Origin of the sequence: Streptomyces sp. NPDC058052 (genome assembly GCF_042885515.1) — a bacterium.
Lineage (GTDB): Bacteria > Actinomycetota > Actinomycetes > Streptomycetales > Streptomycetaceae > Streptomyces.
On sequence record NZ_JBHVRX010000015.1, the window covers coordinates 111,561 to 166,156 of the forward strand.

Below are 54,596 nucleotides of genomic sequence, written 5' to 3' on the forward strand. Positions count from 1 at the left end.
GAGCTGGCAGCGGTCGCCGACGCGTGCGGTCAGCTCGCGCCAGCCGTCCAGGTCGTTCTCCGCCATCGGGTCCTCGATGGAGACGATCGGGTAGGCGTCGATGAGCTTGGCCAGGTAGTCGGCGTTCTCGGAGGGGGTGCGGCGCACCCCCTCGCCCGCGTAGTCGTAGACGCCGTCGCGGAAGAACTCGGACGAGGCCGGGTCCATGATCAGGCCGATGTCGGTGCCCGGGCGGTAGCCGGTGCGTTCGATGGCGGCCATGACGAAGTCGAGCGCTTCCTCGGCGGTGCGCAGCGCGGGCGCGAAGCCGCCCTCGTCGCCGACGCCGGTGGAGTGTCCGGCGGCCAGCAGGTCGCGGCGCAGGGTGTGGAAGACCTCGCTGCCCATGCGGACCGCCTCGGCGAAGCTGTCCGCGCCGACCGGCGCGATCATGAACTCCTGGAAGTCCAGCGGATTGTCGGCATGGGCGCCGCCGTTGACGATGTTCATCATCGGCAGGGGCAGGAGGTCGGCTCCGGCGCCGCCGAGGTAGCGGTAGAGGGGCTGGCGGTGGGCCGCGGCGGCGGCCTTGGCGGCGGCGAGGGAGACGCCGAGGATCGCGTTGGCGCCGAGCCGGGACTTCGTGGCGGTGCCGTCGAGGGCGATCAGCGCGGCGTCGAGACCTTCCTGGTCCGTCGCGTCGCGACCGCGCACCGACGCCGCGATCTCGCCGTCGACGTGGGCCACCGCGCGGTCGACGCCCTTGCCGTGCCAGCGTGTCGCGTCCCCGTCGCGCAGTTCCACGGCCTCCCGGGCACCGGTGGAGGCACCTGAGGGGACCGCCGCGCGTCCGAGGGATCCGTCCGCCAGGACGACGTCGACCTCGACGGTGGGGTTGCCGCGGCTGTCGATGACGCTGCGGGCGGTGACGGTCTCGATCGTGGTGGATCCGGCGTCCTGGGGTGCGGCTGCCTGTACGGACATGGGAGGTCCTTCCCGTCGTCGTGTGCCGGGGCCCTTGCTGCGACGGCGTTGGCGCCGGGCCCGACGATCCGGAACAGTACAGCAATGCTGAACACTTTGGCTGCACAGTTTGGCTGTACAGCATTGCTGTGCAGGTCAGCGCACCCGGCCGCGCGGAGCAGCGGGGTAAGGTGCGCTATGCCCTCCACGGAAGCCGCCGCCATCGCCACCGACCTGCGCACCGCCATGGGCAAGCTCACCCGGCGCGTCAAGCACGAGGACCGCATCCCCCTGGGCCAGGCCGCCGTGCTCGGCTCCCTCGACCGCAACGGCCCCATGACCACGAGCGACCTCGCCGCCGATCAGCGCGTGCGCCCCCAGTCGATGGCACGGGCGGTCGGGCTGCTCATGGAGCAGGACCTGATCACGCGCCGACCCCACCCCACGGACGGCCGCAAGTCGCTCGTCGAACTGACGGACGCGGGCCGCACCGCGCTCGAAGCCGAGCGCGGCCGCCGGGCCGGCTGGCTCGCGCAGGCCATCGAAGCCGAACTGACGGACGAGGAACGGGCTCTACTGGCGCGGAGCACGACACTCCTGGAGCGCCTCGCCACACGGTGACGCCCGGCGCCGAGGCCGTACCCGCCCGGGCGGCCGCGCCTCCCCCGCCCACCCGGGCGCACGTTCGACGAGGTCCGGACGCGGCCGCCCGCGGCCGGCGGTCTCGTCCGGGAATGATCCACTGACTGTTCGTCACCGCCCCGTTTCTGATAGTTGTTTCAGCGGGGTACGGGCACATGCCCGTGGCGGTGTCCCCCGACACCGCAGGGAGGACGTAGATGAGCACCACCACTCGGGACGAGATCCTCGCCGGCGAGCAGCGGGCGGTGGACCACGCGTACGACTGCTACGCCGCGAAACTGGCGGAGATGAGCGGCACTTCGGCCGCCACCGCCTCGGCGAGCGGCAAGGACGGGATCGCCAACCGGGCCGATGCCGAGGCTCGCGCGGAGGCATACGGAGGGCTCGGCGACGAAGCCCTGGTCTTCGCCCGCGTCGACGCGCCGGAGGACCCGGGCGGAGAGCCCCAGCCGTGGTACATCGGGCGCCGCGGAGTGAAGGACAGCACGAACGATCCGGTGGTCCTGCTCTGGACCAGCCCCCAGGCGAAGAAGTGGATCGAGACCCGGCCCGAGAACCCGGGCGAGGTGGTCCTGCGCCGGCAGCTCCGCTGCGTCCAGCGGATCGTCCGGAGCTACTTCGACGAGATCGCCCTGGCGTCGCCCGCGCCCGAGCCCGCCACCGTGTCCGCGCCCGAGCCCGAACCCTCGGCGGTACCCGAGCCCGTCGCCGTACCGGAGCCCCGCCGGCCCGCCGACGACCGCGCGGCGGAGGAGACCGACGCGTCCCCCGCCCCGGAGCTCCCGCCGGCCCCCACCCCCGGTGACGTCGTACGCCGCCAGCGACGGAAGGCGCTCCAGCCGGACGACTTCCTGCTGCGGGAGCTCCAGCGGTCGCGCGGCGGCCGGATGCGGGACATCGTCGAGACCATCCGCCGCGACCAGATGGAGCTGGTCACCGGCTCCCCGTCGGACATCCTCGTCGTACAGGGCGGCCCCGGTACAGGAAAGTCGGCGGTCGGTCTCCACCGGGTGACCTGGCTCGTCAACAACGAGCACTTCAAGGCCCAGGACATCCTGGTCATCGGCCCGCACCAGCGGTTCCTCGACTACGTCGGCCAGGTCCTGCCCACCCTCGGCACCCGGGACGTCAACGCCGTCCAGCTGGACCGCCTGTGGGAGGGCGAGATCCTCGGCACCGACGCGCCGGAGGCGCGCCTCGTGAAGTCGGACGCGCGCATGGCGGCCGTCCTGCGGCGCCGGGTCGAGAGCGACTACCGCCCCGAGGCCCTCGACGCCCTCACCGTCGAGCCGTCCTTCGAGGGCGACGAGCCCGCGGTCGTCGTCACCGCCGGCAGTACGACGCTGCGCGTGCCGAAGTCCGAGGTCCTGGCCCTCCTCGACCGGGCGCACTCCGGCGAGGGGCCCTTCCGGGAGCGGCGCGACCGCTTCCGCGGCCTCTTCGTCGACCGGCTCCTCCAGGAACTCGCCGACATCGCGCCGCGCCGCGGGCAGACGGGCACGATCCGCCGTGACCTGGAGCGCAACCGCCGCGTCGAGCGGCTCGTCGAGCGCGTCTGGCCGTCCCCCGGTCCCCGGGAGGCCCTGCGCACGCTCTACGACTCGGCCGACCTGCTGCGGGACTGCGCCGACGGCGTCCTCGACGACGACGAGCGGGCGGCCCTGCTGCGGGCCCGCGCCGCGAGCGCGGACGCCGACCCGTGGACCCTCGACGACCACGTCTGCCTCGAAGAGCTCGGCGTGCTCATCAGCGGCGACACCCCGCCGCGCTACGGCCACATCGTCGTCGACGAGGCCCAGGACCTCACCCCCATGCAGGCCCGCTCCCTGCGACGGCGGTGCGCCGCGAACGGCTCCATGACCGTCCTGGGCGACCTCGCGCAGGCGACGGGCGCCCACATCCCGGCAAGCTGGGACCTGCTCGGCGCGCTCCTCTCCGACCACGGCGACTGGAGCGTGGCCCAGCTCACCACCAGCTACCGAGTCCCCTCGGAGATCATGGAGTTCGTCGCTCCGCTCGCCCACGCGATCGCTCCGTCCCTGCCGTACCCGCAGGCCGTCCGGGAGGCGGGAGCGGACGCCGTACGGACCGTGGCGACCGAGCCGTGGAAGCTGCTCGACGACACGGTCGACCACGTGGCCCGGCTCGTCCGCACCAGCGACGGGAGCACCCCGCGCTCCGTGGCCGTCATCGTCCCCGACGACTCGGACTGGCTGGACGCGATCAGCCGCAGGATCGACGAGGGCGGCGCCATCGGCGAACGGCACCGCGACGCCGTGTCCGTCCTCGCCGCCACCCAGGCCAAGGGCATGGAGTACGACCACGTCCTGGTCATCGAGCCCGCCACCATCGCCGACCGCGGCCCCGCCGGGCTGCGCCAGCTCTACGTGGCCCTCACCCGCAGCACCCAGAGCCTCACCGTCCTGCACACCGCCCCGCTGCCTGCGGCACTCACCGCGCCCCCGGCCCCGCGATCCGCGGGCGACACCGGACCCACGGCACCGGACGCCCGGCCGGCGGACGCAGCAGGCGCGGCAGGCGCGGCAGGCGCGGCGGAGATCCTTCCCCGGATCGGCAGCGACGTCCGGGTCGAGGTCCTGGGCCACGTCTCCGGCGGCCGGTACAAGGTCAGGCCGCTGTCTCCCGTGATCGACCGTCCGCTCGTCCTCACCGTCCGCCAGGGCTCGATCCCTCCGCGCCGGGGCGACGAGCTGGACTGCTGGGTCTTCGCGAACGACACGAGCCAGACGGTGCTCACCGCCGATCAGCGCGGCCGGTCCCCCGTCTCGGAGCGGATGGCGGGCCGCTACCTCGCGGCGCTCGACGTGCTGGGCGAGCTCGCGGGCGGCGACGGCGACGTCCCCGAGGCCCGTGGCCGCCTCTCCGAGCTCCAGGGCATGGCCAATCGCATCCTCCGGCGGGACCAGGCCGACTGGGTCGACGTGCTCCACCTGTTCGGCGACCCGGACCGGGATCGGCTCGGCGTTCTGCGCGACCTCGCCGCGACGACCAACCGCGCGCTCAAGGACGGCACGTTCGACGCGGGCCGGCTCGCGGAGGGACTGGACGCCTCCGGCTGGGCCGGACCGCTCGCCGCGGCACGGCGCGAGCTCCAGGAACGCTTCGCCACCTCGGCCGAGCCCCCCTCCGACGACGCGACACCCGACGGCCGTGCCCCCGCCGACACGGGATCCGCCGACCCGCAGCAGTCCGACCAGAAGGAAGAAGCCCCGATGACGTCCGCGGACACCACCTCCGCCGCCCCGGCCCCGACGACGGGAGAGGGTTTCCTCGGCGCTCTGGAAGCGGCCGCCGAGACCGACCGCGCGTGCAAGAAGCACGAGGCGGTCCGCCACACGCTGATGGCCTCGCTGTTGTGGGCGGACCTCCAGCCGGCCGACTCGCCGCTCGTCGACGTCAGCTGCGCCACCGAGCACGGCCTCTTCCTCTACGAGGCCCTGGGCGCGGGCCGCTCGGCCTACGCGGACCTCCGGGAGGGGGCGACCCGGCTCCTCGAGATCAACCACACGCTCCCCGCTCCGGCCGACGGCCTCTATCTGGTCCTCGCCGAACCGCCGGCCGAGGACTGGTCCGCGGGCACGATCCGTGACGTCTTCCGCGTGCACGTCATCTGGCGCGGCGCGGCCGGATGGGAAGGCGAGAAAACGGACCTCGCGCTCGGGTCCGCCTAGTGACCGCACGCGTACGGGGGTGACTCGGGCCGTGGCGATCCGGGCGCCCCACGGCGCACGTCCGCACGCAGAGGGGACCGCACAACCCCGCGTGCGGTGCGCAGTCGGCCTCGCCGGGGCCTCCGCCCCGGAGAGCGACCGCTCCTCACCGACGACACTTTCCCCATAGTGCGGACGCCCGACACTAAGTGACGCTATGTTGCACGGGCGCAGACATCCTCAGCGACGAAGGGGTCCACCGTCATGGCTCGCCTCAACCTCTCCCATCTGGCGCAGGCCGCCGCCCAGAACATCCAGACCGCCGACGAGGTCCGTCGCGATCCGGCCGTCGTCAAGGCGGCCAAGCAGTTCGCGGAGGACGGCGCCAAGGCGCTCCGCTCCGGCGGCGTGCTGGCCCGCGAGGTCAAGTCCTCCTGGCTCCGCCACACCCCGCCGGCCGAGGGCACCGTCGCCGATGCGTGACTTCAGCGCGGAGGCCATGGGCCTCGTGATCCGTGAGCACCGTCAGGCGCAGAGCCCGCCGATGACCCAGGAGACCCTGGCCGAGCGGGCGGAGTACGGCAAGGGGGGCGCGGTCTCGGTCTCCCGGATCGAACGCGGGCTCATGAGCCCCGGCGACCACCGTCTGGCCGCCATCGCCCTGGCGCTCCGGCTGACACCGGCCCAGCTCGTGCAGGAGGCGGTGGACCGGACGGCGTCGCTCGCTCGCCAGCGGGGTGAGCGGCCGGCGAAACTCCGCGACCAGGTCGCGGAGACGAAGCGACGGCATGCCGAGATCGCCGAGAAGGTCGGCGAGCGGACGAAGATCACCCAAGAGCACGGGGAAGCCTTCAACCAGGTCCACGACGTCGCCCGCGACGACTTCTTCCTGAGGTTCGTGCGGGTGGCCGAGACCATCGGCGGGGCGCCCGGCCCGGAGAAGCCGGCCGAGGGGGAGATCGAGAGCACCGGCGAGATCCCCGCCGCGATACGCGTCGAGGCCATGTCCGCCGGGATCGCCAACGCGATCCGCGGTGCCGCCGCCGGAGGGGCGGCCGGGGTGGCGGTCGGCGGCGCCGCGGCCTACGGGGCGTTCACCGCCGCCGCGCTCTTCGGGACCGCGTCGACCGGAGCGGCCATTTCGACGCTGTCCGGAGTCGCCGCGACCAACGCGACCCTGGCCCTGCTGGGCGGCGGCACGCTCGCCGCGGGCGGTGCGGGCATGGCGGGCGGGATCCTCCTGCTCACCGGCATGGTCGCGGCCCCGGCCGCGGCGCTGGCGGCCGCCGGCTTCTACGTCCTGCGGAAGCGCCGGACCAAGAAGGAGGAGGAGCGCCTCCGCGCCGAGGTCGAAACGGCGGAGACGGCCCTGGCGCAGTCCCAGCGCGGCTTCGACACGCTGATCGACGTACTGGACCGCGCCACGGCGACCATGGACTACGTCAGCGTCCACGGCACCCACGCCCTCGACAAGTGGACGGCGGGCCTGCCTCCGGAGCCCAGGACCTGGGAGTCCCTCGGGCCCGACGGGCAGGCGCGGTACAAGGAGTTCCTCACCATGACGGGATGCCTGCTCGCCGTGGGCAGCATCAACGTCAGCGCACTCCTCACGGCCGAGCCCGAGACCCTGCGCGCGATGGACAAGGCCGTCGACGAGACCCTGCGCTACGCGGACAGGACCATCAAGTCGATCGTCTGACCCCCGCGGCTCGCCCCCGCCCCCTCAATCTCGCGGGACCGGGGACCGCTCCTCGGTCCTCGTCGGCGGACACGGTGGCCCCGCCGCCCGTCACGGGCGGCGGTCGCCCTGCCGTTCGCGGCGGTCGAGGCGGTCGATGCAGGCGATCAGTTTCGTCTCGCTGTGGCGCAGGCGGGCACGCTCGTCCGCCGGGAGCGAGGCAAGCGCGTCGGCGAGGGTGCGCGTCCGGGGGATGTGGACCAGCGCGCCCGAGTAGACGCGGCAGCCGGGGCACCAGACCAGACTGACGCACCGCTCGAACATCGGCGACTCGGGCGGATGGAGGCGGTACTGGTACGAGCGGACGGCCGACTCGCAGACGGCGCAGATGAGGCGGTCGCCGTCCCTGACCGTGTGCCAGGTCGCGGACTTGAGCCAGCGCTGCCGTCCGGCGGGTGCTCTTCATGTCGTCATGCGGGCCATTCTGCCTCATGGGGGTCGTCCTTCGGCGCGGGCGTCGTGTCGGGCAGGAGAAGACGGAAGGTGCAGCCTTCGCCGGGGCGGTTGTCCAGTTCCAGGCGTCCGCCGTGCGCGGTGGCGATGGCGGCGGCGATGGCGAGTCCGAGGCCGGTGCCCGGTTCGCGCGGGGGCTCGCTCAGGGTGGTGGCGGGCTGGTCGGGGGGTGTGGCGCGGTAGAAGCGGTCGAAGACGCGGGGGGCCTCGTCGGGGTGGATGCCGTGGCCGTGGTCGGCGACTTCGACGACGCAGACGGGGGTGCCGGGCGGGAGTGGTCCGGGGCCGCCGTGCGCGGGGGTGGCGGAGGTGCCCACGCGGACGTGGATGGCGCTGTGGGCGGGGGTGTGGGTGGCGGCGTTGGACAGCAGGTTGCCCAGGACCTGGGCGAGCTGGTGGGGGTCGCCGGGGGCCTCGATGACGTCGAGCTCGCCTCCGGTGTCCGTGGGGTGGTGCCTGAGGGGTTCGAGGGTGATGGTGCGGCGGGGGTGGCGTATCGCGGTGGTGGCGATGGCGTCGGCCGCCAGGGAGAGGAGGTCCACGGGTTCCCGGTGGGCGATCGGGGGCTCGCCGAGCTTGGCGAGCAGGAACAGGTCGTCGACGAGGCGGCTCATGCGGTCGGCGTTGTGGGCGATGAGGGTGTGGGCTTCGTGGCGTCGGCGGCCGGGCATGTCGGGTTCGTCGAGGAGGAGTTCGGCGAATCCCTGGATGGCGGTGAGCGGGGTGCGCAGTTCGTGTCCGGCGTCGGCCATGAAGTGCCGCAGCCGCGCCTCGGAGGTCTCCGTGCGGCGCAGGGCGGTGCGCAGGCGGTCGAGCATGGTGTTGAGGGCCAGGCCGAGCCGGCCGACCTCCGTGTCCGGGTCCGTCACGGGGACGTTGAGTTCGAGGGCCCCGTCGGTGATGTGCTGGGCGGTGCGCTCGACGTGGGTGAGGGGGCGCAGTCCGAGGCGGACCGCGCCGTTGCCGAGGACGACGACCCCGGCGGCGACGGCGACGCCGAGGGCGAGGCTGAGCCAGAGGAGTTTCGTGGTGGCCCCGTCCACCGTGTCGAGGGGCAGCGCAACGACAGCCCGCGTGCCGTCGGGTCCCGCGTAGGCGACCACGCGCCAGCCGGAGGCGGAGTCGCCGTGGGCGGGCAGCGTGCTCGGGCGGCCGACGGCCAGGTCCAGGTCGCCCGCCCGCCGCGGGAGCCGCGGGCCCGGACCGGACCCGCCGCCCAGCGAGGTGTCCAGCAGGCTTCCGTCCCCGCCATAGAAGTAGACCCGGTAGTCCGAGGGCAGGGCGTTGTCCGGTCCCGGCTCCCGGAGCGTTCCGGTGGCGGCGATGTCCCGGTAGACGGGGTCCGGGGGCCGGAAATGGGCGAGCCGGCTGTCGACCTGGTCGGTGAGCCAGCCGCGCAGGACGATCAGCCCGGCGAACTGGCACACGAGGACGGCGCTGGTGGCCAGCAGGCCGGCCAGGAGGACGAGGCGACTGCGCAGGGAACGCGGGCGCAGCCGGCGCATCGGCCGGCTCACCGGCCGGCCGGGGGCGTCTCGCCGCGCGGCAGCCGCAGGCAGTAGCCGACGCCGCGGACGGTGTGGATCAGCGCGGGCGGATCGCGGTCGATCTTGCGGCGCAGGTTCTTGATGTACGTGTCGACGATGCGGGTGTCTCCGGAGAAGTCGTACTGCCAGACCTGCTGGAGGATCTCGGCCTTCTCCAGGACGCGTTCGGGGTGGGCCAGCAGGCAGGCGAGCAGCCGGAACTCGGTCGGCGACAGCTTCAGCGGCCGGTCTCCGCGCCGTACGTCGTGGGTGGCCTCGTCGAGGGTGAGGTCGGCGTAGCGCAGCGGCGGACTCGCTCCGGCCGTGGAGGCGGGCGCATTGCTGCGGCGCAGGATGGCCCGGATCCGCAGCAGCACCTCCTGGACGTGGAAAGGCTTGGTGACGTAGTCGTCCCCGCCGGAACTGAGACCGATGATGCGGTCCTCGACGCCGGCGCGGGCGGTGAGGAACAGCACCGGTGTGTAGACGCCCTGGGCGCGCAGCTCGCGGGTGAGGCGGAAGCCGTCCGTGTCGGGCAGCATGACGTCCAGGACGATCAGATGGGGGCGCCTGCTGCCGGCCTCGAACATGGCTTCCTGACCGGTGGACGCGCTGGCGACGGTGTAGCCGGCCACCGTGAGCGCGGAGGTGAGCAGGGTGCGGATGCTGGCGTCGTCCTCCACGACCAGGACGGTGTGTCCGGTGGCCACGCGCGTGGGGGTGTGCTGGTCGATCACTCTCGGGCTCCTCGGGGAGCGGGCAGGCGGAACGGCACCGGGAAGGGCCTGGGGGTGGGGCGGACGGTCGGACGTGGTGGGGGCGGGGGTGAGCGCGGGGCGCAGGGAGGGGCGTGGGGGGCATGGTAGGGAGCGAATCTGTGCGAGAAGGCACAGAAAGCCGGTGTACCGGCACCCCGGGCGGCGTTCCCGAGAGAGTCGCCGCCCGGGGTGCCGACGCTCTCAGCCGGTCACGTCCTCGTTCTCGGCCAGGGCCGCGGTCCGGTCGGTGACGGTCTTGGTGAGCCGGGCCACGGCGTCGTCCAGTTCCCGCGAGCCGGCGCCCGCGGAGCGGGCCTGCGCCGCGACGGCCTTCAGCTCCCGCTCGGCCGTGCCGGAGCCGTAGAAGGTCTCGTACAGCTCCCGGTACGCCTTCTTGTAGACGCCGTCGAAGGCGTCGGACGCGAGGAACTTGGTCTTCAGGACGTGCTGCATGCCGCCCCTGCCGCCCGGACCTCCCTCGCCGCCGGGGCCTTCGCCCTGGCCGGGCATCGGCGGGAGGCCGCCCTCGGCGCCGCCCGGGAAGCCGCCCGCGCCACCGGTCTCCCCGCCGGGCGCGCCCCCGGGGAATCCCTCGGGCATGCCCTCCGGCATGCCTTCCGGGAATCCCTCCTGCGGGCCTCCGGTGCCACCCGTAGCTTCCGGATCTCGGGTGCCCCCTGTGCCTCCGGTACCTCCGCCGGCGGGCATGGCGCCCCGCATCCCGCCGCCCATGCTGATGGTGTCGTCGGGTCCGGCTGCCGCGTCTCCGTTGAAGGTGAGGTTGTAGTCCCAGCCCAGGACGGAGAACTTCTTGGTGTCGAGGTCGTACCGGAGCAGGTAGTTCTTGCCCGGTCCGGACATGTCGTCGAAGTTGAGCAACAGGTTCTGCGCGGCGAGGTAGGAGGCCAGGGAGTCGACGTCGACGTACATGTGGAGGTCCCGGGCGAACTCCTCGTCGGAGGCGCGGTCCGCCCATTTGACGAGCTTCATGACCGGTTCGAGGTCCTGGCTGCCCTTCTTGTTGAGCTGCTTGAAGGAGTCCTCGTACTCGCTGGGGTCGTCGCCGCGGTACGTGAAGCTGCCGCTCGCCTTGGCCTTGTAGAGCACGCCGTCGCCGTCGCCGATGTCGTCGGCGTAGTCGGTGTCGGGGGCCTCGACCATGAGGCGGGCGACGGAGGGCCGGTCGTTCACCTTCAGCTCGGTGAAGCCGAACCGCTCGGCCTTCTGTCCGCTCCTGGCGGTCAGGGAGAGCGAGAGGGCCTCGTTGAGGGGGACCTGGCCCTCGCTTCCGGGGCGCAGCGAGATCTCCCGCTCGCCCTGGTAGGCGCGGCCCTCGACGTACTCGTCGATCTTGACGAGCCAGGGCAGCTCCTCGGGCTTGTCCGCGGACAGGTCGTACTGGACCATCCCGCCCGGAGCGGCACCGCCGGCACCCGGTGCGCGAGCGGTTCCGGCGGCATCGCCGCCCGTACCGCCCTCGGCACCGGCACCAACACCGGCACCGGCACCGGCACCGGGCCGACTCTGACGGCCCTCCTGGCCTCCGGCACCGCCGCCGGCACCAGCGCCACCGTCGGCGTCGGCCGTACCGGCCTGGGGGAACCCCGCCCCGCCGCGCCCGCCGCCCGGCATGCCGCCGGGCATGCCCCGGGCGCCCCGCAGGGACGACAGCGTCGAGTTGCCCTTGAGACGGATCCCGACGTCGTCGAGGTGGACGCCGTCGATCACGAGGTCGGCCTCGATGTAGTCCTTGGTGCCGTCCTCCGTGAACTCCTTCATCATCCTGTCGAAGTCGGTCTGCTTATAGGTCAGCTGGATCGAGTGCGGCACGGTGGCGTCGTACAGGCCGACGGTCCCCTTGACGTCCTCGGTGATGGGGTCCCCCTCGACGCGCGAGGCGGACGTCACGTAAGGGGAGATCCGCACGTCACCGAGGAAGACGACCATGGCGGCGAGCCCGATGCCCAGTGCCGCCCCCGGCTTCCAGTGGTGGCGCAGCCGGACGGGCAGCCGGTCCTTGAGCCGCCGTCGCCGCTGCCGCGCGGTGGTCGGGCCGGTCATCACAGGTCCGTGGTGTCGTAGCCGGTCAGCACGGTGACCCGCTGGCCGGAGGTCCGCTCCTGGAGCGCGCCGACCAGGTCGCCGGGCTCGGCTCCCTTCTTCAGCCGCACCGTGTAGAAGACCTCGGTCAGCGCGCCGCCGCGGATCGTCTCGGTGCTGACGAGCTCGAACTCGCTCGTGTACTTGATGAGGACGTCGCGGATCTGCGGGGTGCAGTCCTCGCCGGCCGGGACCTGGACCTTGACGACCTGGCGCTGCACGTTGAGGGCGAACCAGTTGAACTTGAACATCACCAGGACGACGGCGCAGATGACGACGGCGCCGACGGCGGCCAGGGTGTAGAAGCGGGCGCCGCAGGCCATGCCGATCGCCATGGCCATGAAGATGAAGCCGACGTCCCTGGTCTCCTTGACCGCGTTGCGGAAGCGGACCACGGACAGGGCGCCGACCAGGGAGAACGCGCGGGCCAGGTTGGAGCCGACGACCAGCATGATGAGGGCGACGATCATGCCGACGATGACGAGGGTCTGCACGTAGGACTGGCTGTAGGAGACGTTCCGATGCGTGTACCGGTACACGTAGCCGATCATCGTGGACAGGATGAACGACAGCGCCATCGCCGCGACGACGTCGGCGACGCTGAACGTGCCGCTCAGCTCCTGGAGGTTGAGGTCGAAGTTCACTGCGCTCCTGCTTTCGACGGCGCGTCATGGCGCACCGACTGCTCATCGGTGGGTGTGGGGGTGGGGGTGGACGGCGGGTAGTCCGCCTCGTCGACGTGGAAGACCGAACGCGGGGCCAGGCCGAACGCCTCGACGGACTGCACGTACTTCGAGATCCGGACGAGGTTGAGGTTGCGCCGCGCGGCCAGGTCGGTGATCCAGTGCGGGGTGCGCTCGTTGACCTTGATCTCCATGACCGACATGTGCGGTGGGATCGTGAACCGGTTCTCCGGCGTGGGGATGCCGAAGTGGAAGTCCCGGTCGCGCCCGCGGACGCGGCGGTCGAAGGTGACCCGCAGGCCGGTGTCGGCGTCGCGGCCGACCAGGGCCTCGCGCTGGTACCCGGTGATGGCGGTGGGCTGGAGGTTCAGCCGCACGATCAGTTCGAGGACCTCCTGGACGAAGGCGCTCTCCTTCGCCGAGTGCTCCACCAGCTCCCGGCCGTCGCACAACCGGCGTGCCACGCCGTAGGGGAGGGTGATGCGGCGCTTCTGCGTGACCCGGTTGACGCGCTGCTTGATCTCGACACAGACCGGCGACGCGTCGGTGACCTGACCGAGGTCGCCGTAGTGCCGGATCCGCAGCTTGCGGCGGAACTTCAGACCCTCGATCTTCTCCCAGTAGAAGCGGAGTTGCGGGGTGTCGTAGTACAGGCTCCACACGCCGTAGCCGCCGACCGGACTGTGCAGGTCCCGGTCCATCCGCTCGGCCAGCTCGTCGCGGATGTCGGCTGCCTGCTCCACGGGAACCAGGTACTTCAGCTCGAACCGGTTGAACGCGTGCAGCCGACTGGCCACATGCAACGGCTCCTCTTCCGTCCGATCCCCGCCGGCGCCTGCCCGGGCCTCTTCTGCCCGGTCCTCACGCGCTGCGGCTGCCTTCGACAGGAACACCATGCGCCTCCTTGCTCGTACGTTGCGGACCGACCGGCGAGGCACACGCAACCAACGGCAGATGAGCAGCCCATGAAAATCGCGGGTGGATTCCAGGAGTAATCCAGGAGTCGGCAAGGTGAACGAACGGTGCACTGGGCGTGATGCGCACGGCACGGGAGTGCGCCGCGCACGAGTGGAGGGGGGCACGGTCTCCCGTGCCCCCCTCCTGTCGCGCCGTCAGGTGAGCGGGTTCAGGTGATGAACCACAGCAGCGTGACCCTGATGTCGAGGTCCTCGTGCCAGCCGACTCCGACGCGGACCCCCACCTGCCCCCGGTCCATGGACACCAGGTTGTGGAGGGTGACGACCGCGTCTCCCATGATGGGCTTGTCGGTGGCACGGCTGAATTCCGTGGCGGAGCCGAGCACCATGGCGTAGGCCCCCTTGAAAGCGGGGACGTCCAGGACTCGTGCGAAGACGCCGTGGCCCCTCATGTCGAAGGACTGGGAGGCCATCTCCGGATTCAGCAGGGCCGGGCCGGCGATCCCGCCGGCGGACGGGATCGCCTCCTCGGGCCGGGCCCGCGCCGCGCCGTCGTCGGCCGTGTTCCGGGCGGCGGATTCACGAAGGGTGTGGTGAGTCATGTCCTTGTCCTTCCCGTGAGGAGAGATCCCGCCGGGGCAGCGGCATGTCCGTGCCCGTCATGGGCGCCGTGCCTGTACGGGGATCTCCGGCGGACCGGACCGTGCACGCCGGCGGCTCGACGAGGGAGAACGTCTCGGCCTCGCCGTGCGAGCCGACCGGGTGGGTACCGGTCTTCTCCCTCCATGGTGGGACGGATCCGTGCCGCCGCGACCCCCTGAAGTCAGGGATGGACGGAGAGCGGACCGGGTGGCAGCGAGGCGGACCGGGGCCGGGCGGTTCAGCGGGTCAGTGCCGCGCTGAGTTCGTCTCGCCCGTCGGCGCCGGTCTTGCGAAAGACTGCCTTGAGGTGGTCGTTGACCGTGTACGCGGACAGGTCGAGGCGGCGGGCGATCTGCTTGACGGACGCTCCCGTGCGCAGCTGCGTGACGACGTCGCGTTCCCGGGGTGTGAGGGAGTACCACGCGCTCAGGGACGGCAGGACGAGGTCCCAGGTGGCCCCCTGGACGACGAGGGCCACGTCGCCTGTGGCGCCCTCGTCGAGCACCTGGCCCTGGCAGGTGGTCCAGCGGCCGCAGGCCGCCGGGGGCGCGCACACCAGAGGGAGCGACCCGCCCTGACGGCGGGCTTCCGCCCGGGTGACGAGGGAGAGCGACAGGAGGAAGGCTTCCGGCACCCACGAGGGGATGGCGTGCGCCGCCCACTGGTCCAGCCACAGCCGCGCCTGTGGGCTGACGGCCTTGATCCGGTGGTCGGGGCCGACGGTGACCACTCCCGCCGCCAGGGGCGGAACCTCGGGGCAGAGGGGGCCGGCGGTCGCGTACCGGCGCAGGGCGGCCAGCAGTGCCGGTACGAGCCGGGCGGCCCGCTCGGCGTCGTTCTGGCCGAACGGCGCCACGCCCGCGCAGCGGAGCAGCCCGAGCGCTCCCCACACGCCCCGCCTGTCCCGCAGCAGCAGGCGCAGCTCGGAACTCGCCCCGTGGGCGGTGAGGATCTCCCGCATGCGCGGGTCCGGCGCGGGTGTGCCGTCCGTCGCCGCCCCCAGGACGACGGCCGGGGTCCGCAGGAGCGTCGGGACCGCCGGGCGCCGCGCGCCGCCGCCCAGATGCCGGTGCAGGACGAGTTCCCTGACCAGCGCGGGGTCGTAGTCGTGCCAGAAGCTGAAACTGCCCAGTCCGGGACCGGTCGCGGGGTCGGTCCCCACCAGGCTCAGCGCGTCGTGGGCGACGATGGGGGCGAGCACCCGCGAGATCCCCGCTCCGGCCTGCTCGGGGCCGGTGTCCTGGCTCGCCGCCGCGTAGAGGTCACCCGCCAGACGCCTGTCGTCGAAGAACGTGAGGCCCATGTCGCACCATTATCCCCGCATGTGCGGGGTGCGGCCCGGGACGGCCGGGAACCCCGGCGGGCCTCGCCCCCACATGACCGACGACGCGGGGTGAGAGCGAGGACCGTCGGACGGCCACCGGCGAGCGGTCCGGGCCTGCTCGCCCGGACCGCTCGCCGCGTGTGCTCCTTGTCAGGCCGTCGGGCCGGCCGGGTGGAAGTTGACGCGCTCGCGGACGACGGGGAAGCCCGCCCTGGCGAAGTTCGCGGCCATGGGGAAGTTGCCCCGGTCCGTCGCTCCGCTGACGGACTCCGCACCCTGCTCGACGAGGAAGCGGGTGCATTCCGCGAGGAGGTCGTAGGCATAGCCTCGGCCGCGCTGTTCGGGGAGGACCCCGATGAAGCCGATGGTCGGACCGGAGGGGTTGTGGGCCGGGATGTGGATGCCGGCCAGGTCGCCCTCCGGCGTGTGCGCGAGCTGCCACCACTCCCGCGGGGACGGGCACCAGTGGAAGAAGTCGAGTTCCTCCTGGGCGGCCCGGTCGAGGCCGCCCTCCTCGATGGCCCTGAGCGCGTGCGCGTCCAGGGTCGCGGAGTGGATCCGGCGCAGCGCGTCGAGGAACACGGCGTCGTCGGGTTCGGCGCGGAAGCGCAGGCGTCCCGGCCGCTCGGGCAGACCTCGCTCCGGCGTCCAGTGGTACAGGAAGCGTTCCACCAGGAGTTCGTACCCGGCGGCGCGTGCGGCGGTGAAGCGGGCTTCGGCGGCGGCGCGCCGGCCGGGCTCGTCCCGCCAGCCGCCGGGCAGGTTGATCTCCAGTTCGACCTGCCAGGGGGCGGAGCGCAGGAGTTCGGCCCCGGCCTCCTCCTCGCCCTCGGCCACGTCGAACCAGTTGATGTTGACGGGCTCCGCGTCGTCGGGGCCGCCCCACCAGGCGCCGCGCGCGACGACCTCGCCGTCGCGCAGGGCCACGCGCTTCCACTCGGGGCGGAACTGGGTGCGCCGATGGCCCTCACGGGCGCCCAGGGGGTCGGGAAGGGTGTCGAAGAGCGGTGCGTCGCTCGCGGAGAGCGTGCGGATGACCAGATCGGTCATGGATTCCTCCGGGATACAGGCTGCTTGGAGCGCTCCCGGTCAGATCTCACGCGCCACGCCGGGGCAGCGGAGAAGGGAGCGCTGGAAAAGTGTGAACTGCACGGCACTCGCCTCCTTCCGTCTGTCTCAGGGCGTGGAGCCACACAGTACGTGATCTTCCGCGGGCCGTCCATGGATGACCGCCGCTCCTGCGGGGAGGGCGGTCCGCGGTCCCCTGAGAGGGCGTCAGCTCACCCTGCTCCGGCGGGTGTCCGATGCGGGAGAAGGGAAGACGAGAGCGGAGGCGAGTTCGCGCCACTCCCGCTCGGGCAGGGCGGCCGGATCGGCGCTCAGCACCTGCAGGCAGACGTGGTCGGCGCCCGCGTCGAGGTGCTCCCGCACGCGGTGGCGGATCGCCTCGGTGTCGCCGTAGGCGACGATCGCGTCCACCAGCCGGCGGCTCGGGCCGCCGGTGACGTCCTCGTCGCCGAAGCCGAGCCTCCGGACGTTGGCCTGCTGGTGCGGCGCCATGGCGACGTATCCGGCGACGTGTGCCGTGGCCACCTCCCGGGCCCGGCCGAGGTCGGCGTCCAGGACCACGGCCTGCTCGACTCCGAGGAAGGCGTCCGGCCCCATGATCGTCCGGGCTAGCGCGGTGTGTTCGACAGGCACGAAGTAGGGGTGCGCGCCCCAGGTGCGATCGGCGGCCAGCCGGAGCATCTTCGGGCCGAGGGCGGCCAGGACGCGGCGGGGAGCCGGGTCGGGTACGGGGCCGTGGGCGGGGGTCGCGTCCATGGCGTCGAGGTAGGCGCGCATCGTGGCGAGCGCCCTGCCCCGGGCCGGGACGGGGTAGCCGTCCACCTCGTGGACGGTGTCGTCGACCCGGTGCCCGCCCAGGCCGAGCAGGTAGCGTCCGGGGAACGCCTCCCCGAGGGTGCGGGTCGCGTTGGCCATGGCGATCGGATCGCGGAAGGCGATGTTGGCGATGCCGGACGCGACGGTGATCCGGCGGGTCGCCGCCAGCAGTAACCACGCCTGTCCCACCGTGTCGCGGCCGAACGCCTCACCGTGCCAGATGGCTCCGTACCCCAACTCCTCGAGTTCCGCGGCCGATTCCCGTACGCGTCCGGCGGGGTGTCCCTCGTAGGCGAAGGTCCAGATCCCGACCCGGCCGAGCCGGGTCCGCGTGTCGTCCGTCATCCGTCACTCCTTCAGCAGCGTTCCGGAGAGGTTCTCCGTTTTTCTTCCGGCTACCCTACGGAGAACCTCTCCGGTTCGCCATCCCGGGAGCCGACCGAAGGGCGGGACGATGACGAACAGCCAGGGACGGACTCCGGCCGGACCTCCGCGGCGCACGGACGCCCGGCTCAACCGGGAGCGTCTGGTGGCGGCGGCGCGAGAGGTGTTCGCCGAAGCCGGGCCCGGCGCCTCCCTCAACGAGATCGCCCGCCGGGCGGGGGTGGGCCCCGGCACCCTGTACCGCCACTTCCCCGACCGCTCCGCCCTGTTGACCGCGGTCCTCGCGGACCGGATCGAGACACTGGGCGCGCAGGCGGAACGGCTGCTCGTGTCGGAGGACGCCGACGACGCCCTGGAGCGATGGCTGCGGGCCTTCCTCGCCCACGCCCGCGCGAACCAGGGCATGGGCAGCGCCCTGCTGGCCGATGCGGCCGGCGAGGCGGGGATCGACTGCCACCGGCGCATCCTGGACATGGCCACCGGTCTCCTCGCCCGGGCCCAGCAGCACGGAACGGCCCGCGCCGACCTGACCGCCGACGACCTCCTCCACCTCGTCGTCGGGATCGCCCTGTCCACGGCCCAGGACGAGCGGACCGGCCGTCCCGGGCTCCTGCTGGGCCTGGTCCTGGACGCCGTGCACGGGACACCGCGCCGGAGGGCGTGACGCCCGCCCGGAGCGCGGCCGTCAGGGCGTGGACGGGTCCCGGAGGGCGGCGAGCAGGCCGCGGAGGGCGGGGCGGCCCGCCGACGTCTCCCGGACGGCCGCGTGGATCACCCGGACCGGCTCCGGGCCCCGCACCTTGCGTACGACGACTCCGGGGTGACGGTTGGCCAGACCCATGGCAGGGACGAGGCTGATCCCGAGGCCGGCGGCGACGAAGCCCTGCGCGGTGGCGTAGTCCTCGCTGTCCACCACGAAGTCCGGGCTGAAGCCCGCCGCGGCGCAGCTGTCGACCACGGTGTCCAGGCAGGGGCCCGGACCGTCGCCGCGGACCCAGGGCACGTCGGCGAGGTCGCTCAGGTCGAGGACGCGTTTCGCGGCGAGCCGGTGCCCGGCGGGCAGGACGGCGCGGTAGGGGTCGTCGAGCAGGTGGACGAAGCGGATGCCCTCGTACCGCCGGTCGCGCGGCCGGACCACGACGGCGAGGTCGGCCCGGCCTTCCGTCACCTCGGCCAGCGGGTCCTGGGGGTCGGTCATCCTGAGGTCGACCCGGATGCCGGGGTGGTCCTGCCGGAAGCGCGCGAGCGCGGGCGCCACGAGGGTGGCGCCCGCCGTGGCGAAGTAGCGGATCGACAGCAGCCCCGTGCGGCCGGCCCGCAGGTCCGTGAGGGCGCTCTCCGCCTCGGCGACCTGTCTGCTGATGACGGCCGCGTGCTCGCTGAGCAACTGGCCGGCCTCCGTGGGCCGGACGCCGCGGCCGACCCGTTCCAGCAGCGGGATCCCGGCCTGCTTCTCCAGCGCTGCCACCTGCTGGCTGACCGCGGAGGGGGTGTACCCCAGGTTCGCGGCCGCCACGGTGATCGAGCCGCTGGTGACGACCGCGCGGAGGACCTGCATACGCCGCACATCGAGCATGTAGCCGAGCTTAAAGGTCGCGGAGAACTTTTCGCTTGTCCTGTTGTGATCCGGCGGGCAGATTCGTAGCCGACCGATCGAGCCGGGAGGCGGATGATGAGGGACGGCCGACATGGCCCACTGGTACGGGTGGCCGGACTCGCGTTGCTGTGGGGATCGGCGTTCCTGTGGATCAAGCTGGCGCTCGACAGCGGATTGACACCCTTTCAGATCGCCTTCGTCCGGTCCGCCCTCGGCGCGGCGGTCCTCCTCGTCCTGGCGCGGGGAGCGCGCCAGCGTCTTCCGCGGGACCGTCGAACGTGGGGCCACCTCGTCGTGGCCGCCTTCTTCTGCAACGCCCTGCCGTTCCTCCTCTTCGGCATCGGCGAGCAGACCGTCGACTCCGGGCTCGCCGGCGTGCTGCACGCGACGACTCCGCTCTGGTCCGTGCTGATCGGCGCGGTCGTCGGGACGGAGCGGGGGATCCGTCCGGTGCGGCTGGGCGGACTGCTGCTCGGATTCGCCGGCACGCTGGTGATCTTCGCCCCCTGGCAGGCCGCCGGGGTACTGAGCGGGGGCGCGCTCGCCCTGCTCGCGGCCTCGGCGAGCTACGCCGTCGGGTTCGCCTACATGGGAAGCCGGCTGACCGGCCGGGGAACCCCTCCCCTGGCCCTCTCGGCGGCCCAGCTGATCGCCGCCGCGGCGCTCACCGCGCCGGGAGTGTCGGCCGGCGGCACGGTGTCCGTGGACCTCGGCCTGCGGGCGGTGCTCGCCGTCTCCGTCCTCGGGATCTGCAGCACCGGATTCACCTTCTACCTCAGCTACCGGCTCATCGCGGACGAGGGAGCCACGAGCGCGGCCACCGTCGGGTACCTCCTGCCGGTCGTCTCCGTGGCGCTGGGGGCGATCGTCCTCGACGAGGAGCTCGGCCTGCGGGTCGTCGCGGGGGCGGCCGTCGTGCTCGCCGGTGTCGCGGCGACCCGGTGGCGGGCCCGCCCTCCGTCGCCCGCGGGCACGGCGGACACGGCCGGGCTCGGCGCCACGGGGAAGTGAGCCCGATGCGACACCGCCCCCGGCCCCCCGGCCCGTGGCCCGGTCGCCCGGTCGTCCGGTCGTCCGGTCGTCCGGTCGTCCGGTCGTCCGGTCGTCCGCGGAAGGCTCGACGCGACCCGAATCCCCTTGGCGCATACGTGACTTCCGTACGCTGTTCACCGCGTCCGCCCTCCGCCGGCTCGGCACCAACACCTGCTACGTCGCCGTGCCCCTCATCGCCGTGTCCGCGCTCGACGCCGGTCCCGGGAGCGGCGGCCTGGCCCGGTGGGCTCCCGCCTGTCAGCTGTTCTCCGACGCCGGCGCGCAGAGCGTGCTGCCGCAGCTGGTCGGCCGGGACGGCCTCGTACCCGCCGACGCCGCGGTGGTGAGCCTCGTCGCCGCGGGCAGCGTCGCCGGACGGGGCGCGGGCGGGGCGCTCGTCCACCTGCTCACGGCACCCGTGGCCGCGGCCTGCCCGGCAGCGCCTCCCTCGCCCTGACGGAGGCGGGTGAACCCGTCCGGCCCGCCCGGTCTCGCCGGGACGGCTTCGCGTCCGTCGCCGCGGGCGCTCACAGCCCCATCTGGAGGGGTCGCGCGGGCACTCCCTCCGCGATGAGCCTGCCCAGGGGGCCGGCGAGGTCACGCGGGCCGAAGAGGTCCGGGCCCGGGTAGCCGGCGATCTCCGGCAGGCGCCACCATCGGAATCCCGTGATGTTCTCCGCGAGCAGCTCGGCGCGCGAGAGCGCCCCGTCCGGATCGAAGGCCGTGGTGCGGACGAGGAAGTAGTCCTGGACGGCTCCGTCGTACCCCCGCACGTAGCCGGGCTCCACGACCCGCCGGTGCCACACATGGGGCGGCTCCCCTTCGAGGACGAGGCCGTCCTCCTCCCGCAGTTCGCGGCGGAGGGCCTCGTACGGGGTCTCACCCGGCTCGACGCCTCCGCCCGGGGTGGCCCAGACGGACCTCTCGGGGAGAGCGAATCTGCACAGCAGGACGCGGTCCTCCTCGTCGAGGACGATCGCACGCACCGAGTGACGCAGGTTCAGCGGGGCCATCCCTCCAGCCTAGGCGCCGCCGTCGGTGGGCGTACGCCTGCGAGGGCGCGGTGTCAGGTTCGCGCCCTCGCAGGCTGTCCGAGGGGCCGCCGCCTAAGCGGTGGCGGTGGTGGAGGTGATGCGGCGGATCGCCTCGCTCGTCACCTCGCGGGCGTGGGGCTCCGGGTCGAGGGCCCGGTGGAGGGTCAGGCCCTCGATGAGGGCGTCGAGCTGGCGGGCGGTCCCGGCGTCGAAGTGCCGTTCGAGGAGGTGGCGGCTGCGGGCCATCCAGGTCCGGGTGAGGGCCCGGTACTCGGGGCGGCGGGCGGCGAGGGTGTACAGCTCCTGGGTCAGGACGAGGTCGCGCTGCGGCCCGTCGGAGATCGCGTGCACGAGGTCGACGATGGCCTCCCGCGCCTGCTCGGGGCCCACCACGCCGTCCAGGTGCTGGTCGAAGACGGTGACGATGTGGTCGGCGAAGCGGGTGAACGCCTCGCGGAGCAGGTCGTCGATGCCGGTGAAGTGGTAGGTCATCGAGCCCAGCGGCACGCCCGCGCGTGCGGCGATCTTCCGGTGGGAGACGCCCGCGACCCCCTCGGCCGCGATGTGGTCGAGCGTGGCGGCGAGGATGCGCTCCCGCCGCTGCGGGTCGGTGTGCCCGGTGGCCATGGGGCGTGTTCCTAGAGGTCGCGGACGGGGCGGGCGGGGTTGCCGACGGCGACGACGTTCGCGGGGATGTCCTTGGTGACGACCGCGCCGGCGCCGATGACGCTGTTGTCGCCGATGGTCACACCGGGACAGACGATGACACCGCCGCCGAGCCAGACGTTGTCCCCCAGGGTGATCGGGAGCGCCGCTTCCAGCTTGTCACGCCGGGGCTGGGGCTCCAGGGGGTGGGTGGGGGTGAGGAGCTGGACGTTCGGACCGATCTGACAGTCCTCACCGATCGTGATCGCCGCGACGTCCAGCGCCGTCAGGTGGTAGTTGACGAAGGTGCGCGCCCCGATGGTGATGTTGCTGCCGTAGTCGACGTACAGCGGCGGACGCACCTCGACGTCCTCCCCCACCGAGCCGAGCAGCTCCCCGAGGACCGCCCGCGCCTCGCCGGGCCCCTCCAGGAAGACGGCCTGGTAGCGCGCGGCCAGCCGCATCGCGCGCCGCTGGCGCTCCGCGATCTGGGGGTCGTCGGCGATGTAGAGGTCGCCCGCCCGCATGCGCTCCAGCTGGGTGCGCGGGTCGTCCGCGAAGTAGTCGGTCACCATGCGTACGACCGTACACCCCGGAAGGTACGTTCGTACACTCACCTCGCTCGCGGCTGCCCGGTCGGTCGGACGGGGCCTCGGCCGGAACGGGACGCCCGCTCGCGCGTCCGACGCTCCGGCGCTCCGGATAGGCTCGTCGGCATGCAGAACCGCGTTCCGTTCGACGAGGGGCCGCTCTCCGCCGTGGGCGTACCCGAGCAGTCCGAACTCCTCGACAGCAGTCCGCGGTCACGGGTGTGGCGGGTGAGGCTGGCCGACCGGCGGCTCGTGATCGTCAAGCAGATCACCGACGCCGGGGACGCGGGCGCCGACGCGAGCGCGCGCTTCGCGCGGGAGGTCACCGGGCTGCGCCTGGCGGGACGGGCCGCCGGACCCGCCGTGGCCCCCGCGGTGCTCGCGACCGACCCGTCCTCCCGGACGATGGTCCTCGAGCACGTGGACGACCTCGGCAGGACGGACGACTGGCTGCCGGGGTACGCCGAGTCGCTCGCCCGGCTCCACGCCCTGACGGGTCCCGCCGACGCCGGCGCGCTCCCGGCCTGGCCGGGGCCGACGGCCGGCGACGCGGAGTCCTTCCTCGCCCTGGCCAGGGCGCTCGACGTGCCCGTTCCGCCCAGGGTTCCCCATGAACTGGCCGGTCTCCTGGAGCGGCTGGACCCGACCCCGCACCACGCGCTGCTGCACGGCGACCCCTGCCCCGGCAACGACCTGCGCACCGCCGAGGGCGTCCGCTTCGTCGACTTCGAGCGGGCCTCGCTCGGCAACGGCCTGGTCGAACTCGCCTACCTCCGCATCGGCTTCCCCACCTGCTGGTGCGCCCTGTCGGTCACCGGGGCCCCGCTCACGGAGGTCGAGGACGTCTACCGGACCACCTGGCGCGGCCTCACCGGCAAGGACGTCCCCGGTGACCTCGCCGACGCGTGCGCCGGCTGGCTGATCCAGGGCGACGCACTCGTGGAACGGGCCCATCGCGGAACGGTCGACCAGCTCGCCCGGGTGGTCACCGAGGACTTCACGTGGGGCCACGCCTCCGCCCGCGAGCGGCTCGTCCACCGTCTGAACGCGGTCGCCGGCATGACCCGCGGCCACGACCACCTGCACGCCCTCGGCCGCCTCTGCTCCGCCCTGGCCGACCGCCTGCTCGAACAGCGGCCCCGGCCGCGCCCCCTGCCCACGCCCGACGCCCGCCCCTGGTTCTGAGGCGCGGAGCCGAAGTACGGGCGGCGACGGGTCCGGCGTAGCACTCCTGGAGAGCCCAGGAACCCACCTGCCCAGGGGGAGTCGTCGATGACCGTTCGCCGTGTGGTGCCCAACGTCCGGACGTCGGCCGTGCGGGAGAACCGGGAGTTCTACGGCCTGCTCGGGTTCGAGGAGGTCATGAACCACGGCTGGATCATGACGCTGGCCTCCTCGTCCAGCCCGGCGGCCCAGGTCAGTTTCATGGCCGCCGACAAGACCGCCCCGGTCGCACCCGACATGAGTGTCGAGGTCGAGGACGTGGACGCGGCGTACGAGGCCGTACGGAAGAGCGGCGCGGAGATCGTGCACCCCTTGCAGGACGAGGAGTGGGGAGTGCGCCGGTTCTTCGTCCGGGACCCGAACGGCCGGGTGATCAACGTGCTGGGCCACCGCTGACGACCACCCGGCTTCGCCCGGAGGCGGGCCGGGGTCAGGCGCTGATGCCGACGGAGGAGACGTAGGCGTAGGCGTTGTCGTCGGAGTCGAGGTCGGTGATGACGTCGTCCCCGATCTCGTCGAGGGCGCCGGCGTCCTTGCGGGCCCAGGCGCGCATTCGGTACGCGGAACTCGTATGAGCCACCGGGGTCGTGCCGACGGGCTCCCCGAGCCGTTCACCCGCGCCGGTACCTGGCGGCCATGGTGTGGAACACCTTCTTCGGCTCCCAGCGCGTCTCGTCGAGCATCCGGACGACGCCGTAGGAGCCGAGGTCCCGCTCCCCCGGCCTGCTGTAGCCGGCGAAGGTGAACCAGAGCGCGGTGTCCACGCCTTCCTCCTCGAAGACGTCGAGGAGTTCGGTGAGGTAGCGCGCCTGCTCGTCCTCGTCCAGGATCGCGCCGGGCGGCACCTGCCAGGCCATGCCACCGCGGTCCCCCGCGCCCCGGTACGCGCACGTCCCGAACTCGGTCACGGCGACGGGCTTTCCATGGGCGCGGTGCCGGCGCAGCTCGTCCCGGAAGCCGTCGGCGTTGAAGGAGGCCCGGTAGGCGTCGACGCCGACGAGGTCGAAGGGGCCCCAGTCGACGGACTCCCAGGGGGCCGAGGCGTAGGTGACCGGCCCGCCGAAGTGCGTACGGACGGTGGCGGCGGTCCGGGAGAGGAACGCGTCGAGGCGCTCCCGCATCGGCCCGAGGGAGGACCACCACGCGAGGTCGGCCGCGGCCATGGTCCGCAGGCGGTCGCCGTAGGTGGCGCCCGGGAGGAATCCTCCGCAGAACGCGCTGATCTCGCAGCCGGCGACGAAGACCACGTCGGCGCCGGTCTCCCGCACGGCTTCGACCCGCCGGGCGCAGTCGGCGAAGAACGGGAGCAGCCGGTCGGGTGGAAGGTCCACGGGGAAGGGGGCGAACCAGACCTCCAGGCCCGCGTCCGCGGCATGCCGGGCGGCGGTGCTCAGCCGTTCGGGCTCGCGTCCGGAGATGCGCACGGCGTCGCAGTGGAGTGTCCCGGAGATCACGTCCATGTCGTGCCGGACCGTCTCGGGGGTGAAGCTCTTGCGGGAGAGTTCTTCTCCCGGGAGGAATCCGGTGTCGTAGTTGATGCCCCGTGCGCGCACGTCATGTCCCTTCGCTCGAACGTCGTCCCGCCCCCGTCGCAGGTCGCCGGCGCACCGGCGCACCGGCGCACCGGGGGGCCTCGGCCCGCCGGGGGCGCGACGCCTGCGAGGAGGCGCCGCGCCCACGCTCATCCCGAGGCGGTGATCCGGACCGGGAGTGTCACCGGGAGGCCGGGTCCAGCCAGGGCCGACGTCCCGGTCCGGTCGGGTGGGTGCCGGTGACGGCCATGACCACCGAGTACAGGCTGGTCTCCGCGGTGATGAAGAGGCGGTTGCGCTTGGCGCCGCCCCAGGAGATGTTGGCGACCGCCTCGGGGACGTTCAGGCGTCCGATCAGGGTGCCGTCGGGGTCGTAGCAGTGCACGCCGTCGTCCATCGCGGCGACCCAGAGACGGCCGCCGTCGTCGAAGCGGATGTTGTCGAAACGCGCCTTCGCGCGGGCCCCGGCCTCGGCGAAGACCTTCCCCTCGGACAGGGTGCCCGCGTCGTGCACGTCGAAGACCCGGATGAACCCGGCGCGGGTGTCGGAGACGAAGAGCTGCCGCTCGTCGGGCGAGAAGACCAGCCCGTTCGGCGCGCCGAAGCCGTCGGCGACCAGACGCACTTCGCCGGTGGCCGGATCGATCCGGTAGACGTTGTTGGAGCCGATCTCGCTCTCGGCGACGTATCCCTCGTAGTCACTGGTGATGCCGAAGTCCGGGTCGGAGAACCAGATGGAGCCGTCGGACTTCACGGTCGCGTCGTTCGGGCTGTTCAGGCGCTTGCCCTGCCAGCGGTCGGCCAGGACGGTGACGGTGCCGTCGTGTTCGGTCCGGGTCACCCGCCGGTTGCCCTGCTCGCAGGTGATCAGCCGGCCCTCGCGGTCGAGGGTGTTGCCGTTGGTGTGTCCGGCGGAGCGGCGGAAGACGGCGACGGCGCCGGTCTCCTCGTCCCACCGCAGCATCCGGTCGTTGGGGATGTCGCTCCAGACCAGCTGCCGCCAGGCGGGCAGGTAGACCGGCCCCTCGGCCCAGCGGCACCCGGTGAACAGGACCTCCAGCGCGTCGTCACCGTTCATGCACCGCCCGGTGCGGAACCGGTCGTCGAACATCTCGTACAGCCCGGGGCGCTCACTGCTCACAGGGGTCACTCCTCACGAAAGACACCGTCGCCGAATGAGAATCGGCCTGAGGCAGACATTGCAAGATGAGATATTGTCTGCGCAAGCAGATTCCGAATGGAGAGTTGTGGATCACATCGATCGCGCCCTGCTGGCCCAGCTCCAGCAGGACGCCACCCAGTCCTACGCCGCACTGGGACAGGCCGTCGGCCTGTCCGCCGGCGCCGCCCACGAGCGGGTGCGCAAGCTGCGCGAGCGCGGCGCCGTCCGGCGCACCACCGTCGAGGTGGACCCGGCCGCCGTGGGCAGCGCCGTCCTGGCCTACGTGATGGTCGACTCGACGTCCTGGATGGGTGATTCGGCGCAGGACTTCGCGGCGCTCCCCGAGATCCTGGAGGCGCACGTCATCGCCGGCAGCGCCTCGGTGCTGGTGAAGGTCAGGACCGCGACCACCGAGCAACTGCAGGACGTGCTGCGCCGGATCTACGCCATCGACGGCGTGAGCGGCACCCAGGCCACGGTGGTCCTCGAGACCTTCTTCGAGCGGCCGCTCTCCCCCCTGCTCACCGATCGGGCGTGAGCCTCCCCGCACCTTCCCGGCGGTCACGCCGGGCGCGACACCGGGCCCCTGTCCGCCCGGTGTGGCGGTCGGGCCGGCCGGTCCGGTCAGGGCGAGCGCGGGAGCCGGTTCTCCGCGCCCTGCCGCGCGGTGAGCCCGTGCCCGTTCCGCGCGGAGCCGCTGCCGAGCGGCCGGGCCGACGCCCAGATGGCCCAAGAGCGCGCGGAGCGCGGTGACGATGCCCTCGCTCGTCAGCACCACGGCCCCGACCGCCATGACCTGACCGGCCATCGGCACGACCGCGCCCCTGCGTGGCAGGCGGACCGACAGGTGCGCGATCTCCGGCCCCGCGAACGCCGAGGTCGCCCGGAATCGTGTGTCAGGCGGGATCCGGGAAGGTGAGGACGATCTTCCCGGTGGTGCGCCCCGTCTCGCCGAGCGCGTGCGCCTCGGCCGCGTCCGCGAGCGGGAAGACGGCCTCGATGTGGGCGCGCAGGGAGCCGGCGGCGACGAGGTCCGCGACGGCGTTCATGCCGGCGTGATCGGCCTCGACGAGGAGCGTCTCGACGCGGATCCGGCGGGCCGCGGCCTTCGCCGCCTCGTTCGGGTCGCCCCCCGGCAGGAGCGAGACGAGGACGCCGCCCGGCCGCAGGACGTCGAGGGAGCGGGCGCGGGTGTCGCCCGACACGGGATCGAGCACCATGTCGACGTCCTGGACGACGTCGCGGAAGTCGGTCGTGCGGTAGTCGACGACTTCGTCGGCACCGAAGGACCGGACGACGTCGTGCTTCGGGGAGCCGGCCGTGCCGATCACGTACGCCCCGCGCGACTTGGCGATCTGGACCGCCAGGTGGCCGACCCCGCCAGCGGCCGCGTGGACGAGGACGCGCTGTCCGGCGGTGACCGCGGCGGTCTCGACGACCGCCTGGTAGGCGGTGAGGGCGGCGAGCGGCAGAGCGCCCGCCTGGACGTGGTCGATGCCGGCGGGCTTGTGCGCGAAGGCGCGGGCGGGACCCGTCGCGTACTCGGCGTGGGAGCCGACGCCGTTCGGGTAGGGCAGCATCCCGAAGACCTCGTCGCCCGGCTTGAACAGGGTGACGCCGAAGCCGACGGCCTCGACGACGCCGGACACGTCCCAGCCGAGGACGAGCGGCATCCGGTCGAGGAAGAGGCCGGCGGCGCGGTGCTTCCAGTCGGTCGGATTCAACCCGGCCGCACGCACGGCGACGAGGATCCGGCCCGGGCCGGGAACGGGCCTCGGCAGGACGACCTCCTTCAGCACCTCGGGGGTGCCGTGGGTGTCCTGGCTGATGGCGCGCATGGTGGTGGGGTTCGTCATGTGCTCCAGCCTCGCCCGGCACCCCGACTCCGTACCATGGCGTGAATGCCATCTTCCGACGGGATCATGCCATGCGTGTTCATCGTGTCGTCGTCCTCGCCCTGGACGGGGCGTACCCGTTCGAACTCGGCATCCCCAGCCGGATCTTCGGCGCGCTCCTGGACCGGTACGAGGTCATGACCTGCTCCGTCGACGGCGGCCCCGTCCTCACCAACGCCGATTTCTCGGTCAGCGTGGGGCACGGCCCCGAGGCGCTCGCGACGGCGGACACGGTCCTGCTGCCGCCCTTCGACATCTCCCGGCTCTCACGCGAACTGCCGCCGCGCGTGGGCGAGGCGCTCGCGGCCGTACGGCCCGGGACGCGGTTGGTGTCGATCTGCACGGGCGCCTTCGTCCTGGCCGCGGCGGGGCTGCTCGACGGACGGCCCGCGACCACCCACTGGGCCATCGCCGACGTGTTCACGTCCTGGTACCCCCAGGTGGCGATGGACCCTGACGTGCTGTTCGTGGACGACGGAGACATCCTGACCTCGGCGGGCGCCGCCTCGTGCGTCGACGTCTGCCTGCACCTCGTACGGCGGGACCACGGCACCGCCGTCGCCAACCACGTGGCCAGGGCCTGCGTCGTGCCGCCGTGGCGGGAGGGCGGCCAGGCCCAGTACGTGGACTATCCGGTGCCCTCCGCGTCCGCGAACGGCACCGCGGCCACCCGCCAGTGGGCCCTGGAGAACCTGCAGCGCCCCCTGCCGCTGACCGAGCTCGCGGAGCACGCCCGGATGAGCCTGCGCACCTTCGCGCGCCGGTTCAACGAGGAGGTCGGGACGAGCCCCGGCCGCTGGCTGATCCAGCAGCGCGTGGCCCGGGCCAAGCACCTCCTGGAGACCACCGACCTCGCCGTCGACGACATCGCCGGGCAGGTCGGGTTCGCCACCGGCACCTCGCTGCGCGAACACCTCCACTCCGCCGTCGGCGTCTCACCGCTCGCGTACCGGCGCGCTTTCCGGGGGACCGCCTCCACGGGCTGACGGACGGCGCGGGCGAGCTCGGGCGGGCAGACGACGCACGCGGGTGGAGACGGCTGAGGACCATGCCGCCGGTCTCGTCGCTCGCGCCTCCCGCGGAGGTACGAGCGACGAGACCGGCGGCATGGCCGTTCCATCGGTTCCCGGCCGAAGTCCCGCGGGCTTCCTAGCCGTTGACGATCTTGTCGTAGCGCAGGGCGACGTAGCCCGAGGCGGCGTGGCCAGCGATGCGGCCGTCGGTGCCGCCGTCGAGGTAGTCCTGACCGCGCATCATGTCGTCGTTCGGGTTGGACTCGTGGATGTACGAGAACTTGCCGGCCGCCTTGTCGACCCACTTCTCGAAGAGCACCACGTGACCGTCCTGGGTGTTCAGCGCGTCTCCGGGCTGGAGGTCGGACTTGGCGATGGTGGCGCTGACGCTCGGCAGGCTGTAGGTGGTGTAGCTGCTGCTCGCGTGCCAGGCCATGGAGACGAAGCCGGAGCAGTCGGTGCGGTAGGTGTGGTCGCCGTCGGGGTCGGTGGCGTACGCACTCTGGCTGTAGGGGATGTCGCGGTCGAGCCAGTTCACGGCGCGGCTGACGACCTCGCCGCGGGTGATCTGCCCGCCCCTGGTGGAGGGGGTGGACGGCGGGGTCGACGGCGCCTGGTAGGTGCAGTCGTTGGCGAAGGCGGACAGCAGGGTCTGCGACCAGCCGCTCGCGTCGACCGGGTCGTCGAGGTGGTAGGCGATGTCGGTGCCCTTGCCGTCGGTGGGGTCGACGTCGTGGTACCAGTACATGCCGCTGTTCGTGCGGCCGTAGTAGAGGCCGCCGCCGGGCGAGACCAGGCTGTCGACCCCCGACCAGCCGGAGGGCTTGAGGTCCGAGCGCTCCCAGTCCCCGACGCCGTTGATCTGGTACGAGAGCAGCTTGCCGTCGGAGGTGGTGGCCACGAGGACGTCGTCGCCCGCCGCGGCGAGGGTCTTGAGGACGAAGCCCTCGTCGATCACCACGTGTTGGGCGATGTGGGCCGGTCCGGCGGGCTTGGCCTGGGAGACGTTGTAGCGGTGGAGCTGGCCGGCGACCGTGCCGTAGAGGTGGCCGGCACCGTCGTACGTCATCTTGTCGAAGGTCCAGCCGCTCTCCCAGATCCTGGTGACTCCGGCGAGGGCCAGGGCGTTGTCGTTGGTCTGGACGTCGACGCGGTACAGCTCGCCGGCGGTCGACGTCACGAGGACCGTGTTGAAGTTGAGGGTGGCCATCGCCTTGGGCGTGAACCCGAGGTCCGGACCGATCAGCGTCTTGACCCGGTCACCGGTGTTGGGGGCTATCGCCGTGTAGGTGAGGCGTCCGTCGGCGAGCGTGCCGTAGATCGAGACGTTTCCGCCGCAGACGGCGGCGGCCTGGGCCGGTGCCGCCGGGCCGAGAGCGACCAGGCCGAGGGACGAGGCGGCCACGGCGAAACCGACGGCGAGACGGAGAGCGCGGGACGACGGGAACATGGGTCCTCCGGATTCGGGCAGCCCGGACGTACGCACGTCGGGCCGGGGGAAGCAAAGGGGAGGTGCGGGGAAGGCGGAGAGCGACGACCGGGCACACAGGCGCGGGCGGTCGATCGGGTACGAGGGGGCGCGGGCCGCGGCGATCGGCGGACCGCGGCGCTCAGTACCAGTTGTTGTTCAGGAAGTGGGTCCAGGCGGCGCACGGCGTGCCGTACCGGCCGTCGATGTAGGAGAGTCCCCACTTGATCTGGGTGAGGGGATTGGTCCGCCAGTCGTCCCCGAACGCCTCCATCTTGGAGCCGGGCAGGGCCTGGGGGATGCCGTAGGCGGTGGAGCTAGGGTTGTCGGCCCAGTAGCGCCAGCCGCTCTCCCTGGTCCAGAGCTGGTCCAGGCAGCTCCACTGGGCGGAGCTGTTCCAGACGCCGCCGTCGTGCTTGTTCATCAGATCGCGGCCGGCCGCCTTCACGGCGGGGATGTCGGTGCCGTCGAGCGGGTCGGAGCTGGTGGTGCAGGTGAACGTCCCGGGCTGCGCGGACAGCAACGCCTGCGTCCAGCCACCGGTGTTGACGGGCGTGTCGTTGTGGTAGGCGATGTCGCCGCCGGAACCGTCGGCCGGGTCGGCGTCCTTGTACCAGTACATCGCTCCCGTGGTGGCGATACGGCCGTAGTAGAGGCCGCCACCCGGCGACACCACCTGGTCGAAGGCGGACCACCCCGAGGTCTTGAGGTCGTCCCGCTTCCAGCCGCCGTCACTGTCGATCTTGTACGAGTAGAGGGCGCCGGCCGCGGTGGTGGCGAGCAGCCGGTCGTCGCCGGCGGCGGTGAGGGTCTTCAGGACGAAACCGCCGCCGATCTCCTTGCGCTGGCCGATGTGGGCCGACCCGGTCGGCTTGGGCTGGGAGACCAGGTACTGGAGGAGTACGCCCCCGGCCGTGCCGTAGAGGTGGCCGTGTCCGTCGTACGTGAGCTTGTCATGGGTCCAGCCGCTGTCGAAGAGCTTGACGGGCGGGCGTTCCAGGACGAGGGACGTGTTGTTGGTGAGCACGTCGAGGCGGTAGAGCGCGCCGGTGGTCGACGTGACGAGGACGGTGTTGAAGTTGAGGGTGGCCATCGCCTGGGGCTCGAACCCCAGGTCCGCCCCGATCACGACCTTCTTCAGCTCGCCCGTGGCGGGCGTGATGGTGCTGAAGGTGAGGCGGCCGTCGGGGAGGATGCCGTAGATCGAGGCCGTTCCACTGCAGGTGGTCGCCGCCTGTGCCGTCGGCGCGGCGCCCACGGTCACGGCGGTGAGCAGTCCGGCCCCGAGGGCGCCGGAGAGAGCGGCGATCGTGGTCGTGCGGGCGGCCTGCCGGAGAGTGGTCGTCACTGTGTTCCTTCTGGAGAGATCCGCGGGGATGGGGCGGGGGCGGAACAGGTGGGAATGCGGGTACGAGTACGGGTCCGGGGTGCGGGGTTCGGGTCCGGGGTCCGGGCGCTCGTACGGGAACGGGCTCCGGCGCGGGGACGGGCCAGGTGCGGGTGGGCGTCCGGTACGGAACGGGCCAGGTGCGGGACGGCGTCAGGTGCTCGGTGGCGTCAGGCCGGCCTCGGGGCACGCGCGTGGGCGGCCTCCGTCAGCGCGGGGGTGCGGCGGTGCGATAGCCGTGGACCCGCAGGGAGGCGCGGGCGCCGTCGAGGAGGGCGCGGGCCTGGTCGAGGGCGGCCGCTTCCGAGGCCGCGCGCAGGAAGAGATAGACGTACACGCCGTCGTCCGAGGCTCGGGCACGGACGTGCTCGAGTCCGTTCGCCGGAGCCGCGTGGGCCCAGATGAGGTCGGAGAGGAGTGCGAGCACGGCGGGGAGGGCGGGGCCGTGGTCCGGGCCTTCGAGGGAAGCCCGGATGACGCGCACGCCGCTCAGTCCCCGTCGACGCTGTCGCCGGAGGACGTAGGCGCCGTGTCCCAGCTGATGCTGCCGCCCTCACCGTCACCGGAAGAGGACGGGGCGGTGTCCCAGCTGATGCTGTCGTCGCCGGAGGAGGCCGGCGCCGTGTCCCAGCTGATGCTGCCGCCCTCACCGTCACCGGAGGGAGCCGGCGTGGTGTCCCGGCTGATGCTGTCGTCGGACGCGCTGACGCGGTGCCGGGCGATGTCTCCCCCGGAGGCGGCGGCCGCCGGGGAGGCCGCGACGACGGCGCCGATGCCGACGACGGCGCAGAGGACGGCGGCGACGGCGGCCGAGCGGGTGGTGCGGGGTGAGCCGGCGGTGCGGAACATGGGAATCCCCCTGGTCGAGAGTCGTTGAGCGATGCCTTCGGTGCGATGGGCCGCGCTGCGTACGGTTCCGGACCGACCTCGCGGTACTGGTCCGGATGGGGACTACCGCCCCGCCGTTCCGGTGTTCACAATGCTGCTGTCCCCGCCACGGGTGGGGAAGGAGATCCGCCTGTCACCAAGCGGTCTGGCACGTTGGTGTCAGACCGCGTCCGCGATCGCGGGCAGGGGGCGCGGCGGACGGCCGGAGCACAGCTGGGGGGCTGGGGCATGCTGCAGGCACTGGGACTCGGGGCCGCCGTGGAGGCGGTGTACCGGGGGATGCTCGCCGATCCCTCGGGAGGGATCGCCGAGTTGAGCACGCGCCTCGGACTCACGGAGACGCAGGTCCGCGGCGGCCTGGACCAGCTCGCCGACCTCGGTCTGCTCAAGCCGTCACGGGACAGTCCCGGTGCCCTCCGGGCGGTGCGACCGGAGCTGGGACTGGAGGTGCTCCTGCGCCGTCAGGAGCAAGAACTCGCGCGGCAGCAGCAGGAGTTGGAGCAGAGCAGGGCCGCCGCGGCGCAGGTGGTCTCCGAGTTCGCGGAGCTGCGTCCGAACACCGAGGTCGACGGCGCGGAGCGGCTCGTGGGGATGGACGCCATCCAGGACCGGCTCGAACAGCTCGCCCACGGACTGACGCGGGAATGCCTGGCGATCCTGCCGGGCGGCGCACTGTCGGAGGGAAGCATGGAGGCATCGCGCCCGCTGGACCGACGGGCGCTCGCCCGCGGCATCGAGATGTGCTCGGTGTACCAGGACAGCGCCCGGAACGATCCGGCCACCCTGGCCTATGCCCGGTGGCTGACCGAGCAGGGCGGCCAGGTGCGCACCAGCCCGCTGCTCCCGCCGCGCCTGCTGGTGTTCGACCGCACGGTCGCGGTCGTCCCCATCGACCCCGACAACTCCCGTACGGGCGCGCTGTGCACCCGCGCACCCGGCATCGTCGCGTCCCTGGTCACCCTGTTCGAGCAGACGTGGGAGGCCGCCGTCCCCCTCGGAGCGGACCGCCCCCGCGCCACCGACACGCGGCCCACCGCACCCGAACTCGAACTGCTGAGACTCCTGGCCTCGGGCATGACCGACGAGGCGGCGAGCAAACGTCTCGGAGTCTCGCTGCGCACCGTCCGACGGCAGATGGCCGCGCTGATGGAACGCCTGCACGCCACCAGCCGCTTCGAGGCGGGCCTCAAGGCGGCACGGGAAGGCTGGCTCTGAACCGCAGGCGGAAGCGGCGGCGAGGAGCGTGAACGGCTGCGCGAACGACTGCGGGAGCGGCGGCAACTCCCCTGACGCAGAACGCCGTTCGTGACACGGTTTGGCACACCGTCCTCAGGCGGGGCGTGGCAGGATCACGGTCATGACTCTCAGCGTTCCCCGCCTGCGGATCGGCTCGACCGAGATCATCGCGCTCTCCGACGCGGAGGGCCCCTTCTTCTCCCCGCGCGCCGAGGCGTTCCCCGGGGCCACGGCCGCGCAGTGGGCCGAGGCCGACCGGTACGACCCGGGCGCGGTCGACGCCGAGGGCAGGTGGCGGCTGCAGTTCCGCGCGTACGCCGTCCGGAACGACAAGGGGCTGACCGTCGTGGACGCGGGGATCGGTCCCGCGGACAGTCCGGCCGGCTCGTGGGCGCCCGTCCCCGGGGTGCTCCCCGCATCGCTCGCGGCCGCTGGCATCGATCCGGCCGAGGTCGACACCGTGGTGCTCACCCATCTGCACACCGACCACGTCGGATGGGCGGTCGTGACCGAGGCGGCCGTCCCCTCGTCAGCCGGCGTGGCGGACAGCCGTGCCGCCTCCGGCGGTCGCCGGCCCTTCTTTCCGAACGCCGCCTACCTGCTCCAACGGGCCGAGTTCGACGCCCTCGACGCGCTCAACCCGATGCTGCGCGAGACCCTCACCGACCCGCTCGCGGCCGCGGGCCGGCTCCGGCTCCTCGACGGCGACACGCCGCTGCGCACCGGACGCGCGGTCGCCACGCCCGGTCACACGCCCGGGCACATGAGCGTCGTGGTCACCGACGGACGGGAACAGGCTCTCATCACCGGCGACCTCCTGGTCCACGCGCTCCAGGTGCTCCACCCCGAGCTCGCCTATGCGCACGAGGCCGACCCCGAGGCGGCCAGGCAGTCGAGGAAGCGCCTGCTCGACCACGCGCCGGACGTCACCCTGCACCTGGCGGCGCCCCATCTCACGGAGCCGTTCCTCTCGGTGTGATCGTGGCCCTCACGGCGGCGCCGCGGGACGGGCTCGCGAACCTCAGACGGGCTTGCGCCACACGGAGATGTGCTTCGCGGAGTCCTGGGTGAACGGAGCCCCGTCCCAGTCCGCGACACGGCGTTCCAGCTCCAGACCGGCGAGCCGTGCCATCAGGTCGAGCTCCGCGGGCCAGGCGTACCGGTGCCGGGAGTTCCCGCGGCGGTAGCGGCCGTCGTCGCCGTCCCGGGTGAAGTGGTGCGAGACGAGAATCTGCTCGACCAGGTCGAAGGTGTCGAAGCCGAGATGGCCCTCGGACACGTCGAACGGCACCGCGACCTGGCCGGGCGGCAGGAACCGCAGCGGCGGCACACCCAGCTCGATGACGAATCGGCCGCCGGGCTCCAGATGGCGTGCGGCGTTGCGGAAGCACTCGACCTGCTCGTCCTGGGTGAGCAGGTTCGTGATGGTGTTGTAGACGAGATAGACCAGGGCGAACTCACCGGGAACGACCGTGGTGGCCATGTCCCCGATGACCACCGGGATCCTCTCCTCGTCGGCCTTGCGCCGCAGCACCGCCGCCATGTGCTCGGACAGTTCGATCCCGGCCACCGGCACGCCGCGTTCCCGGAGCGGGACTGCTACCCGTCCGGTTCCGATGGCGAACTCCAGTGCCCTTCCGTCTCCGGCGAGTTCGGCGAGGAAGGCGAGAGTCGGCCCGAGAACGGCAGCCGAGGACAGCTCGGCCTCCTCGGCGTCGTAGCGGTCGGCGGTCGCACGTGTCCAGAGTTCGCTGCTCGTCACGGTCGGCCACTGTGCCGGGTGACGAGGGGCGCTGTCGACGTATTTACGCGCTCCGCGGCGCGGCGTCCACCGCCCGGCGAGGGGTCCGGCCGGCTGCGCGGCAGGGCCTCCGCGCGCCGCCGGGGCCGCTGCGCGATCAGTCCGGTCGACCGGGGCGGATCGCGGCCTCGATGCCGGCGAGGTGGGCGGCGAGGATCTCCTCGAACGCGGCGCGGCGGTCCACTCCGAGGGGACGGACGTCGCGGGCGAAGTGGGCCAGGGCCGGGAAGCGCTCGGGGTCGGCGCCGAGGACCGCGACGCGGAACAGCTCCATGCCCTGGTCGTACTCCTCCGGGGTGATGGTGCGGACCCCGGCCTCGGAGGCGATCAGCGCGGCGACGAGGACCGCGAGCCGGTGGTAGCGCGCCGGGATCTCCTCGTCGGGCAGCCCCGACGCACGGAGGGCCTGCAGCACCTCCTCCATGACCAGCCGGGAGCCGGCGCCGCCGGACGCGTACCGTCCCCAGACCGCGGCGAGCTGGGGCTGCCGGCCGAACGCCTCCCTCACCCGCAGGGACAGGGCCGTGATGCGCTGCTTCCAGTCGCCCTCGGCCCGGTAGCCGTCCATGGAGGCCAGGAGGATCCGGTCGGCCACCGCGCGCAGCAGTTCCGTCTTGTTGCGGAAGTGCCGGTAGAGGCTGGAGGAATCGGTCCCGAGGGTCGCCGCGAGCTTGCGCACGCTGAACGACTCCGCGTCGCTCGTGCGCAGCAACTCGGCTGCCGTATCCAGGATCTCGTCGGTCGACCAACGCCTTCGACCTGCCATTTCGCCCCTCTCGTCGAGGCTCATTCTAACCATGCACTTGGTGTTGCACGCACCGCGTGCATAATGAGGACATGAGCGTGCCGAGCGACCCGGCAGCAAGGGGTCGACGTGCCACGCGTGCCCTGTCACCCCGGGGGCGGGCGACCTCCATGGAGCTCCCCCGGGCGATGCGAAAGGACGCATGTCGTGAGGAAGTCACTGGATCCGGCGGCGCTGGACGCCGCCATCGAGAACGTCCACCGCGCGGGAATGCCGGGCCTGTTCGCCGAGGTCCGGGACGGCGACCAGGTGTGGCGCGGCGCCGCCGGAGTCGCCGACGTCACCACCCGTCGCCCCGTCACCACCGCCATGCGGCACCGGGTCGGCAGCATCACGAAGACGTTCACCGCCGCCGCGGTGCTGCAGCAGGCCGAGGCCGGCCGCATCGGTCTCGACACTCCGATCGCGCGGTACCTGCCGGGGCTGGTTCCCGGGGGGCGCGGAGACGCGATCACCGTCCGGATGCTGGTCAGCCACACCAGCGGCCTCGCCGAGTACTTCCCGTACGCCTACCCCTCCCTCAAGGCGTTCCCCGCGCTCGCGGACACCGGGCCCCAGAGCCTGGACGACCACCGGTTCACGCGCTTCGACCCTGCCGAACTGATCGAGATGGGGGTGACGGCGCCCGCCGTCGGCACGCCGGGCGGCACGCCCGGGGTGTACTCGAACACCAACTACCTGCTCCTCACCCGTCTCCTGGAACAGACGACCGGCACCACGGCCGAGCGGTACATCACGCGGAACGTCATCGAGCGCGCCGGGCTCCGGGACACCGCGTTCCCCACCGGACCGGAGATCGACGGCCCCCACTCGGAGATGTACGAGGCGTGGTTCGGCATGATCGACCCGCCGCGCGACTACAGCGTCTACGACATGTCCTGGGTGGGTCCGTCGGCCTCGCTGATATCGACGGTCACGGACCTCAACCTCTTCTTCCGCAAGCTCCTGGCCGGCGAGATCGTCAGCCGGTCGTCCCTGGAGCAGATGCGGCACACCGTCCCCGTCGTCTCCCAGGAGGGGAAGACGGGCGACTACGGCCTCGGCCTCTACCCGATGAGGGAACCCGGGCAGGACACCTTCTGGGGCCACGGCGGCACGGTCTGGGGCGCCGGTGCGCTGGCCATGATCCGCGCCGACGGCCGGCGGCAGATGGCCGTCGCCGTGAACCTCCAGAGGTGGAACGACCTCGACGCGTCCGGCACGCCGCAGCCCCACCCCATCGACGAGGCGCTCGCGGCCCTGCACCGCGTGGCGATGTACGGCTGACCGGGCCGCGGAGAGCCAGGCCGCGCGGGCCGTCGCCCGCTCGGCCGCCCTGCCGCCGCCGGCCGGTGCGCCGACCGGGTGCGCCGGCCGGGCGGGCCCTCCCCGCCCATGACCACTCGCCGCACGACCACCCCTGCATTCGCCTCAGGAAGGACAGCCCCGCATGACTGTCGAACGGATCGGCCTCTTCGGTTCCTTGGTCCACCTTCAGGCCGACGGCCAGGTGAGCACCGAGCAGCCCTCGGCGGACACCGAACTGGAGCGGGACGGCTGGCTCCTGATGGTCGCCCACGCGCGGACCGACGCCGACGTCCACGGCGACCACTGGGAGATCCACGAGGAGGCGGACGAGTTCGTCTCCTGCCTCACCGGCGGCATCCGCATCGTCCTCCGTCCCGAACGGCCGGGTGACGAAGAGGAAGTGATCGAACTGACCGCCGGATCCGCCGCCGTCGTACCGCGCGGTCGCTGGCACCGCCTCGCCCTGGACGCCCCCAGCGACCTGCTGGCCGTCACGCTCCCCCGCGGTACCCGCGAGGAGAAGTGGACCGAAGGCTAGGTCGCGTCCGTAAAGCCGGTGACGCGTCGCTCTGTTCGTGGTGCGTCGCCCGCGTCGTCGCAGACAAGGGCCACTCGGCTCGCAGGATCCGCGCCTGCCTGCGACGACGCGGGATCGCCGCGGCGAAGCCCGCCGCCGCCTCGACGAAGCCGCCTACCGGCGGCGGAACGCCCTCGAACGCTGCGTCGACCGGCTCGAGCAGAACCGAGTCCTGGCCACCTGTCACGGCAGAACGAGCCCACCACTACCGAGCCATGGTCGCCCGCGCCCGCCCTCGCCTGTGGCCGCAGGACTTCCGGACAGGTCCTGGCTAGACCTTGCCGCCCAGTTCCGCGATGAGCCGCCGGTAGGTCTCGAACGCCGGTTTCGGGGTGTAGTCGTCGTACAGCAGGCCGAAGTGGGAGAAGATTCCCTCGGCGCGGCTGTCGGCATCGCGCAGGGCGAAGAGCGAGTAGCCGTCGATGTTCAGGGCGGTGGCGAGGGCGGCCGTGGTCCGGATGACGGTGTCGAGGGCGGCGGCCTGGCGCTCCCCGGTGCGCCCGGGGCCGGTGGGCCAGCCGTTCTCGCAGATGCGGACCGGAACGGTGTCGGGGATGCCTGCCTCCGGAAGGCAGGCATGGCGGTACGAGGTGAGGACCGCGGTGACCGCGTCCGCGAGCCCGCCCGGGACGACGGGGCGGAACACGTCGGGGAAGAAGTCCAGTCCGACGTAGTCCAGGCTCTGCCGGAAGCCCGCGTCGGCCAGGACTCCCAGGTCGGACCAGAAGGTGTCGGCGGGGTTGAAGGACGGGACGGCGTTGAAGCCGACGGCCACGCGGCGGCCGAGGGAGCGGGCCTCCTCCTTGGCGGCGACGACCCCCTGGACCAGCGCGTTCAGGACGTTGGGGGTGCTGCCGTCGACCGGCGGGAGGTCGAGGTTGGGCTCCTCGCAGATCTGGACGGAGGCCAGACCGGCACCGCCGTCCCGGACGGCCCCGCGGACGAACTCCGTCCAGCCCTCCAGCCGGCCCGAAGGCTCGCGGAACTGCAGCACGAGGTCCAGGGTGCGACCCCGCCGGAGGTAGGTCTGCGGATCGGCCGGCGTGGGTTCGTGCGGGGTCACGGTGGCGGCGAAGGAGCGGTAGGCGCGGACCGACAGCGTGTCCGCGTCGCCCTGCAGCGCGTCGAGGGCGGCGTTGATGCGGTCGGGGTCATCGGGGGAGGCCGGAAGGACGATGCCCTGCTCGTCCCCCAGGAGACCGCCGGGATAGATGCCGAAGGTCATGGCCATGTTCGCCTCCAGATCCAAAAAATCTTGGTGTCACTCCAAATTTGTGGTGACCCTATCATTGCAAGTGTGGGCCTCAGAGAGATCAAGAAGCAGCAGACCCGTACGGCCATCGCCGACGCCGCCCTGCCCCTGTTCCTGGAGTACGGCTTCGACCAGGTGACGGTCGCCGAGGTGGCACGGCACGCGGGCGTGTCCACCAACACCGTGTTCAACTACTTCCCGGCCAAGGAGGACCTGTTCTTCGACCGGGGTGCGGAGGCCGAGGAGCACCTGGCCGCCGTGGTGCGCGACCGGGCGCCCGGCACCTGCCCGGTCGAGGCCGTCCGCGAGGACCTGCTGGCCGGCCTCCGGGAGAACCACCCGATGCTCGGACTACAGCCCGGAGCGACCGCGTTCTGGCACGTGGTCCTGGACAGCCCGGCCCTGCTCGCCCGCGAGCGCGAGATCGGCGAACGCGCCGAGGCCGCCTTGACCGCCGCCCTCGCCGGGCACCCGCCGCACACCACGGACACCCCCGGCGACACCGCCACCGCGCCGCCCGCGCTCCTCGCGGGAGCCGTCGCCGGCACGCACCGCGCGGCGCTCCGTGAGCTCCGGCGGCGCATCATGGCCGGCGAAGCGCCCGAGGCGGCCCGTGACGCGGTGATGTCGGCCGTGGTCCAGGGGTTCGGCCTGCTCTGCCACGGGCTCCACCCCGCCGCAGGGCCGGCATCGGCGGGCTCGTGGTCCGAGCCAGAGATGCGTCGGCCATAGGCGGCGACCTGGCGGGTCCAGCAGCGGATGGCCGTGAACGACGGACGCGAAGGCATACCCGCGCCGTGCCGTCACCATGCCGCCGTCGTCTCCACGTCTCGCCAGAAGGGTCGTGTCACGCGGGTTCGTGGCCGTAGGGAGGGATGCTCCAGCGCAGCACCGTCCGTCCCGTCGCATCGGCTTCGAGGGTGACGGGGTAGACCTGTCCGGCGGCCCGCTCGCCGCGGTGCCTCATCGAGTGGTCGCCCTGATCCCAGCCGATGCCGAGCACGCGGCACCCCTCCACATCGATGACTCCGGCGCGGAGGGGACGGCACCACCCCGACCGCCGGAGGTGGTGGTCGCTCCTCCACGCGTCGAGCCCTCTGGCGTCACCGACGACCATGCCGCACCGGTCGACGGGCAGGTCCCCGAGCCGAACCGGCGCGTCCGGGTCCGCCATCCTCGGCCAGGGGATTCCGAGGTCGATCTCCAGGGTGGCGATCGCAGGTTCCCCGTCGAAGGGCGAGGGTGATGTGCTCGCCCGGACCCTCACCGGTCGATCGGTGGCCGCCGGGACCGCGACCGCCTCGCACAGCCACTCCCGCACATGCCCTCCTCCCCCTGCCGCGGCCTCCTCGGCGCGCTCCGACAGGGGGCGGCCCAGCTCCCGCCACGAGCCGATGTGCCCGGCCGTCCCGAGCACGAGCACGCCCGAAGGCGCACTCACGTTTCCCAGCTCGACGAAGGTGGCGGACACCCCACGATTCTGCCCGCCCGGTCCGACAACGCTCCGGGAGGACGGTGCCGGTCCGCGGAGCGGGACTCCGTCCCGCGGTGGCGTGGAGCGCGCCGAGCACCACCTTCCTGCCGGTCAGCGAAGGCGGCCGGCTTCGACCCGGTGCAGGTGGACGAGGATGTCGTAGGAGCGGCCGAGCGCGACGGCCTGAGCCTCGGTCGACCAGTACAGACCGTAGGAACGGGTGGGGCGGGCCGAGTCGAGCCAGGCCCGGGCCGCAGCGGGTGCGGTGCGCAGGTCGAGGCTGAAGTCTCGGTGACGGACCTGGTCGAGGGTGTGCTCGCTGTGGCCTTCCGGAGCCGGGGGGACGGTGTAGGTCCTGGGCTGCTGCGCGGTGAAGTCCGGCAGCGCGTTGATGGTGCCCTCGTTGAAGGTCAGACCGATGTTGACGTAGTCGTCGCCGAGCCGGCGGCGCAGGACGGCGCCGGCGGGTTCGGGGAATTCTGCCGGGTTGTCGCTGATGTAGGCGATGTGGCCGTTGTTCGAGGCGAGCAGGATCCGGCCGCCTCGGTGGTGCAGCCACCAGGCGGTGTTGGCGGCCATCGCGTGGTCGCGGTAGCGCATCCGCTCGGGGAACTGCTCGTCGGGAAAGGCGTAGCCGGTGAAGGTCTGGGCGATCGCGGTGGCGTTCTGCACCGCCCAGGCGTGCGCCGCTCGGCCGCTCTTGTGCGTCGTCTGCGGGCGGCCCTCGTCACGCAGCAGCGCGAGGGCGAAGGAGGCGCGGTCGGCGTCGGCCTTCCGTTCGGTCGCGCTCTTGCCGTAGAGCTGGCCGGCCATCCACGGACCGGCCTGCGCCGTGGCCTCCGGCCGCAGGGCGTCGTACGAGGCGGTGACGGCGCGGGTCAGGTCCGGGCGGTACCGGGCGACGTACTCCGCGACCTGGTCGAAGGCCGCCCCGCCCGGGAACCCGAGGTCGTTGCCCACGAAGCGCAGCCGCGGGCGGTCGGGGTGGGCGAGGTTGTGGCGGCGCATCCAGTGGATCAGGTCGAGGTACTCCTGGGTGTTCCAGAAGAGGTACTGGCCCTGGAATTCGTCCCGCATGATCTGCTCCGGGTCTCCGACGCCGCGGGTGACGTAGGCGTCCAGGCGCAGGCCGGTGGACCAGCTCGCCTCCAGGGCGAAGGTCGTGAAGCCCTCGGCGGCCACGAGGTGGCGGAAGAGGCGGTGCTTGAGGGTGAAGAACTCGTGCCCGCTGTGGCTCGCCTCCCCCAGGCCCACGACCCGGGCACCGCCGATCATGCGGGCGAGGGCGCCGAGATCGCTCAGAGGGTGCGCGCCGCGGTCCAGGGCCGGCACCGGGTCGGCGGTGGGTTCCGCCGCGACGGCGCCGGGGCCGGAGGTCCCGGCCGTGAGGACGGAGGCGGCGGCCAGGCCGAGCAGGCGGCGGCGGTCGATCAGGCGGACGTGGCTCATGTCGCTCCCTTGGCTGGTGGGGTCGGCATGACCATAGAAAGTTTTGGGCGTTCGCGCAATACATCTGTATAGAGCGAACGCCTCACGCGTTTGCCTGATGCGGCGGCATCAGGCGTCCGCACCACCCGACCGATAGGGTTCCGGCCATGGGAAACCGCGAAGACCTGCTGGCAGGGGCCAGGCGTTGCCTGGAGGAGAAGGGCTGGGCCCGCACCACGGTGCGCGACATCGCGACGGCCTCGGGCGGCGTCAGCATGGCCGCCATCGGCTACCACTTCGGCTCGCGCGAGGCCCTGCTGAACGCCGCCCTCATCGAGGCGATCGACGACTGGGGAACGCGGACCGGCCGTACGCTCACCGCCTTCGGGGGCTCCGGAAGCGCTCCGGCGGAGCGCTACGAAGCGATGTGGGCCGCGATCATCACGTCCTTCCAGGACGACCGGACCCTGTGGCTGGCGACGATCGAGGCCCTCCTCCAGGCCGAGCACTCCGAGGATCTGCGCCGTTATCTGGCCGGCGGCCAGGCGGAGGGCCGCCGAGGGCTGGCCGCCCTCCTGCTCGACACACCCGAGGACGAGATCGACGACACGGCCGCCCGCACGCTGGGGGCCGCGCAGATGGCCCTGTTCACGGGCGTGATGACGCAGTGGCTCACCGACCCGGGACAGGCTCCCGACGCGTCCGCCGTCGTCGCCGGCGTGCGCGCCCTCACCACCCTCGTCGATTCAGGCGCATAGACGACCACTCTTTACTTGCAGTCGCGCTCTATGCGCTCTAGCAGATTTTTGCGCTCAAGGAGTACCCTGGAGGCACCCACGCCGGAAGGAGACCCGACCCATGACCGCCACGGACCCCGCACTCACCGCGCTCGCCAGCGGCTGGGGCGCGCTCTCCCTGTTGCACGGCCGGATCGAGTCGCACATCGAGCGCGCCCTGCAGTCGGGGCACGACCTGAGCGCGCGGGAGTACTCACTGCTCGACGTGCTCAGCCGGCAGCACGACGGCGAAGGCGGCCATCTGCAGATGAAGCAGGTCGCCGACGCGGTCGTCCTGAGCCAGAGCGCCACGACACGCCTGGTCACACGCATGGAGGACCGCGGACTGCTGTCGCGGTACCTGTGCCCGACCGATCGGCGCGGCATCTACACCGACGTCACCCCGGCCGGCCGGGAGCTTCTCGACGAGGCCCGGCCCGCCCATGACACCGCCCTCCGCCAGGCGCTGGACGAGGCCGCCGGGCACCCCGAGCTGGCCTCGCTGGTCGCGGCGGTCGAGGCCGTCGACGTACCGGCGCAGCGCGCGTAAGCCTCCCGCCGCCCGCCCCACCCCCTTCCGCCTCGACAGAGGCGGCGACGCACCCCCGTTCGGGACCCGACTCCCCGGACGGGGGTTCTTCGTTCCGCCCGCGCACTCCCCGCCTGCACCCGCTTCAAGACGACACCACTAACCCGCGTTTGCATTTAACGCGCGCCTGCAACTATTGTGAGAGCACGCTAGAAGCTCGCTCAAGCAATCAGGAAGGGTCAGGCCCATGCCGCTCGCACTTCTCGCTCTGGCCGTCGGGGCCTTCGGGATCGGCACCACCGAATTCGTGATCATGGGGCTGCTGCCCGAGATCGCCGCCGACTACGGCGTCACCATCCCCACCGCCGGCCTGCTGGTCACGGGCTACGCGCTCGGCGTCGTCCTGGGCGCTCCGCTGCTGACCGTCCTCGGCGGCAGGGTGAGCCGCAAGCGGATGCTCATGGTGCTGATGGGCCTGTTCGTGGCCGGCAACGTGCTTTCCGCGCTCGCTCCGTCCTTCGGCGTGATGCTGGCCGGCCGCATCGTCGCCTCGCTCGCCCACGGATCGTTCTTCGGCATCGGATCCGTCGTCGCCGCCGACCTCGTCGCCCCCGACAAGAAGGCCCGCGCCATCGCCACCATGTTCACCGGCCTCACCGTCGCCAACATCGTCGGCGTCCCCCTCGGCACCTTCATCGGACAGGCCGTCGGGTGGCGCACCACCTTCGCCGCCGTCGCCGCGCTCGGCGTGATCGGACTCCTCGGCATCGCCCGGCTCGTGCCCGCCATGCCCCGCCCCGAGGGCACCCGCCTGGGCCGTGAGCTGAGGGCCTTCCGCAACCCGCAGGTGCTGCTCGCCATGGCGATGACCGTGCTGGGCTTCGGCGGCGTGTTCGCCGCGATCACCTACATCGCCCCGATGATGACCGAGGTCGCCGGCTACTCCGAGGGCGCGGTCACCTGGCTGCTCGTCCTCTTCGGCGCCGGCATGTTCCTCGGCAACCTCATCGGCGGCCGCTACGCCGACCGCGCCCTGATGCCGCTGCTCTACACCACGCTCGGCGGGCTCGCGGTCGTCCTCGCGCTGTTCACCGTGGCCGCGCACGACAAGGTCCTCGCCGCGATCGCCATCGTCCTCGTCGGAGCCCTCGGCTTCGCCACCGTCCCGCCGCTGCAGAAGCGCGTCCTCGACCAGGCACACGGCGCACCGACCCTGGCGTCCGCCGTCAACATCGGCGCGTTCAACCTCGGCAACGCCCTGGCGGCCTGGCTCGGCGGCCTCGTCATCGCCGCCGGCCTCGGCTACACCGCCCCGAACTGGGTCGGCGCCGCCCTCGCCGCCGCCGCCCTCGGACTCGCCCTCTGGTCCGCCGCCCTGGAGCGCCGCACCCCCGCGCCCGCGCCCGCCGCAGCGGCCGTCGCTCCCGCCCGTACCCCCGTCCACCACTGACCCGCCCACGGCAGGAACCCGTCATGAGCACCCCCCACACCCGCACGCCTCAAGAGGTCTTCGCCGACCACGGCCGGCGCCTCGGCACCGGCGACCTGGACCTCGTCAGCGAGAACTACGCGGAGGACGCCGTCCTCCTCACCCCCGGAGGCGTCCTGACCGGACGCGCGGGGGTCCGGGAAGGCATCGGCCGGCTGCTCGCCGACCTTCCCGACGCCGAGTGGCGGCTGACCCCCCGGTTCGCCGCGGACGTCCTGCTGCTGGAGTGGTCGGCCGTCGGCGCCGCCCACGAAGTCACCGACGGCGTGGACACCTTCGTCTTCCGCGACGGGCTCATCAGCGCCCAGACCATCCGCTACACCCTCTCCCCCCGCACCACCGAGCGCACCGCGCTCACCCACTGAAGGAGCACCCGCACACCATGGCACCGTCCACCACCCCCACCACGCCCGCCGTCCCCACCGTCACGCTGAACAACGGCGTCGAGATCCCCCAGCTCGGCTTCGGCGTCTTCCAGGTCGCCGACGACGCGACCACCGCGGCCGTCACGGCCGCCCTCGAATCCGGCTACCGCAGCATCGACACCGCCGCCGTCTACGGCAACGAGGCCGGCGTCGGCCGCGCCCTCGGCGCCTCCGGGCTGGCCCGCGAGGACCTGTTCGTGACCACCAAGCTGTGGAACGCCGACCAGGGCTACGACGCCACCCTGCGGGCCTTCGACGCCAGCCTGGCCAAGCTCGGCCTGGACTACGTCGACCTGTACCTGATCCACTGGCCGACCCCGGCCCGTGACCTGTACCGCGACTCCTGGCGCGCCCTGGAGCGGCTCGCCGGGGAGGGCCGGATCCGCGCCGCCGGCGTCTCCAACTTCCAGCCCGATCACCTGCGGCGGCTGATGGACGACGCCACCCTGGTCCCGGCCGTCAACCAGGTCGAGCTGCACCCGGCGCTGCAGCAGTCCGAGCTGCGGGCCTTCCACGGCGAGCACCGGATCGCGACCGAGGCGTGGAGCCCGCTGGCCCAGGGCGCGGTCCTCGACGACCCGGCGCTCCTGGCCATCGCCGCCGCCCACGGCAAGTCGCCCGCCCAGGTCGTCATCCGCTGGCACCTCCAGCTCGGCAACGTGGTCATCCCCAAGTCGGTCACCCCGGCCCGGATCCGCGCCAACATCGACGTGTTCGACTTCGTCCTGACGGACGAGGAGACGGCGGCGATCGCCGGTCTCGACCGCGGCCTGCGGACCGGCCCGCACCCGGACGAGCTGAACTGATCCGGCGCGCCCCTCGGGCGTACTCCCCCCACCCTCCCGCGCTCGCGTACCGCGGCCCTGTTCCGGACCACCGTCCGGAACAGGGCCGCGGTCCGGGCGCGGGCGTCCGGAAGGTCCCCGATGGTCCACGGGTGGACCGCCGAGGCCACCGGGCGCTCCGTCGAGGGCAGCCTCAAGCGTCTGGGCACCGACCGGCTCCTCGCACCACCTCTAGGCAGGACGGGCGTCGTCCGATGCCGTGGGCCGCGGACCGGGTACACGGGAAGAGGCAGCACCCGTGATCCGCGAGAAGGGCGCCTTCCCATGCTCATCGATCTGACAGGCCGGACCGCTCTGGTCACCGGCTCCACCCAGGGCATCGGTGCCGCGATCGCCACGGCGCTGGCCCGCGCCGGTGCCCGCGTGGGCGTCAACGGGCGCACCGAGGAGCGGGTGGACGAGGCCGTCGCCGGCATCCGCTCCGAGGTCGCCGGCGCGGACCTCGTCCCCGTCGTCGCCGACGTCGCGAGCGAGGAGGGAGCGCGTCGCGCCGCCCTCGCGCTGCCGCGGGTGGACGTCCTGGTGAACAACCTGGGCATCTTCGGGGAGGCCGATCCGCTGGAGATCAGCGACGACGAGTGGCGGCGCTACTTCGAGGTCAACGTGCTCGCCGCCGTGCGGCTGATCCGCCAGTACCTTCCCGGTATGACCGGGCGCGGCTGGGGACGCGTGCAGAACATCGCGAGCGACTCGGCCGTGGTGATCCCCGCCGAGATGATCCACTACGGCATGTCCAAGACCGCTCTCCTGGCCGTCACGCGCGGCTTCGCCAAACAGGCGGCCGGGAGCGGCGTCACGGTCAACTCGGTCATCGCCGGCCCCACCCGTACGGGCGGTGTCGAGGACTTCGTGTACGAACTCGTCGACAGTTCGCTGCCCTGGGAGGAGGCGCAGCGCGTGTTCATGCGCGAGTACCGGCCGCAGTCGCTGCTCCAGCGGCTCATCGAACCGGAGGAGATCGCCGCGATGGTGGTCTACCTCGCCTCCGACCACGCCTCGGCCACCACCGGGGGTGCGCTGCGGGTCGACGGCGGCTACGTCGACTCGATCCTGCCGTAGCCCCGCCTCACCGGGTGTAGGTGCGCACCCGGTAGCGCAGCCCCGCCGTCGAGGAGCACCAGCCCTTGTCCTCGGCGACGGTCCACTCCGGGCCCAGCGCCGGCGCGTGGGCGTCGCCGTCCACGGCCGTGTCGACCTCCGTCACCGAGAGCGTCGTCGCGTACCGCAGGGCCGCGCGGTAGATCTCCCCGCCGCCGATCACCCAGGTCTTCACGGGGACGGCTGCGGGCTCCGGCCGCGTCGACGGCTCCGAAGCCTCCGCCGGCCCGACCGCGTCGCTGTGGCTGGCCGGCTCGGCGGCGAGTGCCAGCGCCTCATCGATGGATCCGGCGCGCTCCGCGCCCTCGGCCGCCCACCGCGGGTCACGCGTGACGACGATGTTCCGCCTCCCGGCGAGCGGTCGGAAGCGCGCGGGCAGCGAGTCCCAGGTCTTGCGCCCCATCACCACCGGGTGGCCGAGAGTGGTCGCCTTGAAGTGCGCCATGTCCTCGGGAAGCCGCCAGGGAATCGCGTTGCCCGCGCCGATGACGCCGTCGGGGGTCTGCGCCCAGATCAGTCCTACGTTCACACCGCCACCGGAGCCTTGATCGCCGGGTGGTGCTTGTAGTCCAGCACCTCCACGTCGGTGAAGTCGTATCCGTACAGCGAGTCGGCCTCGGCCAGCCGCAGCCGGGGGAAGTCGTACGGGGTGCGCGCGAGCTGCTCCGTCACCTGTTCGACGTGGTTGTCGTAGATGTGGCAGTCACCGCCGGTCCAGATGAAGTCACCCGGTTCGAGGCCGACCTGCTGCGCCACCATGTGGGTGAGCAGCGCGTAGCTGGCGATGTTGAAGGGGACGCCGAGGAAGAGGTCCGCGCTGCGCTGGTAGAGCTGGCAGGAGAGCCTGCCGTCGGCGACGTAGAACTGGAAGAAGGCGTGGCAGGGCGCCAGCGCCATCTTGTCCAGCTCGGAGACGTTCCAGGCGGAGACGATCATGCGTCGGGAGTCCGGGTCCCGGCGCAGCGTGTCGAGCACCCCGTCGAGCTGGTCGATGTGCCCGCCGTCGGGGGTGGGCCAGGAGCGCCACTGCGCGCCGTAGACCGGCCCCAGGTCACCGTTGTCGTCGGCCCACTCGTCCCAGATGGTGACGCCGTGCTCCTGGAGCCAGCGGACGTTCGAGTCGCCGCGCAGGAACCACAGCAGTTCGTACACGATCGACCTGAGGTGCACCTTCTTCGTGGTCACCAGCGGAAACCCCTGCGAGAGGTCGTAGCGCAGCTGGTGCCCGAAGACACTTCGGGTACCCGTGCCCGTCCGGTCGGCCTTCGCCGTCCCGGAGGCGAGCACCAGTCGCAGCAGGTCTTCGTACTGGGTGTCGGCCATAACGGGTCATCCTACTGCCCCGGCCACACGCGAGATCCTGCCCGCCGGGCGCGGGCGCGGGTGTGCGAGCCAGGTCACGCTCCGGTCGTCGCGGATGATCGGATCGGACCGCTGCGGTCGGGTGCGGAGGGGGCGCCCGCCGCCAGAGTGGGAGTCGAAAGGAGGCCCCATGATCTCGGCACTCAACCGCCTTGTCGATCTTGTCGAGGAGCACCTCGCCGAGGAGCTCGACGTCGACGCGCTGGCCGGGTCGCTCGGCACGACCGAGTACCACCTGCGCCGGATGTTCTCGTCGCTGGCCGGCATGCCGCTGTCGGAGTACGTGCGGCGGCGGCGCATGACCGTCGCCGCCGCGGACGTCGTCCGCGGCGAGGGGGATCTGCTGGGGATCGCCGTCCGGTACGGATACGGCTCGAGCGAGGCGTTCGGGCGCGCGTTCCGGTCGGTCCACGGTGCGGGTCCCGGCGACGTGCGCCGTGACGGAGGCCCCTTGCGTACACAACCGCAGCTCAGGTTCCGCCTGACCGTCGAAGGGAGCATCCCTATGGACACCCGCCTCGCCGACCGCCCCGCATTCCGCCTGGTCGGACACGCGGCCCGGGTACCGCTCATCCATGAGGGCGTCAATCCGCACATCGTCGAGCACATCGCCGCGCTGCCCCCGGAGGAGCACCTGCGCCTGAAGGCGCTCGGCGACACCCAGCCCGAGGGCCTGCTCCAGGTCAGCGACGACGTCGCCCCCGACGCCGCGGAGGGCACCGAACTGACCTATCTCCACGGAGTCGCCCTCAGCCGGGACACGCCCGTTCCGGACGGGCTCGACGCCATCGAGGTGCCGGGCGGCATGTGGGCGGTCTTCCGCACCAGCGGGCCGCATCCGCAGGCCCTGCAGCGGGTCTGGGCGGCGACCGCGACCGAGTGGTTCCCCTCCAATCCGTGGCGGCTGCGGCAGGGACCCTCGATCGTCGCGGTCCTCGAGCGCGCGGCCGACTTCACCACCGCGACGTGCGAGCTCTGGCTCCCCGTCGAGCCCCAGTGACACGCACCGGCCGTCGCACGGGGTGGAGCGCGCCGGCCGACCGGTGAGCCCGTGGGCGGCCGGTGAGCCCGTGGCCGGCCGGTGAGCGTGCCTCACCGGCCGGAACCGGGAGAGTCCGGGATCGTGGGCGTGGCGGTGTGATCTTCTGGTGCGAGGACACACCGGCGGCCTGCGACACACCGTGAGGATCTCGATCGTGGAACTGACGTGGAGCGAGGTGAGCGGGCGGAGGCTGCGCCGGCACGGACTGACGCCGCCGCCGGAGCACGGCGGACCGGCCGACGCCGCGGCCGCGATGTGCGGCGCCCACGCGCAGGTCATGTCCGCCGCCGAGGTGTCGATCGGGCTCCGGCTGCCCGACGCGACGCGCACGGACGTGCGGAACGCCTTGTGGGTGGAGCGCAGTCTCGTGAAGACCTTCGGGCCCCGCGGCACGGTCCACCTCCTGCCCGCAGCCGACCTGGCCCTGTGGTGCGGCGCGCTGGGCGCGCTGCCCGCCGCCGCCAGGCTCGCCCCCGACGCGCGGGTCACCGCCGAGCAGGCCGAGGAGCTCGTCGAGGCGATCGGAAGCGTCCTCGCCGACGCCGAACTGACCGTCGACGAGCTGACCAAGGCGCTGGCCGACCGGGTCGGCGGGTGGGCCGCCGACCCGGTGATGCCTGCGTTCCAGGGGATGTGGCCGCGCTGGCGCCAGGTGACCGAGACCGCCGCGCATCGCGGCGTGCTGTGCTTCGGTCCGAACAAGGGCCGCAAGCTCACCTACACCAACCCCGCCCGGTGGCTCCCCGGCTTCGCCCCGGCGCCGCGTCCGGAAGCGATGGACTGGCTCCTGGGGCGCTACCTTCACGCGTACGGACCCGCCACGCCCCAGGACTTCGCCCGGTGGCTGGCCCGCACCCCCGGCTGGGCGGGCGACCTCTTCGCGAAGAGCGATCTCACCGAGGTGTCGCTCGAAGGCACCCGCTCCTGGGTCGCCCGCGGCGACACCGCACCGGCGGATCCCGCCGAGGGCGTGCTGCTCCTCCCCCACTTCGACGCCTTCGCCGTCGGTTCCCGGCCGAGGGAGCTGCTCTACCCCGGCGAGGCGCGGGACCGCGCGCTCGCCCGGGGCCAGGCGGGCAACCATCCCGTGCTCCTGGTCGACGGCGTCGTCGCGGGTGTCTGGCACCAGAAGAGAACCGCCAAGGCCGTCGCCGTCACCGTCGAACCGTTCGCCGGGCTGACCCCCCGCCGGCGCGAACAGCTCGACGAACAGGTCCTCCGCCTCGGCGCCGTGCTCGAAGCCCGCCCCACCCTCACGATCGGCACGGTCTCCGTCGGTCCCCACGCCTAGCGTTTCCCCGGGGCCGTACCGCGAGTCCCGGCCGGATCCGGACGTGACCGCCTGGACCGTCTCTTCCGGATCTTGCCGGGACTCGCGGACGAATGATCGAATGACCGGGGCCCGGACGGGGTAGAACGGTGGCTGGTCGCTCTCCCACCCCCGGGAAGGCGCCTGCTACTCACCCTGCCGGCACTGCCGGCCACGACCTGAAGGACGCCAGCATGGCCAGCGGTACCGTGAAGTGGTTCAACGCCGAAAAGGGCTTCGGATTCATCGCCCAGGACGGTGGACCGGATGTCTTCGCCCACTACTCCAACATCTCCGGCAACGGCTACCGGGAGCTGGTCGAGGGCGAGACCGTCACCTTCGACGTGACGCAGGGCCAGAAGGGCCCGCAGGCGGAGAACATCATCCGCGGCTGACCCCCTCGACATGCCTGCCACCCCGCCGGAACCGCTGGATAGGCCGGTTCCACCGACGCGGGGTGGAGCAGCTCGGTAGCTCGCTGGGCTCATAACCCAGAGGTCGCTGGTTCGAATCCGGCCCCCGCTACGAGAGACAGGGCCCGGCACCGCCGGGCCCTGTCGCGCGTCCCGGCACCGGGCACGTGTTCCTCCGGAACCATTCCGGGCCCGCCGGTCGTCCACACTGCGGCTGACGCGGCCGATCCGGGAGAGCGGAGTGGGGCATGGCGGGGGCGCGCGAAGGGGCGGCGGAAAGGGTGCCGGCCGCCGGGGACGTGCTGGCGGACCGCTACCTCGTGGAGCGGGTGCTCCAGGGCGGGATGGGCGTGGTCTGCCTGGGCCGCGACCTCGCCACCGGCCGCTCCGTCGCGGTCAAGTCGCCGCTCCCCGGCAGGGAGGGGGACATCGAACTGCGGCGTGCCTTCCTGCAGGAGGCCACGGTCTGGTCCCGGATTCCCCCGCATCCCCACATCGTCGCCGTGGAGCGGCTCTTCCGGGACGGCCCGGACGACCTTCCCTCCCTGGTGCTGGAGTTCGTGGCGGCGGCCCCCGGCTACGACGACGCCTCCCTCGCGGCCCGCGTCCGCCGCCACGGGAGGCTGCCGCTCGGCGAGGCGCTGGGGTACGCGCTGGACGTCGCCCGGGGGATGGGGCACGCCGCACGCAGCGTGCACGGGTTCGTCCACCGCGACCTGAAGCCGGGCAACATCCTGATCACCGCGGACGGGACGGCCAAGGTGACCGATTTCGGCATCGCGGTGGCCTACCGCTCCATCGGTGCCGAGGTGCTGATCCACGACGCCCGGTGGGCTGACGGCGCGGGCACTCCGTACTACATGGCCCCCGAGCAGTGGGAGTCGGGCCGCGGAGTCGATCTGCGGACCGACGTGTACGCGTTCGCGGCGATCGTCCACGAGCTGCTGACGGGGCGTCCGGTGGTCACCGGGTCGAACATGTGGGAGCTGTGCGGGGCGCATGTGAGCGGGCAGGCGGCCCGGGTGCCCCTGCCGGAGTCGTGGCCGGCGGCCCTGCGTGCCCTGGTGGCGGCCTGTCTGGCGACCGACCCGGCCGGCCGTCCGGCCTCGTGGGCCGAGGTGGAGCGGGCGCTGGAGGAGGCATGGAGCCAGGCTCCGGAGCTGGTACGGCCCGTGCCGGGGCCGAGGGACGCGCCTGCGGGCGCGGTCCGGGCCGAGGGGCCCACGGAGCGGGCCCGTGCCGCGTTCGACTTCGGTGTCTCGGCCGACGCCATCGGGGACCACGTCCGGGCCGGGCACCACTACCGCGAGGCGCTCGCGCACGCGGAGGCGGCCGGTGACGTCCGGCTCCAGGCCGACGCGTGGGAGCGGATCGGGCTGGGGCTGCGTACGGCCGGGCGGCGTGGGGAGGCGCTCGGCTGTCTGGACCGGGCGGTCGCGCTGCTGCGCGAGGCGGGCGACCGGCGGGCCCTGAGTGGTGTCCTGCGCAGCCGCGCCCACGTCCACGGCAGCCTGGGGCGCCGGGACGAGGCGCGTGCCGACGCGGAGGAGGGCGTGCGGCTCCTGGAGCACGAGGGGGACGAGACCGACCTGACCCTCGCGCGGCTCACCCTGGCGCGGGCGCTCCTCGACGCGGGGCGGCCTGGGTCCGCGCGGCCGTACGTCGAGCAGGCGCTAGCCTGGGCGCGGGCCGCCGGGGACCGCCGGCTCCAGGCGGACGCCCTCGCCGATCTCGGCGAGACCGACCGGATGCTCGGGGATCTCACGGCGGCCGCCGACAGCTTCCGGCGCGCCGTGGAGCTGTCGCGGTCGGTGGCCGACCTGTTCGGTGTGGTCCGGGGGCTGCTGCACGAGGGAACGGTGCTGCTCGGGTCCGGCGCGGACCCCGGGACGGTCCTCGCCCGCTGGTACGAGGGGCTGGAGCTCGCCCACACATGCGGCTTCGCCCCGCTCTACGCGCGCCTCGCGCACCGGCTGGCGGAGCTGCTCGACACCCGCGCCCGCACCCGGCGCCAACTCGGGGAGCACGAGGTCGCGCTGGGGCTGGCCCGCCGGGCCGTCCGCGCCTATCGGGAGCTGGACGGCGGGGACGGCGGCCCCGCGGCGGCCGCCATGGACCTCGCCTTCCAGCTCGAACGGCGCCGGGATCTGCTGCGCGCCCACCCTGGTTTCGCCGAACCGGGCGCGGTGCGCGCCGAGTTCGTGCGCGGTGCGGCCTTCGTCGAGAAGACCGCACGGCGCTTCACCGGAGACAGGAGTCATGGCTGATGAGGCCCTCGCAGCGCGATCCGCACCTGGCCGAGATGTGGCTGCCCTTC

General features: G+C 72.7%; 57 protein-coding genes and 1 tRNA gene (2 of these 58 cut by a window edge). 28 read left to right on the plus strand and 30 right to left on the minus strand.

All coding sequences use genetic code 11. The annotated features are described in order from the left end of the window. Window positions 1-963: the 5' portion of a phosphopyruvate hydratase gene (gene eno / locus ACFVU3_RS21555; protein WP_390068358.1), read on the minus strand. The gene continues 357 nt to the left of window position 1, outside the view; the window shows 963 of its 1,320 coding nt (coding positions 1-963); its start codon is at window positions 961-963; the stop codon falls past the left edge of the window. Between the two features lie 177 nt (window positions 964-1,140). Here eno and ACFVU3_RS21560 point away from each other — a divergent pair, with 177 nt between their 5' ends. From ACFVU3_RS21560 to ACFVU3_RS21575, 4 genes are all read left to right on the plus strand, one after another. Further along, window positions 1,141-1,563 (plus strand): MarR family winged helix-turn-helix transcriptional regulator, encoded by a 423-nt coding sequence (locus ACFVU3_RS21560; protein WP_390068360.1) that lies wholly within the window; start codon window positions 1,141-1,143, stop codon window positions 1,561-1,563. 218 nt (window positions 1,564-1,781) lie between these two features. Then, complete coding sequence (locus ACFVU3_RS21565; protein ID WP_390068361.1) at window positions 1,782-5,276, plus strand: ATP-binding domain-containing protein; 3,495 nt, start codon at window positions 1,782-1,784, stop codon at window positions 5,274-5,276. A 243-nt stretch (window positions 5,277-5,519) separates the two neighbouring features. Further along, a complete protein-coding gene (locus ACFVU3_RS21570; protein WP_390068363.1) occupies window positions 5,520-5,738 on the plus strand; it encodes a hypothetical protein in 219 nt (72 codons plus the stop codon). Next, window positions 5,731-6,954, plus strand: a complete 1,224-nt coding sequence (locus ACFVU3_RS21575) for a hypothetical protein (RefSeq protein ID WP_390068365.1) — start codon at window positions 5,731-5,733, stop codon at window positions 6,952-6,954. Before ACFVU3_RS21570 ends, ACFVU3_RS21575 begins: the two co-directional genes overlap by 8 nt. A 90-nt stretch (window positions 6,955-7,044) precedes the next feature. Here ACFVU3_RS21575 and ACFVU3_RS21580 read toward each other — a convergent pair whose 3' ends face one another. The 10 genes from ACFVU3_RS21580 to ACFVU3_RS21625 form a co-directional block, all read right to left on the minus strand. Next, window positions 7,045-7,257 (minus strand): hypothetical protein, encoded by a 213-nt coding sequence (locus tag ACFVU3_RS21580; protein WP_390068366.1) that lies wholly within the window; start codon window positions 7,255-7,257, stop codon window positions 7,045-7,047. Between the two features lie 146 nt (window positions 7,258-7,403). Continuing rightward, window positions 7,404-8,951, minus strand: coding sequence for an ATP-binding protein (locus tag ACFVU3_RS21585; protein WP_390068368.1), 1,548 nt, complete (start codon window positions 8,949-8,951; stop codon window positions 7,404-7,406). Between the two features lie 8 nt (window positions 8,952-8,959). Further along, window positions 8,960-9,709: a response regulator transcription factor gene (locus ACFVU3_RS21590; protein ID WP_390068370.1), complete on the minus strand. Its 750-nt coding sequence runs from the start codon at window positions 9,707-9,709 to the stop codon at window positions 8,960-8,962. Between the two features lie 222 nt (window positions 9,710-9,931). Continuing rightward, entirely contained in the window at window positions 9,932-11,791 is a 1,860-nt protein-coding gene (locus tag ACFVU3_RS21595) for a CotH kinase family protein (protein ID WP_390068371.1), read from the minus strand. After that, window positions 11,791-12,474 carry a DUF4956 domain-containing protein gene (locus tag ACFVU3_RS21600; RefSeq protein WP_390068373.1) on the minus strand — a complete coding sequence of 228 codons (684 nt, stop codon included), beginning with the start codon at window positions 12,472-12,474 and terminating at the stop codon, window positions 11,791-11,793. Before ACFVU3_RS21600 ends, ACFVU3_RS21595 begins: the two co-directional genes overlap by 1 nt. Next, a complete protein-coding gene (locus ACFVU3_RS21605; RefSeq protein ID WP_390068375.1) occupies window positions 12,471-13,310 on the minus strand; it encodes a polyphosphate polymerase domain-containing protein in 840 nt (279 codons plus the stop codon). Before ACFVU3_RS21605 ends, ACFVU3_RS21600 begins: the two co-directional genes overlap by 4 nt. A 329-nt stretch (window positions 13,311-13,639) precedes the next feature. Beyond that, the gene (locus ACFVU3_RS21610; protein WP_390068376.1) at window positions 13,640-14,032 is read right to left on the minus strand and encodes a hypothetical protein; all 393 of its coding nucleotides are present in this window, start codon (window positions 14,030-14,032) and stop codon (window positions 13,640-13,642) included. 278 nt (window positions 14,033-14,310) lie between these two features. Then, complete coding sequence (locus ACFVU3_RS21615; RefSeq protein WP_390068378.1) at window positions 14,311-15,375, minus strand: response regulator transcription factor; 1,065 nt, start codon at window positions 15,373-15,375, stop codon at window positions 14,311-14,313. A gap of 171 nt (window positions 15,376-15,546) precedes the next feature. After that, a complete protein-coding gene (locus ACFVU3_RS21620) occupies window positions 15,547-16,446 on the minus strand; it encodes a GNAT family N-acetyltransferase (RefSeq protein ID WP_390068380.1) in 900 nt (299 codons plus the stop codon). Between the two features lie 225 nt (window positions 16,447-16,671). After that, window positions 16,672-17,625, minus strand: a complete 954-nt coding sequence (locus ACFVU3_RS21625) for a TIGR03620 family F420-dependent LLM class oxidoreductase (RefSeq protein WP_390068382.1) — start codon at window positions 17,623-17,625, stop codon at window positions 16,672-16,674. Window positions 17,626-17,734: 109 nt separating this feature from the next. Here ACFVU3_RS21625 and ACFVU3_RS21630 point away from each other — a divergent pair, with 109 nt between their 5' ends. After that, the gene (locus ACFVU3_RS21630; protein ID WP_390068384.1) at window positions 17,735-18,328 is read left to right on the plus strand and encodes a TetR/AcrR family transcriptional regulator; all 594 of its coding nucleotides are present in this window, start codon (window positions 17,735-17,737) and stop codon (window positions 18,326-18,328) included. Window positions 18,329-18,349: 21 nt separating this feature from the next. Here ACFVU3_RS21630 and ACFVU3_RS21635 read toward each other — a convergent pair whose 3' ends face one another. After that, window positions 18,350-19,240 carry a LysR substrate-binding domain-containing protein gene (locus ACFVU3_RS21635; RefSeq protein WP_390068386.1) on the minus strand — a complete coding sequence of 297 codons (891 nt, stop codon included), beginning with the start codon at window positions 19,238-19,240 and terminating at the stop codon, window positions 18,350-18,352. Between the two features lie 96 nt (window positions 19,241-19,336). Here ACFVU3_RS21635 and ACFVU3_RS21640 point away from each other — a divergent pair, with 96 nt between their 5' ends. Together ACFVU3_RS21640 and ACFVU3_RS21645 are read left to right on the plus strand one after the other, a co-directional pair. Continuing rightward, window positions 19,337-20,272 carry a DMT family transporter gene (locus ACFVU3_RS21640; RefSeq protein ID WP_390068387.1) on the plus strand — a complete coding sequence of 312 codons (936 nt, stop codon included), beginning with the start codon at window positions 19,337-19,339 and terminating at the stop codon, window positions 20,270-20,272. 205 nt (window positions 20,273-20,477) lie between these two features. After that, window positions 20,478-20,750: a hypothetical protein gene (locus tag ACFVU3_RS21645; RefSeq protein WP_390068389.1), complete on the plus strand. Its 273-nt coding sequence runs from the start codon at window positions 20,478-20,480 to the stop codon at window positions 20,748-20,750. 70 nt (window positions 20,751-20,820) lie between these two features. Here ACFVU3_RS21645 and ACFVU3_RS21650 read toward each other — a convergent pair whose 3' ends face one another. The 3 genes from ACFVU3_RS21650 to ACFVU3_RS21660 all read right to left on the minus strand — a co-directional run bounded on the left by ACFVU3_RS21650 (window position 20,821) and on the right by ACFVU3_RS21660 (window position 22,547). Then, window positions 20,821-21,306 (minus strand): NUDIX hydrolase, encoded by a 486-nt coding sequence (locus tag ACFVU3_RS21650; RefSeq protein ID WP_390068391.1) that lies wholly within the window; start codon window positions 21,304-21,306, stop codon window positions 20,821-20,823. A 93-nt stretch (window positions 21,307-21,399) separates the two neighbouring features. Continuing rightward, window positions 21,400-21,954, minus strand: a complete 555-nt coding sequence (locus ACFVU3_RS21655) for a TetR/AcrR family transcriptional regulator (protein WP_390068393.1) — start codon at window positions 21,952-21,954, stop codon at window positions 21,400-21,402. A gap of 11 nt (window positions 21,955-21,965) precedes the next feature. Further along, window positions 21,966-22,547 (minus strand): sugar O-acetyltransferase, encoded by a 582-nt coding sequence (locus ACFVU3_RS21660; protein ID WP_390068394.1) that lies wholly within the window; start codon window positions 22,545-22,547, stop codon window positions 21,966-21,968. A gap of 141 nt (window positions 22,548-22,688) precedes the next feature. Between ACFVU3_RS21660 and ACFVU3_RS21665 the strand changes: the two genes are divergently transcribed. Further along, complete coding sequence (locus ACFVU3_RS21665; RefSeq protein WP_390068396.1) at window positions 22,689-23,747, plus strand: phosphotransferase family protein; 1,059 nt, start codon at window positions 22,689-22,691, stop codon at window positions 23,745-23,747. 87 nt (window positions 23,748-23,834) lie between these two features. After that, the gene (locus tag ACFVU3_RS21670; RefSeq protein ID WP_390068397.1) at window positions 23,835-24,182 is read left to right on the plus strand and encodes a VOC family protein; all 348 of its coding nucleotides are present in this window, start codon (window positions 23,835-23,837) and stop codon (window positions 24,180-24,182) included. A 34-nt stretch (window positions 24,183-24,216) separates the two neighbouring features. Here ACFVU3_RS21670 and ACFVU3_RS21675 read toward each other — a convergent pair whose 3' ends face one another. From ACFVU3_RS21675 to ACFVU3_RS21685, 3 genes are all read right to left on the minus strand, one after another. Beyond that, on the minus strand, window positions 24,217-24,339 hold the full coding sequence (locus tag ACFVU3_RS21675; protein WP_390068399.1) for a hypothetical protein: 123 nt from the start codon (window positions 24,337-24,339) through the stop codon (window positions 24,217-24,219). Between the two features lie 58 nt (window positions 24,340-24,397). Then, window positions 24,398-25,339: a hypothetical protein gene (locus tag ACFVU3_RS21680; RefSeq protein WP_390068401.1), complete on the minus strand. Its 942-nt coding sequence runs from the start codon at window positions 25,337-25,339 to the stop codon at window positions 24,398-24,400. Between the two features lie 160 nt (window positions 25,340-25,499). After that, the gene (locus ACFVU3_RS21685; protein WP_390068496.1) at window positions 25,500-26,429 is read right to left on the minus strand and encodes an SMP-30/gluconolactonase/LRE family protein; all 930 of its coding nucleotides are present in this window, start codon (window positions 26,427-26,429) and stop codon (window positions 25,500-25,502) included. A 136-nt stretch (window positions 26,430-26,565) separates the two neighbouring features. On the opposite strand from ACFVU3_RS21685, the gene ACFVU3_RS21690 reads away from it, so the two are divergent. Continuing rightward, entirely contained in the window at window positions 26,566-27,018 is a 453-nt protein-coding gene (locus ACFVU3_RS21690; RefSeq protein ID WP_390068403.1) for an Lrp/AsnC family transcriptional regulator, read from the plus strand. A gap of 358 nt (window positions 27,019-27,376) precedes the next feature. Here ACFVU3_RS21690 and ACFVU3_RS21695 read toward each other — a convergent pair whose 3' ends face one another. Beyond that, window positions 27,377-28,318, minus strand: coding sequence for an NADP-dependent oxidoreductase (locus tag ACFVU3_RS21695; RefSeq protein WP_390068498.1), 942 nt, complete (start codon window positions 28,316-28,318; stop codon window positions 27,377-27,379). 89 nt (window positions 28,319-28,407) lie between these two features. Between ACFVU3_RS21695 and ACFVU3_RS21700 the strand changes: the two genes are divergently transcribed. Continuing rightward, complete coding sequence (locus ACFVU3_RS21700) at window positions 28,408-29,361, plus strand: GlxA family transcriptional regulator (protein ID WP_390068405.1); 954 nt, start codon at window positions 28,408-28,410, stop codon at window positions 29,359-29,361. A 163-nt stretch (window positions 29,362-29,524) separates the two neighbouring features. Here the strand turns inward: ACFVU3_RS21700 and ACFVU3_RS21705 are convergent, their stop codons facing one another. From ACFVU3_RS21705 to ACFVU3_RS21720, 4 genes are all read right to left on the minus strand, one after another. Beyond that, window positions 29,525-30,838, minus strand: a complete 1,314-nt coding sequence (locus ACFVU3_RS21705; protein WP_390068407.1) for a hypothetical protein — start codon at window positions 30,836-30,838, stop codon at window positions 29,525-29,527. Between the two features lie 160 nt (window positions 30,839-30,998). Further along, window positions 30,999-32,204, minus strand: a complete 1,206-nt coding sequence (locus ACFVU3_RS21710) for a peptidase S1 and S6 (protein WP_390068409.1) — start codon at window positions 32,202-32,204, stop codon at window positions 30,999-31,001. A gap of 247 nt (window positions 32,205-32,451) precedes the next feature. Beyond that, complete coding sequence (locus tag ACFVU3_RS21715; protein WP_390068411.1) at window positions 32,452-32,727, minus strand: hypothetical protein; 276 nt, start codon at window positions 32,725-32,727, stop codon at window positions 32,452-32,454. 5 nt (window positions 32,728-32,732) lie between these two features. Then, entirely contained in the window at window positions 32,733-33,092 is a 360-nt protein-coding gene (locus ACFVU3_RS21720) for a hypothetical protein (protein ID WP_390068413.1), read from the minus strand. Window positions 33,093-33,359: 267 nt separating this feature from the next. Between ACFVU3_RS21720 and ACFVU3_RS21725 the strand changes: the two genes are divergently transcribed. Next, window positions 33,360-34,346, plus strand: coding sequence for a LuxR C-terminal-related transcriptional regulator (locus ACFVU3_RS21725; RefSeq protein WP_390068414.1), 987 nt, complete (start codon window positions 33,360-33,362; stop codon window positions 34,344-34,346). Between the two features lie 142 nt (window positions 34,347-34,488). Beyond that, window positions 34,489-35,346, plus strand: coding sequence for an MBL fold metallo-hydrolase (locus tag ACFVU3_RS21730; protein WP_390068416.1), 858 nt, complete (start codon window positions 34,489-34,491; stop codon window positions 35,344-35,346). Between the two features lie 42 nt (window positions 35,347-35,388). Here ACFVU3_RS21730 and ACFVU3_RS21735 read toward each other — a convergent pair whose 3' ends face one another. Both ACFVU3_RS21735 and ACFVU3_RS21740 read right to left on the minus strand, forming a co-directional pair. Further along, window positions 35,389-36,129 (minus strand): class I SAM-dependent DNA methyltransferase, encoded by a 741-nt coding sequence (locus ACFVU3_RS21735; RefSeq protein ID WP_390068417.1) that lies wholly within the window; start codon window positions 36,127-36,129, stop codon window positions 35,389-35,391. Between the two features lie 136 nt (window positions 36,130-36,265). Next, window positions 36,266-36,934 carry a TetR/AcrR family transcriptional regulator gene (locus ACFVU3_RS21740; RefSeq protein ID WP_390068419.1) on the minus strand — a complete coding sequence of 223 codons (669 nt, stop codon included), beginning with the start codon at window positions 36,932-36,934 and terminating at the stop codon, window positions 36,266-36,268. A gap of 186 nt (window positions 36,935-37,120) precedes the next feature. On the opposite strand from ACFVU3_RS21740, the gene ACFVU3_RS21745 reads away from it, so the two are divergent. Then, on the plus strand, window positions 37,121-38,239 hold the full coding sequence (locus tag ACFVU3_RS21745; protein ID WP_390068421.1) for a serine hydrolase domain-containing protein: 1,119 nt from the start codon (window positions 37,121-37,123) through the stop codon (window positions 38,237-38,239). A gap of 163 nt (window positions 38,240-38,402) precedes the next feature. Beyond that, on the plus strand, window positions 38,403-38,798 hold the full coding sequence (locus ACFVU3_RS21750; RefSeq protein ID WP_390068423.1) for a cupin: 396 nt from the start codon (window positions 38,403-38,405) through the stop codon (window positions 38,796-38,798). A gap of 310 nt (window positions 38,799-39,108) precedes the next feature. On the opposite strand, the gene ACFVU3_RS21755 is transcribed toward ACFVU3_RS21750, so the two are convergent. Beyond that, window positions 39,109-40,068, minus strand: a complete 960-nt coding sequence (locus ACFVU3_RS21755; protein WP_390068424.1) for a hypothetical protein — start codon at window positions 40,066-40,068, stop codon at window positions 39,109-39,111. Between the two features lie 66 nt (window positions 40,069-40,134). Here ACFVU3_RS21755 and ACFVU3_RS21760 point away from each other — a divergent pair, with 66 nt between their 5' ends. Then, window positions 40,135-40,821: a TetR/AcrR family transcriptional regulator gene (locus ACFVU3_RS21760; protein ID WP_390068426.1), complete on the plus strand. Its 687-nt coding sequence runs from the start codon at window positions 40,135-40,137 to the stop codon at window positions 40,819-40,821. Between the two features lie 115 nt (window positions 40,822-40,936). On the opposite strand, the gene ACFVU3_RS21765 is transcribed toward ACFVU3_RS21760, so the two are convergent. Both ACFVU3_RS21765 and ACFVU3_RS21770 read right to left on the minus strand, forming a co-directional pair. After that, entirely contained in the window at window positions 40,937-41,560 is a 624-nt protein-coding gene (locus ACFVU3_RS21765) for a hypothetical protein (protein WP_390068428.1), read from the minus strand. A 114-nt stretch (window positions 41,561-41,674) separates the two neighbouring features. Continuing rightward, entirely contained in the window at window positions 41,675-43,012 is a 1,338-nt protein-coding gene (locus ACFVU3_RS21770; protein WP_390068430.1) for an erythromycin esterase family protein, read from the minus strand. 146 nt (window positions 43,013-43,158) lie between these two features. Between ACFVU3_RS21770 and ACFVU3_RS21775 the strand changes: the two genes are divergently transcribed. The 6 genes from ACFVU3_RS21775 to ACFVU3_RS21800 all read left to right on the plus strand — a co-directional run bounded on the left by ACFVU3_RS21775 (window position 43,159) and on the right by ACFVU3_RS21800 (window position 48,114). Further along, window positions 43,159-43,749, plus strand: a complete 591-nt coding sequence (locus tag ACFVU3_RS21775) for a TetR/AcrR family transcriptional regulator (RefSeq protein WP_390068432.1) — start codon at window positions 43,159-43,161, stop codon at window positions 43,747-43,749. A gap of 100 nt (window positions 43,750-43,849) precedes the next feature. Next, entirely contained in the window at window positions 43,850-44,317 is a 468-nt protein-coding gene (locus ACFVU3_RS21780) for a MarR family winged helix-turn-helix transcriptional regulator (RefSeq protein WP_390068434.1), read from the plus strand. Between the two features lie 226 nt (window positions 44,318-44,543). Next, window positions 44,544-45,746 carry an MFS transporter gene (locus ACFVU3_RS21785; RefSeq protein WP_390068436.1) on the plus strand — a complete coding sequence of 401 codons (1,203 nt, stop codon included), beginning with the start codon at window positions 44,544-44,546 and terminating at the stop codon, window positions 45,744-45,746. 23 nt (window positions 45,747-45,769) lie between these two features. After that, window positions 45,770-46,150 carry a nuclear transport factor 2 family protein gene (locus tag ACFVU3_RS21790; protein ID WP_390068437.1) on the plus strand — a complete coding sequence of 127 codons (381 nt, stop codon included), beginning with the start codon at window positions 45,770-45,772 and terminating at the stop codon, window positions 46,148-46,150. A 17-nt stretch (window positions 46,151-46,167) separates the two neighbouring features. Then, window positions 46,168-47,016 carry an aldo/keto reductase gene (locus ACFVU3_RS21795; RefSeq protein ID WP_390068439.1) on the plus strand — a complete coding sequence of 283 codons (849 nt, stop codon included), beginning with the start codon at window positions 46,168-46,170 and terminating at the stop codon, window positions 47,014-47,016. Window positions 47,017-47,319: 303 nt separating this feature from the next. Continuing rightward, entirely contained in the window at window positions 47,320-48,114 is a 795-nt protein-coding gene (locus tag ACFVU3_RS21800; protein WP_390068440.1) for an SDR family NAD(P)-dependent oxidoreductase, read from the plus strand. A gap of 7 nt (window positions 48,115-48,121) precedes the next feature. On the opposite strand, the gene ACFVU3_RS21805 is transcribed toward ACFVU3_RS21800, so the two are convergent. Together ACFVU3_RS21805 and ACFVU3_RS21810 are read right to left on the minus strand one after the other, a co-directional pair. Further along, window positions 48,122-48,682: a dihydrofolate reductase gene (locus tag ACFVU3_RS21805; protein WP_390068442.1), complete on the minus strand. Its 561-nt coding sequence runs from the start codon at window positions 48,680-48,682 to the stop codon at window positions 48,122-48,124. Beyond that, a complete protein-coding gene (locus ACFVU3_RS21810) occupies window positions 48,679-49,476 on the minus strand; it encodes a thymidylate synthase (protein ID WP_390068444.1) in 798 nt (265 codons plus the stop codon). The genes ACFVU3_RS21805 and ACFVU3_RS21810 overlap by 4 nt, the downstream gene beginning before the upstream one ends. Window positions 49,477-49,645: 169 nt before the next feature. Between ACFVU3_RS21810 and ACFVU3_RS21815 the strand changes: the two genes are divergently transcribed. The 6 genes from ACFVU3_RS21815 to ACFVU3_RS21840 form a co-directional block, all read left to right on the plus strand. Continuing rightward, a complete protein-coding gene (locus ACFVU3_RS21815; RefSeq protein ID WP_390068445.1) occupies window positions 49,646-50,515 on the plus strand; it encodes a GyrI-like domain-containing protein in 870 nt (289 codons plus the stop codon). 187 nt (window positions 50,516-50,702) lie between these two features. Beyond that, window positions 50,703-51,848, plus strand: a complete 1,146-nt coding sequence (locus ACFVU3_RS21820) for a winged helix DNA-binding domain-containing protein (RefSeq protein WP_390068499.1) — start codon at window positions 50,703-50,705, stop codon at window positions 51,846-51,848. Between the two features lie 212 nt (window positions 51,849-52,060). Continuing rightward, the gene (locus ACFVU3_RS21825) at window positions 52,061-52,261 is read left to right on the plus strand and encodes a cold-shock protein (RefSeq protein WP_390068447.1); all 201 of its coding nucleotides are present in this window, start codon (window positions 52,061-52,063) and stop codon (window positions 52,259-52,261) included. 56 nt (window positions 52,262-52,317) lie between these two features. Next, a tRNA-Met gene (locus ACFVU3_RS21830) sits at window positions 52,318-52,391 on the plus strand. A gap of 136 nt (window positions 52,392-52,527) precedes the next feature. Continuing rightward, complete coding sequence (locus ACFVU3_RS21835) at window positions 52,528-54,546, plus strand: protein kinase (RefSeq protein WP_390068448.1); 2,019 nt, start codon at window positions 52,528-52,530, stop codon at window positions 54,544-54,546. After that, a protein-coding gene (locus ACFVU3_RS21840; protein ID WP_390068450.1) for a tetratricopeptide repeat protein crosses the window boundary here: on the plus strand, window positions 54,546-54,596 show its 5' end (the start). The gene runs 1,476 nt beyond the window's last position; the window shows 51 of its 1,527 coding nt (coding positions 1-51); it begins with the start codon at window positions 54,546-54,548; the stop codon falls past the right edge of the window. Before ACFVU3_RS21835 ends, ACFVU3_RS21840 begins: the two co-directional genes overlap by 1 nt.

Excerpts from the sequence above, each read along its gene's own strand:
- ACFVU3_RS21785 (WP_390068436.1), top strand. The coding sequence starts at position 44,544 with ATGCCGCTCGCACTTCTCGCTCTGGCCGTCGGGGCCTTCGGGATCGGC.
- ACFVU3_RS21795 (WP_390068439.1), top strand. The coding sequence starts at position 46,168 with ATGGCACCGTCCACCACCCCCACCACGCCCGCCGTCCCCACCGTCACG.
- ACFVU3_RS21640 (WP_390068387.1), top strand. The coding sequence starts at position 19,337 with ATGAGGGACGGCCGACATGGCCCACTGGTACGGGTGGCCGGACTCGCG.
- ACFVU3_RS21810 (WP_390068444.1), bottom strand. The coding sequence starts at position 49,476 with ATGGCCGACACCCAGTACGAAGACCTGCTGCGACTGGTGCTCGCCTCC.
- ACFVU3_RS21720 (WP_390068413.1), bottom strand. The coding sequence starts at position 33,092 with ATGTTCCGCACCGCCGGCTCACCCCGCACCACCCGCTCGGCCGCCGTC.
- ACFVU3_RS21755 (WP_390068424.1), bottom strand. The coding sequence starts at position 40,068 with ATGGCCATGACCTTCGGCATCTATCCCGGCGGTCTCCTGGGGGACGAG.
- ACFVU3_RS21800 (WP_390068440.1), top strand. The coding sequence starts at position 47,320 with ATGCTCATCGATCTGACAGGCCGGACCGCTCTGGTCACCGGCTCCACC.
- ACFVU3_RS21630 (WP_390068384.1), top strand. The coding sequence starts at position 17,735 with ATGACGAACAGCCAGGGACGGACTCCGGCCGGACCTCCGCGGCGCACG.
- ACFVU3_RS21565 (WP_390068361.1), top strand. The coding sequence starts at position 1,782 with ATGAGCACCACCACTCGGGACGAGATCCTCGCCGGCGAGCAGCGGGCG.
- ACFVU3_RS21835 (WP_390068448.1), top strand. The coding sequence starts at position 52,528 with ATGGCGGGGGCGCGCGAAGGGGCGGCGGAAAGGGTGCCGGCCGCCGGG.
- ACFVU3_RS21650 (WP_390068391.1), bottom strand. The coding sequence starts at position 21,306 with ATGGCCCCGCTGAACCTGCGTCACTCGGTGCGTGCGATCGTCCTCGAC.
- ACFVU3_RS21580 (WP_390068366.1), bottom strand. The coding sequence starts at position 7,257 with ATGTTCGAGCGGTGCGTCAGTCTGGTCTGGTGCCCCGGCTGCCGCGTC.
- ACFVU3_RS21730 (WP_390068416.1), top strand. The coding sequence starts at position 34,489 with ATGACTCTCAGCGTTCCCCGCCTGCGGATCGGCTCGACCGAGATCATC.
- ACFVU3_RS21725 (WP_390068414.1), top strand. The coding sequence starts at position 33,360 with ATGCTGCAGGCACTGGGACTCGGGGCCGCCGTGGAGGCGGTGTACCGG.
- ACFVU3_RS21695 (WP_390068498.1), bottom strand. The coding sequence starts at position 28,318 with ATGCGCGCCATCAGCCAGGACACCCACGGCACCCCCGAGGTGCTGAAG.
- ACFVU3_RS21675 (WP_390068399.1), bottom strand. The coding sequence starts at position 24,339 with ATGCGCGCCTGGGCCCGCAAGGACGCCGGCGCCCTCGACGAGATCGGG.
- ACFVU3_RS21685 (WP_390068496.1), bottom strand. The coding sequence starts at position 26,429 with ATGTTCGACGACCGGTTCCGCACCGGGCGGTGCATGAACGGTGACGAC.
- ACFVU3_RS21625 (WP_390068382.1), bottom strand. The coding sequence starts at position 17,625 with ATGACGGACGACACGCGGACCCGGCTCGGCCGGGTCGGGATCTGGACC.
- ACFVU3_RS21585 (WP_390068368.1), bottom strand. The coding sequence starts at position 8,951 with ATGCGCCGGCTGCGCCCGCGTTCCCTGCGCAGTCGCCTCGTCCTCCTG.
- ACFVU3_RS21610 (WP_390068376.1), bottom strand. The coding sequence starts at position 14,032 with ATGACTCACCACACCCTTCGTGAATCCGCCGCCCGGAACACGGCCGAC.
- ACFVU3_RS21560 (WP_390068360.1), top strand. The coding sequence starts at position 1,141 with ATGCCCTCCACGGAAGCCGCCGCCATCGCCACCGACCTGCGCACCGCC.
- ACFVU3_RS21780 (WP_390068434.1), top strand. The coding sequence starts at position 43,850 with ATGACCGCCACGGACCCCGCACTCACCGCGCTCGCCAGCGGCTGGGGC.
- ACFVU3_RS21700 (WP_390068405.1), top strand. The coding sequence starts at position 28,408 with ATGCGTGTTCATCGTGTCGTCGTCCTCGCCCTGGACGGGGCGTACCCG.
- ACFVU3_RS21615 (WP_390068378.1), bottom strand. The coding sequence starts at position 15,375 with ATGGGCCTCACGTTCTTCGACGACAGGCGTCTGGCGGGTGACCTCTAC.
- ACFVU3_RS21740 (WP_390068419.1), bottom strand. The coding sequence starts at position 36,934 with ATGGCAGGTCGAAGGCGTTGGTCGACCGACGAGATCCTGGATACGGCA.
- ACFVU3_RS21665 (WP_390068396.1), top strand. The coding sequence starts at position 22,689 with ATGCAGAACCGCGTTCCGTTCGACGAGGGGCCGCTCTCCGCCGTGGGC.
- ACFVU3_RS21775 (WP_390068432.1), top strand. The coding sequence starts at position 43,159 with ATGGGAAACCGCGAAGACCTGCTGGCAGGGGCCAGGCGTTGCCTGGAG.
- ACFVU3_RS21825 (WP_390068447.1), top strand. The coding sequence starts at position 52,061 with ATGGCCAGCGGTACCGTGAAGTGGTTCAACGCCGAAAAGGGCTTCGGA.
- ACFVU3_RS21620 (WP_390068380.1), bottom strand. The coding sequence starts at position 16,446 with ATGACCGATCTGGTCATCCGCACGCTCTCCGCGAGCGACGCACCGCTC.
- ACFVU3_RS21570 (WP_390068363.1), top strand. The coding sequence starts at position 5,520 with ATGGCTCGCCTCAACCTCTCCCATCTGGCGCAGGCCGCCGCCCAGAAC.
- ACFVU3_RS21660 (WP_390068394.1), bottom strand. The coding sequence starts at position 22,547 with ATGGTGACCGACTACTTCGCGGACGACCCGCGCACCCAGCTGGAGCGC.
- ACFVU3_RS21635 (WP_390068386.1), bottom strand. The coding sequence starts at position 19,240 with ATGCTCGATGTGCGGCGTATGCAGGTCCTCCGCGCGGTCGTCACCAGC.
- ACFVU3_RS21705 (WP_390068407.1), bottom strand. The coding sequence starts at position 30,838 with ATGTTCCCGTCGTCCCGCGCTCTCCGTCTCGCCGTCGGTTTCGCCGTG.
- ACFVU3_RS21670 (WP_390068397.1), top strand. The coding sequence starts at position 23,835 with ATGACCGTTCGCCGTGTGGTGCCCAACGTCCGGACGTCGGCCGTGCGG.
- ACFVU3_RS21655 (WP_390068393.1), bottom strand. The coding sequence starts at position 21,954 with ATGGCCACCGGGCACACCGACCCGCAGCGGCGGGAGCGCATCCTCGCC.
- ACFVU3_RS21770 (WP_390068430.1), bottom strand. The coding sequence starts at position 43,012 with ATGAGCCACGTCCGCCTGATCGACCGCCGCCGCCTGCTCGGCCTGGCC.
- ACFVU3_RS21790 (WP_390068437.1), top strand. The coding sequence starts at position 45,770 with ATGAGCACCCCCCACACCCGCACGCCTCAAGAGGTCTTCGCCGACCAC.
- ACFVU3_RS21595 (WP_390068371.1), bottom strand. The coding sequence starts at position 11,791 with ATGACCGGCCCGACCACCGCGCGGCAGCGGCGACGGCGGCTCAAGGAC.
- ACFVU3_RS21750 (WP_390068423.1), top strand. The coding sequence starts at position 38,403 with ATGACTGTCGAACGGATCGGCCTCTTCGGTTCCTTGGTCCACCTTCAG.
- ACFVU3_RS21575 (WP_390068365.1), top strand. The coding sequence starts at position 5,731 with ATGCGTGACTTCAGCGCGGAGGCCATGGGCCTCGTGATCCGTGAGCAC.
- ACFVU3_RS21815 (WP_390068445.1), top strand. The coding sequence starts at position 49,646 with ATGATCTCGGCACTCAACCGCCTTGTCGATCTTGTCGAGGAGCACCTC.